Genomic DNA, 57,671 nt, shown 5'->3' with positions numbered 1-57,671 from the left:
GAGTAGCGATACCACTCCTTCAGACAGATCGCAAACAGCAATAGAAACAAGAACACGCATGTAATTATGAGAGCATCCATGTTTTCACACCTTTATGTTGGTCACTTTCTTGACGAGGATATAGGACAGGAGAGTTCCGATTACAAACAACCCCAGAAGAAAAAGACCAAATCCGGAAAACAACGGATCAATGAAGCCTTTGTTCATCATGTTCATCATCAGCACCAGGGCGATTGGCATGATCGGCACCAAGATCGAGACGTACCGCTGTTCCGCCGTCATCGTCTTGATTTCCTGATTCACGATGCGGCGATCCTCCAATGTCTCCGCCATTTCTTGCAGCACCTGGCTCAGATTCCCCCCTGCCCGCCGTTGAATCAGCAGGGTAGCCGTAAAGATACGGAATTCTCGCGTCGGTATTCGTTTTTCCATGTCAGAGAGCGCCCGGTCAAAGCTGACGCCTAGCTGCAGCTCACGCGCCATACGGCTAAATTCATCACCCGCGGGATAGTTCATCTCCTTGGCTACCAGTGAGATCCCCTGCGAAAGCGTAAGACCTGCGCGCAGCGAGTTTGCCAAAAGGCGGCACACTTCAGACAGCTGTTCATTCAATCGCTCCTGATACTTGTTGCGTCGGACAAAGAACAGCACGTTCTGTATGAGATACATCACCACTGCACCGATAATGATGTTAAAAGGAAAAGAAATATTCACAACGTTACTGAGCAAGAAGGCGAGCCCCATGGTACCTACGATCAAAATTCCGTAAAACTCCGAGGGAGCAAGCGGGAAGTTCGCTTTGATCAGCTTTTTTTGGATTTCTTTGGCATAGGGCGTCTGGTCAAATTTATCTCCCCAAACGATGACGACGCTTTTTCGTTTTCCCTTCACCTCGAACCATTCTTCCGCTTTCTTTTTCCATTCGGTCTTCTTGGCCCGATAGCCGAGATACTCGTAGATGCCCCAGATGCCAAACAACACCGCGAGACTAAACAGAATAGGCATGGTCACGCTGCTTCCCTCCTTCCGCCCTGAATATAGATTCATCCAGATTGATTCCAAAAACTTGGAGCCTCTCCAAGCACCGCGGGATGACCCCGGTTGCCGTAAAGTAGCCAAGGACTTCCCCTTTCGCGCCGATCCCCTGCCGCTGAAAGCGAAAAATCTCGTTGACCTCCACCCGTTTGTCTTCCGTTTTCGCTACTTCCGAAATCGAAACGATTTTACGTGTTCCGTCTGAAAGACGTGTGACCTGGACGATGATATCTAGCGCACTGACGATATATTCACGGACAATCGTGGAGGGCAAATCCATCCCGGCCATGACGACCATCCCTTCCAAACGGTTGAAGGCATCCTGTGGTGAGTTGGCGTGGACAGTGGTAAGTGATCCTTCATGCCCAGTATTCATGGCCTGAAGCATGTCGAATGCCTCTGCACCCCGTACCTCCCCGACGATGATGCGGTCTGGCCTCATCCGCAGAGAGTTTCGCACGAGCTGACGGATCGTGACTTCCCCTGTTCCCTCCATATTGGGCGGGCGTGCCTCCATCCCGATACAGTTGGGGTGAGTCAGCTTCAACTCGGCCGAATCCTCAATGGTTATGACACGTTCATAGTGCGGAATAGCTTTTGCTGTCGCATTGAGCAATGTCGTCTTTCCGCTACCAGTACCCCCAGAGATGAGCGTGTTCATTTTAGCTTCCACCACGGCTTGAATGAACTGAGACATCGCTTCACTGAATGAACCAAATTGCATCAGATCATCCATCAAGAAAGGCTCTTTGCGAAATTTACGGATCGAAACGAGTGTGCCATTGAGACTGATCGGAGGGATGACCGCATTCACGCGGCTTCCATCCTTCAAACGGGCGTCGACCATCGGCGAGCTTTCATCGATTCGTCGACCAAGCGGTGCCACAATCCGGTCCACGATATGCCGCAAATGTTCCTCGTCACGAAATTTTAAATCGGTTAATTCCAGCCTTCCTCGTTTCTCGACGTACACCAGGTTGTGTCCGTTAATCGAGATCTCCGTGATTTCCGGATCGGCGAGCAGCGGTTCTAGTGGACCAAGCCCCACCGATTCATTGATCAAACGAGTCAGCAGGATATCCTTTTCATTTCGCGGAATGACTACTTTTTCTTCCGACATGTATTGGGAGACGAGCCGTTCGATTGCGAGGCGCATCTCATCTGAACGAAGGCTGGTCAGTCTCTCCAGATTGGTCTCCCGCAAGAGTCGGGTCTTGTAATGCTCAGCCAGCTCGTCGATGTACGGATTGAAGGAAGGAGCTGCTAATGTGGCAGCGAGTGTCGTCTGTTTTGCCTCATCCCCTGGCGCTGTCTGCTCTTGCTTTCGTCGGAATAAAGCCATCTAACTCCCACCTTTTTGAACTTGCTCTTTATGACAGTTTTTTGAGTACCCATTTTCGGATGTCTTTCGCAGCAGGAGAGAGCTTCTTCTCATTCGCTTCCTTTTGCAACGGTCGGCCTTGATTGACAGCCGCTTGCACGCCTTGATGATCTCTGCTGATTTCAGCAGTAATCGGTGCAGTGAATAATCCTTTCAAATCAGACACATTCAGCTCGTTATCCCTTCCTACCTGGTTGACGACCACTTCGAGCCTGCCTGCGGTATCAATGCGCAGACGTCGGAACAAGTCTTCCACGAGTCGGTAAATTTGAACGGACGGTGTGTCCAGATTCATCACGTAATAAATCATGTCCGACTCTGACAAAGCGGCAAAGGTAAGCTCGTTCATATGCGTTGGCAGGTCGATAATCACAAAGTCATAACTGCGGCGGCTAGCACGGATCAACCTGGTGACAAATGCCTCGGACATATTCTCCGCCGTCTCAGCATCACGCGGACTGACCAGCACCTCCAGCTTGGAATGGTCCTCCCGCTGGGCCACATTGCGAATATGAAATTCGTTGATTTCATCCATAACCGGCATGAGATCGCCTAATGTACGGTTGTTGTCAAATGACAAGAAGGTTTCGATTCCACCGTATTGGAGATTGAGATCGATGAGCAGCACACTGGCTGTAGATTCCAGCTTCAATGCTTGCGCAAAGCCCGTTGCCAGCTGCGTTCGTCCGCTTCCCCCTTTTCCACTGTAAAAGGAGTACACCTTTCCCCGACCTCGCACGAAAGCTTTGCCGGATGCATCCGTGCCCTTTTTTCTCTGTTTGATCTGGGATAAATCTGATATTTTGTCGAGACGATCGGACAATAGGTTGAGCTCATCGGGCATCACGATGTATTCCACCGCACCCGCGCGGACAACATCTCGCAGCAGGACAAAATCCTGTTTTTCTGTGAGATAAATGAGGATGCCCTCCGGAAGCTCTCCTTGTATGTACTGCACCAGCTCTACTCCTGCTCCGTCTTCCGGCTGCACAAGCAAAACGACATCGGGTCCAATCCGGTCAATTTCTTTTTTCACTTCGCTGGAGGTCGTGTAGCGTACTTGCTCATACGGAGTCAAAATGTCCCTCAGCATGTCTTTTACAGAGTCGTAATCCGCTACGACGAGAATCTTCATATCTTTGTTCATGACTTACCCTCCGGTTTTCGGTGGTTGATTAGTTGGCAGCGGTGGTACCGAAGTTGGTTTCGTTGGAGGCTGGGCCGGAACTGTCGGTGGTGTTTGTACGGCTGGCTGCCCTGCTGCCGGTGGTGTGACAGGCGGTGTCGCAGGCTTCGCTTCAGCTGGTTTGCCAGGCGGTTTTGTCTGTTCCGGCTTGGGTTCCACAAACGGATCGGGTATACCCAAGTCCCCTTTGCCCACATTCGCTTTCAAAATGCGAACCATCTGAGCATAATGCTGCTGGTGAATGAATTTCGGAGCTTCCTCGAACGGCAGCTCGAGAGCTACCCCCTTGAAGCTGTTCTCCGATTTGGCCACCATGGCGACTGGCACGTCTTTCATGAACACTTCGGTCACGGGCTTCCCGTTCTCCTCATGCGAAATGATAACGTCCACCCGGTCTAGCGCCTCCAGCTCCTGGTCGAAGACGACATTACTCGATGAAAACACCGTTACGAGCCTGTTGTTTTGGTCCCGTACAACATTGGCTGGCTTCATGATGTTTTTCGTGATGATGTCTCCCTTTGACAAGGGAACGATCGTGACTTGATTTTTCAAACTAGCTTTATCGATGACGTACGAATCATCCGCGTACTTTTTGGGGATTTCCCTTACCGTCAATTGATCGGGTTGTATCAGTGCCCGAGATGGAATATCTGCATTTGCTTCGTATATTTCCACCATTTCGCCCAGTTGCGCATTCAAATCCTTGATTTTTTGCAGAAACAGAAAGCCCGCAAGTGCAGCAAGTAGGAACGATAATACAAGGAAAATGATTGCCCTACGTTTTGATTCCAACATCAGAAGATTCCCTCTCTTTTTCGAAAAATCCATTCATGTTCAAACTTTGTCGTTTTATTGGCAAGATTGCGAATCGATCAACTCATGAGAAAAGCACTAGGAGTACATGATCATGACCAGCATGAGACTGGTCCCACCCGCAACAAATGGAGCCAGCGGGATCTCTCGCCCGAGCTTCATCCTGCCTGTCATTTTGGCGATGGCCCACATGGGAAGCACGCTGACTCCCGCAAGCAAATACGTAAGCATGAGCACGACCAACCCCGCTTGCCATCCAACCGCTGCGCCGACCAAAGCGAGCAGCTTAATATCTCCTCCGCCCATCTGACCGTTGCTGATCACCGCCATCAGTAATGAAATTCCTCCCAGCACAATTACTCCCATCGCATAAGTCAGCCATTTCTCTGGATGAAGGTATGCATGCAGAACGAGAAAATATGCAATTCCCGGAAGCGTCAGCCAGTCGTAAATGAGACGGCGGCGTAGGTCGGTATACATAGCGACTGCCATTACGAAAAGAATGGGAATGATGACATACCAAGATAACACCATATGTCCTCCTTCCTGCTTTTTGAGGAAAATTTCACCATTACAGACTGTGTATGAGGGAAATTTGTTGCAAAAATATCCAACTTTTTTTGTGTGTTTTTTGGAAAAGCGCTTTCATTGTCTCGGAGATTACATCCGTTGTCGTTTCATGAGGCAAACATTTTTTTGTGCTATTCTAGTAAAAAATACGGCGACGAAAGGGGGTATACCGAACCGTGCAGGAGTATCTCGAACTGACTGAACTACTTGCAGAGATTGAACGTCATCCGATTAGTCTGTTGTTTATAAAAACGGCAAACTGCGGTGTTTGCGATGTCACCTACGCAAGAACAGTAGAACGGATGAAACAATTTCCACAAGTGAAAAGCATGGTGGTATCCATGGAAAAAATACCTACCCTTTCCGGGGAGTATCTCGTATTTACTGCTCCAGCGATCCTCTTGTTTGTGGACGGAAAAGAAGTGTTTCGGCAAGCCCGGTTTGTATCGTTTGAAGAGCTGGAGCGTGTTCTGACCTCTATCACTTGCTAAAAAATTCACATTTCCTTCCACCGTAAAGATTTGGATAACCTCTCTTTTGATGATAGAGTAGAGAGTATGGATAAATCAGACTCGTAAGACAATCTGTTGCATTTTATCGTTTTTTGAAGGAGAGACAGTGGATGAGAGCCTTATTGGTAGACGACGAGCAACTACCCTTGATGCATCTGCAACGATTGCTAGAAAAAGATGTTGGCGGCGTGAAGGTAGTCGGAGCCTACACCAATCCTCTCGAAGCGATCGACCAAGCAATATCCCTTCAACCAGATGTCGTATTTTTAGATATTAATATGCCACGCATCAGTGGACTGGAGATCGGAGAACGTCTGCAAGGAATCGATAACTCTCCGGAGATCGTATTTGTCACGGGGTACGATAAGTACGCCGTTGATGCTTTTGAGCTGTGCGCGCTGGATTACATCATGAAGCCCGTACAACTTCAACGCTTGCAAAAGACAATGGATCGACTGCGTGAGAGAATCAAGTCCGCGCAAGAAGCCGAACCTGTTAAAGAAGAATCAGTCGTTTCTATCCAATGCTTCAATAGTATTTTGTTTCACCAGTCGAATCAGGAGCCGCAAGAGATCAAGTGGCGCACGAATAAAGCCCGCGAGCTGTTTGCGTATTTGTTGCATCACCGTAATAAGATGATCGACAAAGATTCGCTGATCGAGCTTTTGTGGCCGGACTATGATGGAAGCAAAGGCGTAACCCAGCTATATACGACGATTTACCTCATCCGGCAAACCTTGAAACGCTATGGTCTCCAAACGATATCGATCAACAAAGGCAATTTAGAAGGCGGCTATAAGCTGACGATCGATTCAGCTGCGATCGATGTGGAAGAATGGGAGAATCGTCTCAAACAGTTACCGCCCCTCTCTCTTGCCAATATGCAAGCGTATGAGCAAGTACTTGCGACGTATACAGGTGATTATTTCGGAGACTACGACTATTTGTGGGCAGAGTACGAGCGAGAAAGACTCCGCAGGATGTGGCTGCAGCTCGCCAAAACAATGAGCAGCTTCTATTTGGGACACGGCAGAGTCCAGGAAGCGATCAACGTCAACCAACGCATTCAGCATTTGCACCTGCTTGAAGAAGACAGCTACATGATCTTGATGCAGTTGTACGCTTCCTTGGATAATCAAGCGGCTGTAGAAGAGCAGTATCAACTCTTGACCTCTCGATGGGAGATTGAACTCGGCTCTACTGTAAACGAACATATCACCAAGTGGTATCACATATGGAAACAGGAGACAGAACAAAAGTAATGATACTCTCTCACTAGATCTAGGGGGCACTCATGAAGATCCGAAGTGGTCTATACAGCGTACTTCTCGCTGCTTTTTGCATTCTACCTTCCTCTGCCGCCGCCTCCAGTTATGGAACGGCGACTTATTCGCCAAAGCAATCCCAAGACGTACTACAAAACCCTTATATGGGACTGGCTCCCGATTCACGGACGAGTAATCATGAGCAAGAACACACCCTCGTCTATGCCAATCTAACCTGGAGGATGCTCGAGCCAACCAAAGGGGATTATGCTTTTGATGAGGTCGAAGATACGATCCGGCTTGAAGAATGGACAAAAAAAGACGTCAAGTTCATCCTCCGCATCGTTATGGATCTTCCTGATAAAAAATCGGACATGGAGATACCGGATTGGCTATACAACGAGATCGGCGGGGACAATGACCATTTTGATGATGGCGAGTGGTATCGAAACGACTATGGCAAAGGCTACAGTCCCAACTACAGTAATCCATTGATCATCAAGTACCACACGGAATTGATTGACGCTCTGGGAGAGCGCTACAAGGACGATCCTCGCATTGCTTTCATACAGCTGGGAAGCGTCGGTCACTGGGGAGAATGGCACACCGACACGTCTATTCCTTTCCCTGCAACAGAAATCACGGATCAGTACGTACAACCGTATCTAGATAACTTCCCTGATCCCATGCTGCTGATGCGCAGACCACACCCAGTTGCCAAGGAGTACAAACTGGGGCTGTTTAACGACATGTTCGGCAATAAAGAAGATACAAACAGCTACCTGTCCTGGATACAGAAGGGCTACGTCTCCTGGCTGACCAAAGAAAAAATGCCTGCCATGCCCGACTTTTGGAAGTATGCGCCAAGCGGTGGAGAATTCTCTCCATCCGACTCATTGACTAGCTACTTTACTCGCTCCTCGATTAACCAGGTAATCTCACAAGCCAAAGCTTCGCATATTAGCTGGCTTGGCCCAAATACACCCGCACGTTTCGAAAAAGACGGCGATCAACAAGAATATTTGGACCGCTTTTTAAACACGATTGGCTACCGCTTCTCCATCACCAAAGAGACACATGCCAAAGCAGTCGAGCCCGGAGACAGCCTCGCTGTGACGATGGATTGGCAAAACCGCGGTGTTGCTCCATTTTACTTCCCGTGGATTCTCGAGCTGTCACTCGCGGATGAAGACGGTGAGATCGTAACCAAGACCAACACGGACGAAGACATCCGCAAATGGCTTCCCGGCAAGAAAACCGTCAAGCAAAGCTTGGAAATTCCAGATAATCTTCCTGAAGGAACATACACTCTCTGTGTAGCAATCCTCGATCCCCATACAGAAGAGCCGGGCATTCAATTTGCCATGGAAGGCAAACGCTCGGACGGAAGATATACGTTGGGTACGGTCCAAGTACGAAACTGATCCATCAAAAAAATCCCTTCCTGACCACCCGTATAGGAGTCAGAAAGGGATTTTTTCTTCTAATCATTATGGTGCATAATCGCCATCGTAGCTTACCAATGATACGTTCTTCACACCTTCTACCTCTGAAATATCTTGAACAAATGCCGTATTATCTCCTTTGATTTTGACTTCCACGATCAATTCCACCATCTCTTTGTGTACGGTCTTTGACTTCAAGGCGTATTTCAGTTTGTTCAACTGGTATTTAACCCCGTCATTGGCTTGATCGTGATAGTTGATAATGAGCAGATAGGCAACATCTTTCATTTGCCGCTTGGATAATACGACAATGACAGCCGCCACCACCAGTGATCCCAAGACGGAAACCGGGTACACACCCGCTCCCGTCGCAATACCGACCGAGATCGACCAAAACATGAAAACAATATCCAACGGGTCTTTGATAGCAGTACGGAACCGCACGATGCTCAACGCGCCGACCATCCCGAGAGAGAGCACGATATTGGTGCTAATCGTCATGATAATCAGGCAAGTAAGCATCGCCATTGCCACCAGCGTGATGTTAAAGGTATGTGTATAGACGACACCGCGAAACGTCTTTTTGTAAATATAGTAGATGAACAAACCTAGCAATCCCGACAGCACTAGCCCTATGATGGTATCAATGATCGAGATGCTGGCGAATTGATCCATTTTTAAGACACTTTTTTTGATGATATCTTGAAAATTAATCGTATTGGTAGTATCCATAGTTTCCCGACTTCTCCTCACACTAAAGATTATAGTATTTTTTGGTCTCCTCTCTGCAAATGACATATTTGGAGATAGCCGATCGCTGATTACTCAGGTTTTGTAGCAAATGTCTAATATTGAACGGCAGGAATTGATCGTACTTCACTTCCATGATCATCATGGGCTGATGAATAGCTCTGACCATCATGATGTTTTCGTCAAAAATATCGAGTGAATTGACGTTTGCCTTCAAATACTTGTCAAACGTAATTCTGACATTCCCTTCTCTCACCAAATACGCCTCTCGAACATAATCCGTAATGACGCGAGGCCGAAACAGATGATTTTTGCACGATAAATAAAAATCTCGAAGCACAGCACTTTCTGTCTCTCGCAGAAACTCAACATCGCCTGCCAAAATCAGTTCATACTCATCTCGTGTGATCGACGCTGATTCTTTGCAAATGTATCCACCGAACTTGCTCTTTCGCTCCATTTTGATGACTGCATCACTTTTGTTGTAGATGCGAATGCGATACTTTTTTCTTTGAAAAACCCCGTAGTTTTTTTCATAGAGAGCCGTGTCGTGAAAGTCGTCAAAGTACAGGCTACGAATATGATACCCTTCCTCACTCACAGAATAAGGGTCAGGAGTCGCGATCAGACGCAATCTCTGCCGCAGCGGCTCGTAATTACTCAGCCGAAGATAATACTTCAACTCATGCCGCAATCGCTTGTTGCCGAGCTGGATGCCCGTGCTCTGTATTCCTTTCATTTCAATACGAACTCCTTCACCCCATGATAAAGCGCATCCTCGGACTCTACCCTGTCAAATGCCGTCTGTGTGTTCCCTTTGCTGTCCCGAACAATCACACGCCAGAAAAAGCGGCCTTTACCCGGATCGTTTATCGTGTATTGGACTCCTGTCAGCCCCTTGGCCTGCGCGTGTATCTTCGTAAACGCAGGATCGTAACTGACGGTAAAGTCGTAGGTCAGATCGTCACCTTGCAGGTCATAGGAATGGTCCCAGACAAAAATGAGCTTATCTCCTTCTTTTCTTGGCTCCCCCATAAAAAAGGGCATCGGATTCGCTTGGCGTTCATAGTACCTCTTTTTGTTACGCTCCGGTTCACCAGATAGAAGTGCTTGCTCATTGTGAAAATAGGAGACATCCAACGGTAAGTTATATAAATCAGGTTGTTGCAGCACATATTTACTCACAATCGGATAATAGCTCTTCAAGTATTTTTCCGTTTGCTCCTTCGTAATGATCTTGCTGATTTCCTCAACCTTTTCGTTAAGCGTTTTGATGTTTTCGGGATCTTTAAAGATGCGGCGATGCAAATTCGACACCCAGTAGTCGGAAATGCCAAACTGCCATTGTCCAAGCCCTTTTTCCGGGCTTCGCTTGAGCTCTTCTTCAAAAAATCCCCACGATGCGTCATAGTCCCACGGTAGGAAATACCACTTGTTGGAGTTGCTAGGGCTGTACAAGTAAAAATTATGAACAGCCGTGTCGTGATTCCCCATCAACAGGTTGGATGCCAGCCATGTATAGTAGTTCTCCCGATCAAAATGCCTGTCCAAAAAGTCTTGCGTATTGATCGCAGGATTGTGAAGATCGTCCAGCATCGAAATGAGCTTTTCATGGTTCTCACTGCCTTTGATCTCCAAAATTTTCTCAAAGGCTTTCTTATCGTAGGTAGGGTCTGTTGCCAGCTTGAGTTGTTCCTCGTAACGGTGGAACTCGAAATCAATTGCCTTGTACAAATTTCCGTTTCGGTCCAATCCGTGCGCCTGCAAAAATGTTTTGTTTGGCTGTTCAATTTGAGTGAACAAACCGTAATCAACAAAGTCTCGGTCCGGATTTTTTTTGGTCAAATCCTTGATTTTTACCTGAACGAACTGCGTCCGCAAACTGGTCATATTTGGCATTTGCTCGAAATAATCAAAGCTAAGCTTTTGTCGAACACGCGTCATGTCAGACTTGTGCTTACTTAAGTTGATGTTGCGCTGATCCCGCCAGTATCCGGCGCTGTCGAACAAACGGATTTTGTACGATTTTTGTTCCGCTCTTCTGCTCGATTCCCCCCGCAGCTCAACCGTTCCGTTCGCTCTCGACTCGCCAAAACCAAAGTACCCCTGGGTTGGCCCCTCCGCCGTCCCTTCCTGCATAATGACTTTGGCCTGGAGATCTTCTCCCTTTTCATTCCGTCCACTAGGAGCTAGATTGAGTTCCGTAAAGGTGGTCGTTTTCAGTTTCGAATTTTCTTCGTTGACTACCGTCACATATAAATGGACAATGCTCCCATCAACATCCTGATCGTATACGCTTCTATTTTCAATCAGATCCTCGTTCATCTGCTGAGTTGACGCCACCTGATTCGTTGCTGGCGAGTTGTCTGACACTGGCTGTTCAGGTGCATCTTGTGTACAACCAGTCGATACAACTCCTAATGCAACGAGCAGGCTCAGTACGAATCGTTTTTTCTTCAACCTATGTCCTCCCCAATCTATACATCCCCGTCTATTCCATTCGTTTTCCTTTGACAAAGAGCGGCTGTAGGCAGTAGGTGTAATAATCGATATTTTTCAAGTAATAGATCAGCCTGCCGAGACCGGCTACCAGTGCAAGAAACGAAGCAATAAAAAATGAAAAACCGTAGTTATGAAGGGGCAACATCGCTATAGTGATGACAACGGTACTGGCGAGAAATAAGGTTGTCACCGCAAACGCTCCCTTCCGATCGTCAAAATAGAGCAACATCAGCACGATCACAAACATAACAGCGTACAAATATCCCGCGATGACCAAGATGTTGTACCGCTCCATTTGATCGGACGTAAAACCGATGTGCGGAAGTAGCGTAATGCCTAGAGCCAGTGCAACGAAGGAAAAGAACAGCTGCACCTCCATCATGAAGCTGAGCTCCTGCATCAACGTTTGAATCATGTCCGTTTTCGCCCGCTTGATATCCTGCACCGAGCCTGTACCCAATATCGTTCCGTAATACGCTCGATACTTCTCGTAAAAAGCAGTCTCCACAGATACCACAAACATGACCATGGTAGGCAATATGCTCAAGGAAGCGTAGAACGCTGGCACGTCGTAAAAAGGCGCAATCACGTAAGTATCCGCCACGATCTCCTGCAGCGGACTCCCCAGCCAGTAAATAAAATGGTGCACATAAAAACCGAGAGAACAAAAGAGACCCACACCAAGCAGACTTGGGTACTTTTTCACGTACTTCAGGAAATCAAAATAATTCCTCTCCCGCTTTGGGAAAAAACTCTCCAGATGAAGCATAGATAGGACGATCATCGTAAAAAAGCCGAGATCCAAAGAAATCAGCATCGCGATTCCTTTTTCCAGCTCAGTCAGATTCAACAACAGAAACGCAGCCAGAAGCGTAACGGCAACAGCAGCCAAATACCCACGAATGATGCGCATATAATCCTTTAATGCGGACAAGTAGGCAGATTGCAGCCATACGACGATCAGTTCCACAAAAAGAAGGTAGGCTACGAGCTTAAAGCCAGACGGTAGAGGCGCGAGCCAGTAAAAGGCACCTCCGAGAATTCCCCCCAAACCTAGACAAACAGCGATAACTCCATACAAAGACGCAATGATGTCGTTATACTCACGCAAGTAAATTTTGTCTGCGATATAGCGAGAAATGACCATGGAAAAGCCGCAGGTAATTAACAGAGAAAACACGAATGCATAAACGACAGCTGCTAAAAAAGACATCCTTTCCAAATAGCTGACATTCCATTGAAGAAGAATTTGCTGTAGCACCGTAATCATTACCATACAAATCAGCATCGGTCCGACTGTGACCAACGAAGAAAATGCATACGCCTTCACACTGGACAAATACCCTTTATTCCGAAACATTTTCTTCAGTTCAAAGCCAATGCCCGCCATGTTTCTTACACCTCGTATTTCCGATACATATTGCGATATCCCGCCAAGAAATTCTCATGTGTGTAAATAGCTGATACTCTCTGGAAGCCACATCTGCCCATTCGCCGTCTCATGGGCTCGTTTTGGCATAACGTAATGATCGCTTGAGCAACTTGAGTAAAATGCATGACGGGTACCGTTATCCCTGCGTTGCCATAGTTGTCACCATTGCCGTACAACAATTCCCGACAGCTTCCCACGTCCGTTGTGACGAAGGGCTTTCTGCATGCCATTCCTTCCAAAATAACGAGCGGTTGTCCTTCACTGATGCTGGTCAAAACAAGCATGTCCATTTTTCCGAGATACTCTTTCACATTGACCGCACCCGTAAACGTAACATCCTCCAGCTGCAGGCTTTCAACCAATTGCAGGCATTCTGTGTAGTACTCCTCGTCTTCATCCGTCGGACCCATGATGACAAAGCGTGCGTGTGGCACTTGTTCTTTGACGAGCCCGAAGCTGTGCAGCATTGTTTTAATATCCTTGATGGGTACCACGCGGACGACAGCGCCAATCGTTATTGCATCGTTCTTTTTTTCCTCCACGATGTCTACATAATCGCTCACTTTTACACCGTTTGGGATCACTGATACTTTGGAAGGATCACAGCCTAGCTCAATCTGAATTTCCTTGTTTCGCTCAAACAACGTGATTACCTCATCCGCGTAAGAGTAGGCACATGCAGAAAGGTTATGAAAATAATCGATCCAAATATCTTTAAAGTGACCCTTAATCCAGTTTGCCTTGATAATTTCTTCTTCCCGCTCGCGGGTGTAGATTCCGTGCTCCGTCAGCAAAAACGGCTTTTCATGCAGATACTTCCCGAGACTCCCTGCTACACCGCCATATCCCGTACAAACACTGTGATACAAATCCGCTTGCGGCATGCCGTTTTGAATGACCAGACATAGTGGCAACACCATCGAGCGAATCATCCAGATCATTTCGGTAAAGGGAATTTGCGGGTATTTTTGCTCGCAAAGCCGCTGGATTACCTCGAAAAAGTCCTTGCTTGTAAGCAACTCCGCTACGGATGGCACCTTACTCCCCGACAACACGGAAAAAAGAGCATGCCAGTCGCCCTTACTGCCATCAAGCAACGAAAGCACCGCTTGCTGTTCATCCTCAGTTAGCCCCAGACGCTTGCCCAGTGCAGCATCTTCTTTGAGATAGGCATCCAGAAATACCTCTTTGATTTCCACCACATTCGCGGGGAGCTGGTAGACGTATTTCCCCCTATTTTTCTCTTCTGCACCAATCGCATAAATGATAAACTCATGCTCTGGCATGCTAGCGATTAAGGAATGAATCCAACTAGAGACACCCCCTGTAATAAAAGGGTAAGATCCTTCGGCAATCAGACAAATTTTCATCGCTTACTCTTCCAGTCCTATTTCAAATTTTGCACCCGTTGCATGTACGAGATAGGCGCCTTCCTCTATTTTTTCTACCGTGCAATTTACTAAGCTCGTCATTTTTTTATTTGTCCGCAAGATGTAATACATTTCGTCGGAGAAGTTGTTCATGTATCCTGTCATTTTTTTATCCGTATGCGCTATATACACATCCGTCTGCAAATAGCTCTCAAGGCTTGCTGCAGCTTCGGAAGCAGTCTGGCTGCGCAGCCATGGATAGTGCTGGTAAAGCTCTTCCATCATACGTTGAAAGTCTTTTACCAATTCCGGCCACGACTTGTTATTGCTTCGTTCCTTGTCCAACACATCGTCTGGATGAACAAAATGGGAAAAGACACCGATGGATGTGATCGCATTCGCTATGTACCAATCATGAATGTCTGTACGACTGTATCCCGAGGTAATACGAGGCAGCTCTACGATGCCATCTTCGGCCACGGAAAACTCCTGGATGTATTCGTGCGTGCTGTCTGATTCCGCATATAAGGAGGCAATGACTCTCAGATCAGGGAAGGACGTTTTCAGCGCTCGACGCCCTTCGGCTCCCAACACGTTGGAAGGCGGGACATACACCTGTACGTCATATGACGAGAAGACCTTCTTGATATAATCGTTCAGGTACGAAAGTGACTCGGCCATACTTGCTTCATCAGGCCAAGCCTTATACTCGTAATGGCTCGCTGTCGCTTGATCAGTAACCAGCGATTGATGATTATATCCGTGGATGCCCAATTCGCCACCCAATTTCACCAAATCCCTGCCGTACGTAATCAGATTGTTCGAATCTGTTCCTTCCTCATCGGCGAAGGGGGCGGTAACACGGTTATTGTAGGTTTTGATAATCGCTCCCGTGTAGGTCACATCGTAATCAGCAGCAAGCTTGATCATGTCGGGCCACCACACATCCCGAAAGAAGCTGGGAATATCTTTGCGGTACTCGCGGTAAATACTCGGCTCGATTCCCTGGCGAAAGGGAGCAGGAAAGTCGTCAATATACGTGATTTTCATATTGAAAATGGGGTACATGAAATCTTGATTCAGTAAACTGATGCCACCAGCAATCAGTCCTCTGTTCATGGCAGATTGCATATTTGTCCCGTTATAGACTAGGAACTTTCCCTGTCCATGCAGAGCCTCCCATAGCAGTGGCATATTGTCGGCAGAAACAGCATGTACCTTCGCTTGCCTATCCAGCTCTACGGGAATCGAGGAATTAACAATGGACTCTCCCCCGATTTTTGCATTTTCTCCTTGGATCAAGAGATTGGATCTCATCTGAATGCCTTTTGTCACGATGGGGAGATCGATGGAATTGATCCCTAGCTTTCGGTAAATGCGATATAAACTGTCATTGTATTCAGGCGTACGAGAAAGGAACACATTTCCCCCATTGTGCGCATATTGCATCATCGCATCCAGATCGGCTAGCAAGCCCAGATTTTCTACAGTGACAATGACCGTCATGTATTGGGGATCGGGCTTCGAAAATTGCTTAATGTCTGCGAGATCGTACTCCTTTTTCATGTACCGTAGCACTTGCTCTACATTCCTCGCGATTGCCATGCTGCTCTCATCCTTGGAATCATGCAGAATGAGGAACCGCTCCCTTGCAAGCTTGGCGATTTCCTCCTGGCTGATTGCGTTTTGCTTCGGCTCGTCAGTCTGCACTCCCGAGCCTCCCGATTTATTACTGCTCACCTGGAGGATGAACTGTGATCGGGTAGCTTCTATGGTGATCCCCAGAATCGCCACAAAGATCAGAATGAGGTAGATGTTTTTTTTCACAGGAATGTCGTTGGACCTCGACTGGCTCCATTCTCGATCCATTTCCCTGTCTCTTTTCTTTCTCCTGTTCCTTGTCATTCTCATTTTGTATCGCTCATCTCTTTCGAATTCGTACCTGTTTCCTGTGCAGCAGCGACTTCCTTCCAAGCACTGTCTTGCTCATCAGCTTCTAGGGTGTTCCAGTAGCGAATCATCATCAGCGTAGCGTGAGAGATTTTAACCGCCGAGCCTTTTAATCGATTCATTTCTGCCGCAAACCCTGCATGGTCTCTGATCGTAAAAAATCGCTTTAGCGACATGACATATGGCTGTTCGCTTTCTGGATGATACTCATGAAACAATTGACAGTACTGTGCGGCTTTTTCATAGGACTGGTTCACTAGCTCACAATTGATCTTGTCCATAAAATAGCTTTCTTCTTCCTGATAGATGTCCAATAAAGACTCCAGTACAAAGGAATACGTATAGCTGTATTTCACATAGGTTCGTTGATCAATAAGTGGACTGTCCAAGTACTTCTTCAATACGTCTGCGTAGGCGCGCAAAACCTCAAGATTCTGCTTGTTTTCCTCGTATTTCACCGATAAATCCTGCAGCTGAAGCTGAAGGTTGCGTCGCATTTCCGTTAAAGCGGCTGCTGCGTAGTGAACCGTTTCCGAATCTTCGTTTTGCAGGGCTGTCTCCAATGTACCGATCTGCCAAATGGTCTGCTCTTTCAGGACATCGATCAGCATCTTTCGCCGCGTGCTGGTGTCATTCAAAAACAGAATGTCCTCAACTGGAACGATGTTCATTTCCTTTTCCATGTCCGTTCTTCGAAAAATATTTGATCCCTCCGAGAGCTTCAGCAAATCGCTCTCCAGCATTAACTCATTCACATTCTTTTTCGATGTGCGCTTGTACACATCGGTAATTGCTAATAATAAAAGACCGAAAATGGGAAGAAAGCCAGCGACTAGCATTCGCACGATCAGCATTTGCTTATTACGGCCGTGGCTTTGCATCAAACTGTAACAAACAGTCACCAATACATGGAGGAAGACAAACTTAAGCATAGGCGCCATCCCTCAGGGAGAAGCGATCCTGGTCTTTTTCCTGTACAATTCTCGCTGCCATGCCGAGTCTACCAAGCCGATCAATCACGATATTGGCTTCTTGCTCGTTTGAATTGGAGAGAATGATATAGATGTCTCCTGCTTCGTCCATTCCCATATAATCCGCTTCACGCAGAGAGCTGGCGATAAAGGAAGAGAGCGTATGATGGTCCATTTGCGCAGCGTCCACTGCCAAGAGTGTAAAGTCAGTGTTCAACTGTTGCTTGGCGTCCCTTTTGTTCTTCAACATAGCCGAAAAATAGGCTGGAATCAGGATGGAGGTGTCTTCTAGATAGCGATCCTTTTGTGTGGAGTTTAAGAAACGAAGTGAACGCGACAACGCGGAAGAGATCAATTGAACGGCGACCTGGAAAAGGTTTTGGGTGTACATCGTAAAATTTTCGAATCCAAGTTGTTGCAGCGTTATGACCGCCACCATTTTGCCATTGTCAAAAATGGGAGCTGCCATAAGAGGCATGTCGTGACGCAGCTCTTTATTCACGATGATCTTCTTCATTATCATTAGTTCAGTAAGATAAGCATGCTCACTCATTTTCAACGAGCGTGGCAGATCAAAGCCCGCTTTATTTGATTTAGCCATCAATCGCAAGAAGGAGCCATTTTGATTCATCGTATAAATTGCGATCTCATCGGACTTCATGATTCTTTCCAGCACCTTGACCGATTTCTGCAATACGCGTTCCGGCTCGAGGCTGTCCAGCTCCTTGGTGATGTTGTAGATTTTTCCGAAGCTGTCTTCCGAATTCACGATCTGCTGCTGCAATTCTTGCTTGACCATCAGGACATCGTTGTAAATGTCTTTTAAAAAGTCATACTTGTCTTCCAGCGCTTGCTTTTGCAGTTCCTTAGACAATATGTCCCTGTTTCGTTTATCGATCGAATACCCCACAGCAATCCCGATAATAAAATAGACAGCGATATGAAACAGAGCATTGGCGTCATACAAGAGCGATACGACATCGCGCCCGTTATGCAGGCTTTCTCCGATAAAAAGTCCACAGGCCAGGATGACAGACAAGAGCGATTGCTTCGTTCCGTAAATCGCGCCTATCAACACGATGTAAATCAGCTTGAGATCAAAAACACCACTGTTAACCGTTCCAACTGTAGCGAAAACCACCACAAGAAAAGCGAGAATGTTCTCAATGTACGGCCTTGCATCCCATGAACGGAGCCAATTGATCGTTTTCTTCGCTTCGCTCTCCTGCTCTTGTTCTTTCTCTGCGAGGGTCTCTTGATACCACTGCGCCGTTTTTTCCAGCCCCTCCAGCAATGAATACATCGGGATCCAATCTAGTCTTCTCTTTACCCGCGTATTGTCCAAAACCGACTTATCTACATCTCCTGGGCGTTTTTCCCTTCGCACTATTCCCTGGAGCTGCTGGTTCGCCCCGAGAATGTCAATAAGCTCATTAATGCTGCTTTCCTGATTGGTAGACAAATTCATCACCCCGGTATCATCCGTGGTAACGGAACGGAAAATGGCGTCAGCTACATCCTCTACATAAATAAAATCTCTCGTTTGACTGCCGTCCCCGTGCAAAACGATTTCTTTTCCATGGCTGATCTGGGTTAAAAAAGTAGAGATGACGCCGCCTTCCCCGACTGCGCTTTGTCTCGGGCCATACACATTCGCCAAGCGAAAGACAACCGTTCGCAAGCCATACATTTCCGCCCATTTGCGGCAATACATTTCGCCGATGTGCTTGTTTATTCCATAAACAGATACCGGATCACACACTGAATCTTCGTGTAAAGGAGTATTTTCATTCATGCCGTAAACAGCGGCTGATGACGCAAAAATAAATTTGGACACGCCATATTTACTCGATAGCCTCAGCATATTCATGAGTCCAAGAATATTCGTATTCGAATCCAGCAGGGGGTCTTCCATGGATGCAGCAACACTTACTTGGGCCGCTAAATGTACGACGACATCGAACTTGTTGCTTTTAAATACTTCATCGCATTTTTTATCCGCTACATCCAGCTCGTATGCCTTATGCGGAAATGTGACGTTCCTCTGATTGCCTGAACTGAGATTGTCGAGGATAAATACTTTATAGCCTTCCTTATTAAATCTCTCTGCGACAAAAGAACCGATGAACCCATAACCACCTGTGATCAAAACTTTCATACTAACACCTCAGCTATTTGTTTCCCCTGTCTATCTCCCTGCCGAACATTTAACCCTGTTCCCAGCACTTTTTGGACAGCCCATTCGATTCGCTCCAGCTGCAGTGGCTTCGCTATAAAATCCCGCGCACCTGCCTGAATCGCCTTGATGACGGTATCGTGCCTAGACACCGCTGAGCAAATAATGATCTTGGCATCCTTGTCCAACTCCATGATTTTGCGTGAAGCAGTCAAACCATTCATGCCGGGCATGGTGATATCCATCGTGACGAGTGATGGTTTATACAAGCAGTAATTTCTAACAGCCTCCTCTCCTGAATCAGCTTCCGCTATGACATGTAGTCCTAACGACTCAAATATGTTGCGCAGTACATGTCTCGTAAACGCTGTATCATCAACAATCAGAATGCTATTCATCCAAACCGCTATCTCCCATCCTATTCATCTATATCTTTTGGATCATTTTATTATAGTAATATATTCCTGATTTCACTACCAACCAAAGTTACTGTCTTGCAAATTTCATTTCCGATAGGCACAAAGACCCCCAGACATGTAGCTTTTCCTATTCTACTAGGATCATCTCAACAATTTCTGAACAAAAGTCAAAAAGACCATCAGATGTCTCCGCTCCCCTGCCATATAAAAAGAAGAACAGGGACAGATACCTATACGGCAGCTTTTCCCTGTTCTTCTTCATGTTTTTACACTATTTTTTTCGCCGAACCTTCTCTTTCTCTTTTTTCAACAAACGAATTTTTCTACGAGTCTTCCCAGTTTCCATGTACCCTAGCGAAAGCTCCGCCTTCACGCAACACCACAGCTATTCGGTTTCACCTAGTATCTGTTTCCAACAAATTTTGAACAGCCCATTCAATCCTCTCGAACTGTAAGGGCTTTGCGATAAAATCTCGTGCACCTGCCTGGATCGCTTTGATGACAGTGTCGCGTCGTGCAACTGCGGAGCAAATAATGATCTTCGCATCCTTATCCAGCTCCATGATTTTTCGGGAAGCAGCCAAACCGTTCATGCCCGGCATGGTAATATCCATCATGACGAGTGACGGTCGATACAAACAATAGTTTCTAACAGCTTCCTCCCCTGAATCAGCTTCTGCAACTACCTCAACACCTAATTGCTCAAACATGTGACGGAGCATGAGTCTCGTAAACGCTGTATCATCAACAATTAAAATGCTATTCATCCAAAATGATTTCTCCTATCTTTTATACCGCGACTTTCAAACCATCCTAAAGGGTTTCCTATACGCAAAAATGACATAATCTGACCATTTTCTACATTCTACTAGGAACATCTAAACAGTTTCTGAACAAGAGAGCATCGTCAGAGAAATAAAAAAGCCGAAGCATCTGCTTCGGCTCTACTCACTTTTCTATTCGGTTCTCTTTTCCCGAAATTATTCAATGAACTCACTATATTTTTCTAGAACATCTTCTTTTAACGCAATCCCTGAATTTTTGCTCAGTGATTTTTCACTTTTTGCTGATTTTGAATCTAAATTAAATTTTCCTAAATCATTGTTAATTACACTGTACTGTCCATGTCCATTATCATTCAAGAAAATAATGTACTTCTCACCTTGTTCCATTTCTTTATATTCATCAATCGTGATTTTTTTCGTTCCATCTAACTCGATCATACCAACAGGTTCTATTATGGAAAGTGTTTCAGATTCTTCTAAATCAAAGTCATTCGGAGATTTAATAATCTTATCTATCTCAATCTCTGTTAACGTATAAAAGTCTTGCAAACTACCATCTTCATAATAACTGGTCTTATGTTCTCGATCTGAAAAGTCAGAGGTTGGAGTCCCTATCAGAATTAAATCTGCTTCATCCAACTCCTCGGCACTTTCATATGTCATATAAAGTGCTTCTAAAGAGATTGTTTCCATTGGCTCATTCTTTTTGGAAAAGGTGCTGAAAGCTGCGCACACAAAAACGATGGCAGTCAACATGATTCCAATTGCTATTTTCATATACAATCGATTCATTTTCAGATTCATCCAAAAACCTCTCCTTTGACTTTATATTATTTCTCTTTTCTATTGTCCCCATTTATTCTTTAATTCTGTCTTATCATAGGAGCTTGGTCCTCTACTTTGTATCCCTTGTTTCATAACAGAAGTTACGTTGCCAACAGGATGTGCCAATTTCAGACTGTGTCCAATTTCGTGTGTAGCATTCGAAATTCTTTCAGCTTCGCTCATATTAAACGCGTCCATATTGTTGTGAAATATATGAACTTTGGTGGAGCTCCAATTACTATTAATAGTTGCCATCCGAGTACCATTATACGGGTCCATCCTTCCTAACAACCCTTGAACACTCGTTTCTCCTACATAGTATTTATCTGAATTCTCATGCGTCCGTGAAACAAAGCTAACCTTTGATGAAATGCCTTCCCAATTACGAATGGCTTGGTTATAAACATTCTCGTAGTCATAGGAGTAGTTGTATACGGAGGAATCAAACTCATATACCGTAGTCCCTCCCCATGTTTTTCCTCCCTGCCAGTAATCAGCAAGTGCAGACTGAATAGGAACAATCAATAAGAGCGTTGCAATACCTAAGCTAGTAAATTTTCTCTTCATGACTCACACCTCTTTTTCCTTTTTTTGGAATTTATACCAATTGTATGAATATTTCCGCAAGTTGTAAATACTATATTTTCGGAGAAGATAATTTACACCCCAAATCAAATCGTCCGCCGAATTGGATAGAATCGGAGGTAAAATCATGGTACAAAAGAAAATTCTATTACTCCTTGGACTGCTCTTCCTCTCAGGGTGCAATGAAAAACCGGTCGAAAACATCACCTTGCAAGCCGTTGTTCAAGCATTTGATTCGAACACACTGCCTTTGACGAAATCCGAAAACGCAGATTACTTTGTCCTGAACGGTCAATCCCCTGAAAAATATGCAGTGAACGGAAATCCCCTGTACATTTATGTGTTTGCATCAGAAGAAGATGCCAAAAAGGGATTGGAAGATTTCTTTAACCAAACGGAAAAATTGAACATGGTTATACCGCAAATATTTGCGGCAAAAAACGTTTTGATATTTTATCTTAGCTCCGAGACGAGAACAGATCCCTTTTCAGAAAGGGACGAAAAAATCTTGTCTATCGTCAATTCCATCTCGGTTAAAGAATAGCGGTTCGTGGGTCTTCTCGTTCCAACGCAAAAAGCCGAAGCATCGCTTCGGCTCTTTTTGATCCTCTTCCATTCTCCTCTTTCATTACCAAGCTGCTATACAACTATCCGTACGCATATCAGTACCACCGCTCAGCACACCATTTTCATCACGCCAAATGCTCCGGGAAATGACGCTCCAGCTCCACCGTTTTGCCTTCCATCCACTTCCAGCGCGGCGGAAACATGACCTTGAGGCTGCATGAAGCCACCCATTACACCTTATGGGCCAACCGCTGTTCCTTACGTTCTAAGATTGTTCTTTTGTTCTCTTTTGCCAAGAAGATCTTTAGCAAGTATGAGATACCACGCAACTATTTCCATAAAAGCAAGGATAACAAACAATGCCCATATTTCCCCTTGGGTAAGGTGGTACAACAGGTTATCAATTTCTGTACCAGAACCGCGCATCAAGGACTGCAAAAAAAATACAATTGGACCGAAAATAGAAAAAAATATAGTTATCATCGAAAAAAGGGTACGCCGTTTCCGAATTAGATACACAATACTACTGATTATTGTTATGAGAATAAATATATAATAGACATTCCACACCCATGGAGGTAAAGTTTCCATGGTAGCCCTCCCTTCCATCAGTCAAGCTCCAGAATTTGTTTGATCAGTTGCTCTATTTGATCGAGCGAATAACCACTCGAAACAAAGCTTTTGTTTCCCCTTTTCCAAGACCATACATATTAATTTGAACCATTCCTGATAATAGATAAACATCCTCTCTTTGACGATGTCATTTCTAACAGCAATAGAACAAAGTTCAAAGAAAAGAGGAATCCAATTATCTTCATTGCTTAACTTATAGAATATCTTTATTCCTTGACTGATTATGCTTTCAAAGGTGGCGTTGGAATATTGTAAAGGATGACTACTCTATTTCAGAACAAAGCCAAGAGGCTCCCTACTCATTCCTTATCGATCGATCTTGAGGGATTGAACGTTAGCTATGCGGAGAATTTGCTTCGAGTTAATGATCGCAAAATGAATAAAACTAATAAAATTAAACTACCTGCTTACTTAGCAAATGCTACGTACGACCAGAATAACATTTATGTTTTGAATTACAATACTACAACTGAGAAGAATGAACTCCATGATTTTTCCGGTAATGCTGGATTACTCATATTAAATAAAGATTATAACTCTATTGAAAAGAATATGAATTTAAACTTAGGATACATGAAATCTAAGTTTGAAAAAATAAATTATACATACTATCACAAATGAAAGATCATACCGAAGACGGGGCAAAGTTTGCAATAGTGGATTTGAGATCGCTACAAATTGAACAGGTATTTCAATTGCCTGTTCTTGATACCAAAGTACAGGATTTTCTTGTTTTGGATTAAACTCAGACATAATGTCAGCAGCAAGCTCTGGCATTATGTCTGAAAATAGTATTTTAGTTCCTTACCAAGCTGCAATACAACTATCCGTACGCATATCAGTACCACCACTCAGCACACCATTTTCATCACGCCAAATGATTTGACCGCGCCCGAAGTAATTGCCGAGCTGCGCCCACTTGATGGTATGGCCCCTGCGCTCCAAGGCTTGTGCCAAATGCTCCGGGAAATGACGCTCCAGCTCCACGGTTTTGCCTTCCATCCACTGCCAGCGCGGTGCATCGAGCGAAGCTTGCGGATTGAGGTGGAAGTCGATCGTGTTCATGACCACCTGTACGTGTCCTTGTGGCTGCATGAAGCCGCCCATTACGCCGAATGGCCCCACTGCTTTTCCATCCTTCGTCAAGAAGCCCGGGATAATGGTGTGGAACGTTCTTTTGCCTGGCTCCAAGCAATTGTCATGAGCAGGGTCCAGCGAGAAGTTATGACCGCGGTTTTGCATGGCAATCCCCGTCCCCGGCACAACGACCCCAGAACCAAAGCCCATGTAATTGCTTTGGATAAAGGACACCATGTTGCCCTCACCGTCAGCAGTCGCCAAATAGACCGTGCCGCTCGTTTTCGGCTGACCAGGCTCTGGCGTCAAGGCTTCATGACCAATCAGTGCACGGCGAGTGGCAGCGTATTCCTCTGACAACAATGCTTCCTTGGAAACTTTCATTTTGCTCTCTTCTGTGATGTATTTCAATCCATCGACAAATGCCAGCTTCATCGCTTCGATTTGCTTGTGATACGTTTCCGTCGTGTCTTTTGCGTCAAAATCAAAGCCTTTCAGAATGTTCAACGCCATCAGACCGATCATTCCTTGCCCGTTCGGCGGGATCTCCCACACATCATAGCCGCGGTAGTTGACACTGATCGGCTTCACCCATTCCGGCTCATAAGCAGCCAAGTCTTCTTTGCGCAAGTAGCCGTCACACTCCCGGGAAAACGCGTCAATCTGGTCTGCCAGCTCTCCGCGATAGAAGCTCTCTGCATTTGTTTCCGCGATTTGACGCAGCGTCTCAGCATGACCCGGCGACTTCCAGATGTCGCCCGCTTTTGGCACCTTGCCATCTGGCGTAAAGGTAGAGAACCAATGTGCGAACTCTTCTCCTTTGCATAGCTGGGAAAACTTTTTGTGTGCGGCATTCCAATAATGCGCCAATGTTGGTGATACCGGATAGCCATTCTCCGCATAATCAATCGCTGGCTGCAAAACCTCTGTCAGTGGAAGACGTCCAAAACGCTTGGACAAGGCGGCCCACGCAGCAGGTGCGCCTGGTACCGTGACAGGTGTCCAGCCGTAGGTCGGCATTTCTTCCAGACCTTTTGCTTTTAATGCCTCAATGGAGATTCCTTGTGGAGCAGGCCCGCTTGCATTCAGTCCATGCAGCTCGTCTTTGATCCACACGAGGGCAAATGCGTCTCCCCCGATGCCGTTCGAGGTCGGTTCTACTACAGTTAGGCACGCAGCCGTTGCAATCGCCGCATCCACCGCATTTCCGCCCTTTTTCAATATATCGAGACCTGCTTGTGCCGCCAGTGGCTGCGAGGTCGCCACCATGCCGTTCTTGGCAAAAGTCGTCACACGCTTCGATGCGTATGGGTATTCCATTGCGTCATAGTTAACCATGATTTATGCCTCCTTAAGTAGTTCTTTGTTAGCCATTATGAAAACCAATGAGAGCCCTTTTGGTTTGAGTCAACATAGTGGAGGAGAAGAAAAAGCACAGTTCTCTTCGACTCTGACACGCCAGCAGGGGGGAATTACTGTCCGTCTCCACTTCAAAAAGGGGACCGTCGAGCCAAAGCCACCCTACGGGCGGAAGTTTCTCAGGGAAGAGGTGTTCGACAACCTTGCTCCCCTTTTTGAAGTTCCGACTGGGTAGGCGTTGTCAAGGTCTACGAGCCCTGTGCTTTTTCTTCCTACCAGCTTACGTAAACTTTCCTAGCCGATGAAAACAAACCCGTAAGCCATCGCTCCCAAAATGACAAAAGCGGGATGGACCTTCCATGTTTCGAGCAGAAGGTAGGATGCCACTGTCAAAATCCCTGTTTGCATCCAGCCGATTCCCTCGACTGCGCCCATCAGGAATTGATACGTCATCGTTCCAAGCAAAACAGTAACGACTGGCCGTACCGATTGGGTCATCGCTTTTACCTGTGGAGCACTGCGAAATAAATTAATAAAGCCCATCAATAAGACCATCGCAATCGCTGTTGGAGCTACCGTTGCCAATAACGCGACTACTGCACCCGGTACACCCGCTACCTGATAGCCAATGTACCCAGCGAGCTTGGTCGCGATTGGGCTGGGCAGCGCATTTCCTACCGCCAACACTTCTCCGAATTCCTGTACAGTCATCCACTGGTAATGGTCAACCACTTCATTTTGGATCAACGGGATGCTCGGTGGTCCTCCCCCGTACCCCAAAATGTTGGAGATGAAAAAGGCCCAAAATAATTGCAGGTAAATCATGCTACTCCCTCCTTGCCATCCTTGTTCTTGCGCTTGCGGACAGACCAAGTAGAGTAGGCAAATGAAACGGCCAGCGCAATTCCTACTACGATGCCCGGATGCCAATCAAGGAAGAGCAACGCTACGAGTGAGAGGGCGAGTGAAAGGCTCACACCTGCTTTGCTGGACGCTCCCTTCCAGCCCTTTGAAAGGAATTCCCATGTAAGGACGCCTGTCATGACTGCGATTACGGGACCGATTGCCTGGATCATGCCGTATACACCCGGCGCATCCTTCCATTGATAAATGACTTGCAGCAAACCGATCATCACAAGCACGATTGGCATCACTACTGCGATGTTTGCCACCAATGCACCCTTCCAGCCTTTTACCCGATAGCCGATAAATGCGGCCAGCTTGGTCGCAATTGGTCCTGGAAGAGCGTTGCCGAGCGCCAGATTGTCGGAAAAGTCCTCATCTGTCACCCATTTGTACTTTTTCACGCATTCGGTGTAAAAGAGAGGAACCATCGTAGGTCCTCCCCCAAACCCGAAGATTCCGATGCGGAAAAAGGCGAGAAATAATTGCCAGTAAATCATAGCTGTACCTCCATCCTTGCCTAGCTAGCGGATAAGTTCGCCCGATTGCACCAAATGACAGGATACCAGTTGGCCCTTGCCGATGTCTGACAGACTGGGCACCTGCGTCTTGCAAGTCTCTGTCGCATATGGACAACGCGGATGAAAAGTGCAGCCGCTCGGTGGATTTGCTGGACTCGGCAAATCGCCTGTCAACAAGATCCGTTCGCGCTTTTGCCGTGGTTTCGCTACTGGAACAGCCGAGAGCAGCGCCCGTGTATACGGATGACTCGGATTCTCAAATAGCGTCCGCTTGTCAGCAATTTCTACGATCCGGCCCAAATACATCACCGCGATCCGGTCGCACAAGTGCTTCACGACCGACAAATCATGCGAAATGAACATCAGGGTCAGATTGAATTCTTTTTTCAAATCCTTCAACAAATTGAGTACCTGTGATTGAATCGATACGTCCAATGCAGATACGGGCTCATCGGCAATGATCAGCTTTGGTTTTACGACCAGTGCGCGGGCGATTCCGATCCGCTGTCTCTGCCCACCGGAAAAATCGTGTGGGTGGCGGTTCAGATGTTCTTTTCGCAAGCCAACGACCTGAATAATCTCTTCGATGACTTTTTCCCGCTCTGCCTTTGTCCCGATGTTGTGCACCATCAGCGACTCCATCAAAATCTGCTTGATCGTCATCCGTGGATTCAGCGAAGCGTATGGGTCCTGAAAAATCATTTGCAGGTTCCGCCGCATGACGCGCATTTCTTCTTTTGGAAGTTTCGCTAAATCTTTGCCGTCAAACCAGACTTCTCCTGCTGTCGGCTCCAAGAGGCGTAGAATCGTTCGGCCTGTCGTAGACTTGCCGCAGCCCGATTCTCCTACAATCCCAAGCGTTTCACCCGGATACACGGTCAGATCAATACCATCGACTGCTTTTACATGTCCCGTTGTCCGCTTCAAAAATCCACCCTTGATGGGAAAATGCTGTTGCAGCCCTTTTACTTCTAAGAGAGGTGTCGTCATGCCTGTTCTCCCTCCTTCGCGTACAGCCAGCAGCGACATTTTTGATTGTCCAGTTGCAAGAGTTCAGGGGGCTTTTCGTGACAAATCGCTATCGCTTGCGAACAGCGCGGGGCAAAACGGCAGCCCACTGGCATTTGATACGGCAGGGGAACTGCTCCTGGAATGGTTTCCAGATATTCGCGCTCTTCGTCCAGCTCCGGAATCGAGTTCATCAGACCGATCGTATACGGATGCTTCGGACTGTCAAACAGCGTATCGACATCTGTCTCCTCTACGACTTGCCCTGCATACATGACGATCACGCGGTCACACATCTCGGCTACTACACCCAAATCATGCGTAATCAGCATGATGGAAGTTCCTGTCTTTTCTTTTAAATCGCGCATCAAATCGAGAATTTGCGCCTGAATCGTCACATCCAGTGCCGTTGTCGGCTCGTCTGCAATAATCAGCTTCGGATCGCAGGACATCGCCATCGCGATCATTACACGCTGGCGCATCCCTCCTGATAGCTGATGCGGAAACTCTCCGTAAATCTCTTCTGCACGAGGCATTCCGACTGCTTTTAGCATCGCAATCGCCCGTTCCTTTGCCTCTGCCTTCGTTACCTTGCGATGCAGCATGACTGCTTCCTCAATTTGTTTGCCTACAGTATGCAGCGGATTGAGGGATGTCATTGGCTCTTGAAAAATCATCGCGATTTCGTTACCGCGTACACCTTGCATTTCTTTTTCCGACAGCGCAAGCACGTTCTTCCCATTGAAGCGAATCGATCCTTCCGTGCTTCCGTTGGGCGGCAGCAAGCGCATGATCGACAGGCTGGTTACACTCTTCCCACAGCCGGATTCGCCCACGACGCCAAGCGTTTCACCAGCACGGATAAAGAAGTCGACGCCGTCCACGACACTGACGACACCGCTGTCCGTGCGAAAACGGGTTCTTAGCTGTTCCACTTCCAAGATGGTCGTCATCTGCTCCACTCCTTTTCTCCCGTGTAGGGCATTCATTATTTACGTGCGCGTGGGTCCAGAACTTGCTGTAGACCATCCCCCAACAAGTTGAAGCCCAGCACGACTAAGAAGATGGCAATCCCCGGATAAAATGTCGCATAGGGCGCGACGGACATAAGTGTTTGTGCTTGGTTTAGCATGCTTCCCCAGGAGGGAGTCGGCGGCTGTACACCCAATCCGAGATAGGACAAGGATGCTTCTGCGATAATCCCGGATGCCATTGCCAACGTCGCTTGAATCACAATGGGGTTCATGGCGTTCGGCAAAATGTGGCGGAAAATAATGCGCGCATCCTTTACCCCAACCGAACGTGCTGCTTGAATATACTCCATATTTCGAAGCGAAAGAACTTGACCGCGTGTAATCCGTATAAAAGCAGGGGCAAAACCAATCCCAATCGCTAGCATGGCATTCCCGAAGCCTGAACCGAGCACCGCCGAAATCGCCAGAGCCAAAATGAGAAACGGAAAGGCTTGCATCGCATCGACGCTCCGCATGACGATCCACTCATCCCAAAAGCCGCGGTAGTAACCGGACAACAGTCCAATCGGCACCCCGATCAGCATTGCAATACCGACAGAGATCAGCGCTGCCTGAATGGAAATGCGCGCCCCGTAAACAACACGGGAGAAAATATCCCGACCGAGATCATCGGTCCCAAACAAATGCTCACCATCTGGCGCTATCAAAATTTTGTTATAGTCTTGTGCATTGGGGTCGAAGGGTGCGATCAGCGGCGCGAAAATCGCCACGAAGATCAATCCGAGGATAATCACCGCTCCGATGACGCCCAAGCCATTCCGGAGAAATTTGCCCACGGTTTTCATCACTCACCTGCTCCTTTCCCAGCCTTAATGCGCGGATCAATGACAGCGTACAAAATGTCGACAATCAGGTTCACCAAGACAACGAGAACCGCAGAAACAAGAATGGCTCCTTGAACCGTTACATAATCACGTTTGAAGACAGATTCCACAATCAGACGGCCAAAGCCAGGAATCGAAAAAATCGACTCGGTAATCACCAGACCACCTAACAAGCCTGCGATCATCAAACCCGAGGTCGTTACCACTGGAACCATCGCATTTCTTAGCGCATGCCCCAGAATCGTGCGAGCCTCATTCAATCCCTTCGCTTTCGCTGTCCGAATAAAGTCCATGCTCACAACATCGAGCAAAGAAGAACGTAGCATTCGCATCAATACGGCAGATTCTCGCAAGCCCGTTGCCAAACAGGGCAGGATCATGGCCATCAGGTTTTGTGTAGGATTCTCGGAAAAAGGTACATAACCGGATGAAGGCAGCCATTGGTTTTCCACGGCAAAGAAAATAATCATCATCATCGCCAGCCAGAAGCTGGGGATACTCATACCGCCTAGCGCAGTAAAGGTACTCGTATAGTCAATCCAGGTCCCGCGTCGCACTGCCGCGAGAATTCCCGCAGGAAACGCAATCAGAATCGCTACCAAGAACGTTCCGATCGTCAATTCCACGGTAGCTGGTAGTCTTTGCATAATTAAGTCTGCGACCGGCACACGGTCCGTAATCGATATTCCCAAATCACCCGTTACCACTTTTCCTAGCCAGGAAAAATATTGCACCACGATCGGCTGATCCAACCCCAGCTCGGTTCGCAATGCCGCATAGGCTTCCGGTGTCGCTTCCTCTCCTAAAATGACCCGGGCAGGATCGCCCGGGATCATATGAATCAAAGAGAATGTCATAATCGACACCAGCAGGAGAATCGGGATTGTCAGCAATAGACGCCTGACTATGAACATCATGACAATTCCTCCTTGCTCTTGCTGTTATAGTGTTGCGCTACTTATTGCTTGTCCAAATTGGCTGTACGGATCAAACCATCTGGAACATAAGTAAAGCCAGTTACTTTCTTGTTCATGCCGAGCAGTACATATTGGTGGTACATATAGACATAGCCCGCTTCGTCTTGCAGCAATGTAGCAGCTTCGTCATACAGCGCCTTGCGTTTTGCTTCGTCCAGCTCACCACGTGCTTTGATAACCAGTTCATCCAGCTTTGGAATGGAAATACGGCCATCGTTGTTGGATGTATCTGTTACGACGAAGTCATGGAAGTTTTGGTCAGGGTCCTGACGTCCAGACCAGCCCAATTGCATCGCTTCAAATTCACCTTTATCGCCCGTTTCGATCAATTGTCCATATTCCAATTTTTCCAATGTCACATTGATCTTGTGTTGTTTCAGCATGTTTTGCAGTACCGCACCCAGTTGCTCATTCTCTGGAGAAGTAGAGATGTACAGCTTAAAGTTAAATCCGTTTGGTTGACCGCCCTTCGCGAGCAAATCCTTGATTTCCGCTGCATCTGGCGGCTTCGGTGTGTTCAGTGCTTCATTGTAAGCCAGACTGCCTTTTGTAAATGCTGTACGAGCCGGTGCCGCATAGCCGTTAAACAGCACTTTTACCAGAGCATCACGGTCAATGGCACGATCCACAGCCTGACGGAGGTACTTGTTGTCAAACGGCGGGCGGGAGTTGTTCAAGTAAAGCCCTTGGTAACCCATTCCGGATTCCGCCACCAATTGCAGGTTCGCATCGCCTTTGATTGCAGGAATTTCTTTTACAGGTGTATCATCGATGATATCCAGCATGCCGGAGCGCAGGTTTTGCACCTTCGCTGTTCCGTTCGTAAATACTTTGTAGTTCACTTCATCGATCTTCACTTGACCATTCCAGTAGTTTTCATTTTTCTTCAGTGTCACGTGATCGCCTTTTACTTGTTCAACAAATACGTATGGGCCTGTACCAACCGGATGATTAAGGTATTGATCGCCATGTTCCTTCACTGCTTTTGGCGATACCATAATGCCCGAACGGTCTGTTAAGACGGACAGGAATGGAGCGAAAGGCTCTTTCATCTGGATTTTTATGGTATTCTTGTCCACTACGGCAACGGAATCTACGAATTTCAATTCGCCTTTCCGACGAGACTTCTCATCGTTCATGTTACGCTCGAAGTTGAATTTCACTGCCTCAGCGTCAAACTCGGTGCCATCGTGGAATTTCACACCCTGTTTCAGCTTCAATGTATAGGTCTTGCCGTCTGGCGTTACTTCATACGATTCCGCCAGCATTGGCACTATTTTTCCTTCTGAGTCGATATCAAACAACTTGTCATAGAGGCTCGCGTATACTTGACGGTCGTACAGCGATGTCGAGGTGTTTGGGTCCATTGACGGCGGATCTGCCTTTAACCCAATATTCAGTACTTTTTTCCCGGAGGCTGGCGATGTTGTTGCGGCTTTGCCGTTATCTGTACTCGCACTATTTCCTCCTCCACAGCCTGTTACCAATAAAACTGTCCCCAGAACAGCACCGAGCATTGCTTTGCTCACTTTGGTCGAAAACATAGGATGACCCCTTTTCTCTCGTTTTTTCTCCGGTTTCTTCCCAGAATCGTTCGGCATTCATAATCCCAGCGGATTTTCGCCCGATGGCATTCCCCCTTCCAAGGTCACCCATGCCTAACGGATAAAGTTATACTTGGACTTCAGTATTTTCAATTCGTTAATCACATTCGTTTTAGAGATGCCAGGAATCTTGTGCAGCTTTTTGAGTAAAAATTGCGATAATTCTTCGTTACTTGTTACGAGCACCTGTGTGAAAAGCTGATATTCACCAGAAGTGAGTACGATGAGCCTAATCTCAACGGTGTCCGTTAATGCAGCAACCACATCGTCCAGCTTTTCCGCATCCACAGCCACTTGAATCATCGCCTGTACGTGAAACCCTGCCTTGACTGGATTGACAATACCCACCAGACTCAGGGCACCTTCGTCCTGCAATTGCTGGACGCGCATGCGGATCGTCTTTTCCGTGACCCCAAGGTCCTTTGCAATCTGAGTAAACGGCAAGCGCGCATTTCCTTGCAAGGCTCGAATGATCCCGTAGTCGATGTCATCTAAATCAGGATAAAGTGATCTACGAAAAGTCTCTTCCATATAAACACACCTTTATTCGTCTTTTTTCAACAATATCCAACCTTCTTACGGCTCAATTTCAGAAAATATGGTCGAATTCCATAATGATTGTTGTTACTATAATACGATTATCGACATAGCGCAATACTTTATCTGAAAATTTCATTTTGAAAGCATTTTCATTTTATTTTCTCCTTTCTACCTATTCTTACTATAAATAAAACGAAAAAAAAGAGCCTACTCCGCTAGGAGAGGCTCTCTATTAATATTCGATACGGTCCGGAGATTGAGACCATGCTTGAAATGGACTCTGTCTATTCGCAAGATTGATTCTCTGAAAAGGAATGCTGCGTTCCTCATGAGGGAGAACGATCTGCTCATAAATAAACCGATCGTCAAAACCAACATGCGCCGCATCTTCCTTCGTGCAAGCGTAATAGACATTGCGCGGTCTGGCCCAATAGATGGCTCCCAGACACATCGGACATGGCTCACAGCTCGTATACAAGTCACAATCGTTTAACTGAAAAGTTTGGAGATGACGACATGCTTCTCGAATCGCTTGGATTTCGGCGTGTGCCGTAGGGTCATTGCTCGTCGTCACTTCATTGCGTCCTCGTCCAATTACGTGTCCGTCCTTCACGACAATAGCTCCAAACGGTCCGCCTATTTTCTCACGTACATTTTCAAACGCAATCTGAACGGCTTGACCCATCCATGCCTCCCGTTCCATCCGCTAGCCCCCTCGCATCCTTCTCCTTTTATCCTATGTCCCTGCTTATCTGGACATGCTGGAAAAGTCACTAACGGTTCATCGATTGCTTTAAATGGAACAAGTAACGGTTTCGAATGATCCAGAAATACACACCTTGAACAATGACAAAGCTGCACAATACAATCGCAGTCGGTTTAACCACAGACGCGACAAGAATGAGCTTCAACAAGCTTTGCAGGGAGACGAACGCCACCATACTGTGAATAATGGCCACCACAATCGGCACGAAGAACAACAGGGCAACCTGGGTCGTCACGATACGCGTCAGCTCCGCATCCGTGAGTCCGATCTTGGAAAGCGAACCATAGTGCCGTTTGTCGTATTCCAGGTCAGTATACAGACGGAAATAGAGAAAGCTAGCAGCCGCTACAAAGAACAACACGCCCACAAACAACCCGATAAAGAGTCCCATGTTCGCCATTTGTTTCATGGAGTGGTAGTATGGCGCACGAGCTGAAAACGAGTAATTATCTTCGAAATGACTAATATCTTCCTGAAGCTTGAGACTAAGATCCTGCGTTTCCTTCCATCTTGGCACCTCGTACACAAAGCGCTCTTCTTCCTTCATTTTCGGAAGCTGGTCAAACACCTGATTCGGTACGACAACCAATCGCTCAAATTCAATCCCTCTGATCAATGGAGTCATATTCGTATCTGTTTTGACTGCGAGCTGTGCCTTCCCCACTTGCAGCGTTTTGCTCGCTACCGAATCACCAATCCAATTGAGCAGTACGAAGGCCTCTTTATTCGTCATTTCGAGTACAGTCGAATTGGACGCTACCGCCAGCCGGTTATAGTCAGACAGCCTGACTACTCCAACCCTTTCCTCCTGAACCAGTTCTGGCAAAACTCTCATAGCCACTTGATATTTTTCGAAAGAAAAGCCACTTTGCTGCAAGCTCGTTTCGATTAACGACAAATGTTTCGCTCTCTCCTCATCGCTTTGTTTGGACTGGTATTCAAACGCAAATGGATGTGTTTTCATCACCGTAATCTGAATCGACCCAGCCAACGCTGCCAGCGTGCCAATCGCACAAAAAGCAACGGTAGAGACGATGCTGACCAAAAAGAACATCCGTGCATTATCCTTCATCCGATAGGCCAAATCAGAGAGCGTCAGGAGATTCGTACCTTTCCAATAGAAAACGCGACGCTTCTTCAGAAAATCGATGAAGATGACGCTCAGCTGAGTAAACAACAGGTACGTTCCGACAGTCGTCAGCGCAATGACCGGAAGCATCAGCACGAGCACATTCACGCCGTCAGCCGTGAGGGCTAAGGCATAGCTCATTCCCAACAAAGCTACTGCGACCAGAGACAGCACTAACGATGCCCTCGGCTCACGCTTAGACCGACCGCTCCCTTGCAACAGATCCAACAGACTGCGGCTTCGCAACACGAGGACGGTAAACAGCGAAATGGCTGCGTACAAGATGAGAAACGCCACCACTGTCAAACCGATCGCTTTCCACGGGAAGTAAAACCCAAGTGCTTTTACATCCAGCAAAAATCCGGCAAATTGGAAAAACAGCTTGGCGAGAACCAAACCGAGCCCAATCCCGATAGCAATCGAGACAATGCCAATCAGCATGTTTTCCATAAAAATCAGTGTATTCCGCTGCAACGGTGTCATGCCCTGGATAAAAAGGATGCCGAACTCCTTCTCCCTCTTTTTCAGGAAAGCACCGACACAATAAAAGAGAAAAAAGAAAGAAAACAGAAAAATGACGTACTCAGCCGCCATCATTCCAGTGGCTACGGACTCATGAATCTCCTGTCCGATAATTTCCGGATGAAAAATGAACATCGCATAGACGAAAAAGATTAAGACAGAAAAAACGCTACTCATAAAAAACGCAGCGTACATCCGTTTATTTCGTACAACGTTATTACACGCGAATTGTCGAAAGGTCATAAGTGTTCCCTCCCAAAAACGACAACGAGTCAATAATTTTCTGGAAGAATACCTGTCGACTCTCACCGCGATACATCTCGTTATGGAGCTGTCCGTCTTTAATAAAAATCACCCGATGGCAATAGCTGGCCGCCAAAGCATCATGCGTCACCATCATCATGGTGGTATTGTCTCTCTTATTGATCGCTTCCAGTGTCTCCATCACATTGCGCGAAGACTTGGAATCAAGATTTCCTGTCGGCTCGTCAGCGAGCAAAAGCGATGGAGAATGAATGATCGCTCTGGCAATGGCCGTCCGTTGGCGTTGCCCCCCAGACACCTCGAAGGTCCGCTTTTCCAAAATGTCCTGAATCCCTAGCTTCTCTGCAACACTTTGCAGCTTTTCTTCCATGACCGATACTTTCTCATTGTCCAGCGTCAGCGGCAACACGATATTTTCCCCAATCGTCAACGTGTCCAAGAGATTGAAATCTTGAAACACAAAACCGAGCTCACGGCGACGAAACAGAGCGAGTTTATCTTTTTTTAAATGATGCGGATTCGTACCGTTCAAAAGAACCGCACCAGAGGTTGGTGTATCAATAGTGGAGATCATGTTTAATAGCGTAGTCTTGCCACTGCCTGAGGGGCCCATAATACCGACGAATTCGCCCTTGCGAATCGAAAAATCGATATCGGTCAGCGCGCGGTAGGTCACCTTGCCCCCGTATATTTTACTCAAGCTATTTACAGCAAGCATTTCCATGCGCCATTCCCCTTTCTTGCACTTCCAAATTCAACTATACGGAAGTGCGCATAGTCCAGCCATCGAATTAACTTTCAGCTATCTTACTTTCTTGTAAGGTTGGTACGACAGCAGACAAGACGATCCGTACGGTTGTCCCCTCGCCCACTTCTGATTCCATTTCCACCCCATGATGGAGCCGCCCGCAAATTTCCTTCACCAAGTACAGTCCCATCCCGGTAGACTCAGGGTATTTGCGCCCGTTTTCTCCCGTAAAATACGGCTTAAACACGCGGCGAATATCTTCGACAGGGATCCCGATTCCATAATCCTGTACTTCCAGTATGGCATGTGCTCCGCGTTCATACGCACGAATGGTGACCTTGTTGCTTTTTCCTGCTGAATAACGAACGGCATTCGTCAACAATTGGTTGAGGACAAAAGCAAGCCACTTATCGTCCGATTCCACTCGCCAATTTTCATCCACTTTTACCTCGGGATACACCTGGTTGCGGATAAACAGCCGCTTGTTTTCAGCCAACACATTCTGCACCAAGGAACGCAGAGTTACAGGCTCAATCAGGAAGTCCTGTTCAAATCGGTCGAGGCGAGCTATGTACAAAACGGTTTCCAGTCCACGCTTGATCCGGTCCACTTCTTCACGGACGCTCTCAGCTGTTGGATCGTCTTCATTTTGCAGCAACAGATGAATAACCGAAATCGGCGTCTTCATCTGATGAACCCACTGCTGAATAAACGTCGTATGGTCCCGTTGCTTGTTTTCATAGGCATGAAGCTGTTCTTTGTAGATTCGGTACTGCTCCTGACTGATATCATCCATCGCGCGGCACAACGGCGAATTCCCGTATGTCTGGGTCAGTTCCTCTAATGACTCTACCGGCTTGCTCAGTCGCTGATAGATTGTGCGGTGAGACAAATAACGGATGGCGAGAAAAGCCCCCGCAAAAAAAACAGATAAAAACATAACGTAGATCATCAATGACTCATTCCAGTACCCATCCATCGCAAAAATCATAATCAATAAGATCAATTGGATTAGAAAAAACGCTGCGAATGGCCATTGATCTCGAAGGAACAGCTTCATTGCTCTTCCTCCCAAGTTGCACGCAAGCGATAACCGGAACCGCGAACAGTCTCGACAGCTCCCTCTAAGCCTAAGTCCTTCAGCTTGCCACGCACGCGTGTGATGTAGACATTCAGCGTGTTTTCATCGACAAACTGTTCATCCCACAGCTTTTCTAGCAAACGCTCACGGCTGACGACACGCGGATGTTGATTCATCAAGGCTTCAAGCAGTAGCGCTTCCTTTTTGCTCAGCTCGATTTTGGTATCGTACATAGATAGCTCCATTCGCTCCAAAAACAGCTTGAGCCCCGCCACTTCAACCGTACGCTCTCCTTCTTGCGGAGCATATTGTCCGTAAGCCCGACGTAGCTGACTGCGGATTTTAGCCAAAACCACATCGTAGTCGAACGGCTTTGTGATATAGTCATCGGCCCCATTTTCCAAGGCCATCACCTGGTCCATTTTACTTTCTCGTGCAGAGATGAACAGGATCGGGCAGTTGGACTCTTGGCGCATTTGCCGGCACCAATAAAATCCGTCAAATTTCGGTAGATTCACGTCCAACAGAACCAAATCAGGGCGCGACTGGGTAAATACCTCCATGACTCTATCGAAATGTTCAACATTGACCGTTTGGAATCCGTATTTTTCCAGTTGCTCTTGCAGCAGCTGGTTGATTTTCGGGTCGTCTTCTACAATCATAATTGTGGACATCACTCATACTCCTCTCGTCTTGAGTCTCCTCCATTTTATTCTTTACTATACCATTAGAAAACTAGACTACGCCAAGCATTTGGCGTTTCTCTTACTTAGAGGCCACGAGTCTCGTTACTGTTGTGGAGGGGAGGAAACAGGAGAAAACGCTCAGCTTCTAGGGCCACCCGCTGGGGGATTGACTGCACGACTCCATGCAAAAACCGAAACCGCGTCCAAAGTTGTCCTTTCAGGATGTGTTTCAGAGGTGGACGCTTAAGGGCGTGTTTCGATTTTTGCATTGCGTCTCGGTCGGTGTCCCTAAGATCTTCGCTTATTTCTCCCGGTTCCTCTACGAGCTTTCCTACTTAAACGGTTTTTAAAAGACTTAAAAGAATGTAAGGATGTCATCAGTAACGATAGAAAAGAATATTTCCAGGCGTAGCAACTTGTGAAGTCCTACCGAACGGACAGTCTTAGCCCCCAGCAGGACGGAGCCTGGAGCCTAGACTGGAAATATTCTTCTCTCCACTACAGCCACATAGTAAAAAAGGAAGGACTGTTGTCCTCCCTTTATGCTTGTGCCTCCATCAATTGCTGCAGCTTCTTAATCCCACGGAAGTGCAGGATTTTCACCGAAGCCTCTGTCTTACCCAAAATTTCCGCGATCTCATTCATTCGCAAATCTCCGAGATAACGCAGGGCAATCACATTGCGCTGATCCTTTGTCAGCGTGTGCACCTTATCCCACAAGCCCTCGGTTGTCTCCTGATTCAGAAGGCACTCCTCCGGCAGCTTATCCGTTGCGACCATATTGCTAAATGTGTCCTGATCTACCGGGCTCTCCCGCTTCTTGCGCATGTAGTCAATCAAAGCATTGTGCGCAATTCGGAAAATCCAGGCGCCAAAAGGATGGCGACCATCGTACTGCTCAAGCTTGGAGTACACCTTAATAAACACAGTCGTTGTCAGGTCTTCCACATCCCAGACGTTTTTTACCCGGTAGCGGAAATAGCGATATATTTTAGCAGAGTAATCTTCGTAAATTTGTTGGTGACTTAATTTTGGATACATGATTGCTGTCGTCATAATCGATCTCCCGTTTCTGATCCGTATGAATTGATTTCATTGTACGGTCGAAACGAAGCAGGAACCATCGAGTTATATTTCAGGAAGCTTACACTTTTGTAAGGTACTTCTGGACTCGTTGTAAGCTCGCACAAGTAGGTACGGAAGAGGTTTCATATCGGTTACAACTTTCAAAAGAAATCTTTAAAAATTTCTTAAGGAATTTTTTAAGTTGTCTTCAAAACCATTTTTTGATGGGGGAAAAGTCCTGCCGCATGTTTTCTAGTTTACTTTCGCATCAGTTAGCTCAGCTCAGTTATCAATGATATTCATAGCCTTTTGCTATTGAAAAGATATGGGTATCAGTTAGTTCTCCTGAGTCATTTCGATTAACATTGCGTAAAGTACCCTCTAACGTAAAACCCGCCCTCTTAGCTACAGCTATACTTGCGTTATTCCGAGTATCACAGCGAATTTCAAGACGGTTAGCTTCCAACTCAGAAATGGCAAAGCCAACGATACCTTTTACTGCCTCTGTTATTAGACCCTCACCCGTACGCGATGTGCGTAGCCAATATCCAATTTCAAATTTGCGTACATTCCAATCAAAGCGATGGAGTCCACTACTGCCCACAAACTGCCCTGTGCTCTTTTCAAATATATGAAGTACTAAGTCTGTGCGCTCTAGAAAATTGAGCCGGGCCTTACGTACGTAGGCTTCCGAATCGTCAATGGATGGGAGGTTTTTTACAAACGGAAGCCAGGGGCTCATTTCATTTACACTCTCACGTATGGCTTCATTTACAAATTGACCATCCCCCCATTGCGGTGCTCTAATCAATAATCGCTGAGTTTCTAAATGTTCCGGAAAAGAGAGCAGTAATGGATTCATATTCGTCCTCCTTCTATCGGAATGAGTTTCCAATAATAGTAACCGCTTGGCCGCTCATTGACAATTGAAGATAACACTGATTCACTTTCAAGGAATTTACAAACAGCTGCGCTTCTCCCCCACAACAGTTACATGAAAAAGAAAAAACGCCCCCGAAAAAATTCGAGGGCACTTGTATTTACATCAAACCAAGACGTTGGAAGATCGTATCCACATGCTTCAGGTGGTAACGATAGTCAAAGCACTCATCCAGCTCTTCCTTGGACAGTGTGGAGCTGACCGTCGCATCCTCCTCGACGATCGCACGGAAGGAGCGTTGTTCTTCCCACGCTTGCATCGCACGAGGCTGTACCGTGTCATAAGCTTGCTCGCGGCTCATGCCTTTTTCGATCAGCTTGAGCATCACTTGCTGCGAGTAGATCAATCCAAAGGTACGATCCATATTGCGCTTCATGTTCTCAGAGAACACCGTCAAGTTTTTCACGATGTTCATGAAACGGCGCAACATGTAGTTCAACGCTTGCGTCGCATCTGGCAAAATCACGCGCTCCGCAGAGGAGTGGGAAATATCCCGCTCATGCCAGAGGGAAACATTTTCATAGGAAGTGAGCATGTGACCGCGGATGACACGAGCCAGTCCGCAAATATTTTCGCTGCCGATTGGGTTGCGCTTGTGTGGCATGGCGGAAGAACCTTTTTGACCTTTGGCAAATGCTTCTTCCACCTCGCGCATTTCGCTCTTTTGCAGACCGCGAATTTCTGTCGCGAATTTTTCCAAAGAGGTTGCGATCAGTGCCAATGTTGCCATGTACTCGGCGTGGCGATCACGCTGCAAAGTTTGAGTCGAGATAGGCGCTGCCGACAGCCCCAGCTTCTCGCACACGTACGCTTCCACGAACGGATCGATGTTTGCGTATGTTCCAACTGCACCAGAGATTTTGCCGTACGCCACTTCTTTTTTCGCAGCCTGAAAACGTGCCAGGTTGCGCTTCATTTCTTCATGCCACAGGGCCAGCTTCAAGCCAAAAGTCGTAGGCTCCGCATGTACACCATGCGTTCTGCCCATGCAAACCGTATCCTTGTGCTCACGAGCTTTGTCTGCCAAAATCTCGATGAAGTCTTGGATATCACTCTCCAAAATTTCGTTCGCCTGACGGAGCAGGTAAGACAGAGCAGTATCCACTACATCTGTAGAAGTCAGTCCGTAATGCACCCACTTCTTTTCTTCGCCCAAGGTTTCCGATACCGCACGAGTAAACGCCACCACATCATGGCGTGTCTCTTCTTCGATCTCATAGATTCTGTTCATGTCAAAAGTAGCTTTATCCCACAGCTTTTTCACGTCTTCCTCAGGAATGACGCCCAGCTTGGACCATGCTTCACACGCGAGAATTTCTACTTCCAGCCACGCTTTGAATTTGTTTTCTTCCGTCCAAATGGCGCGCATTTCCGGTCGGGAATAACGTTCGATCATGATAATACCTCCGATGTATTCGTCCAGATTTTCAGCTCATCAATCAGGGTGAGCGCTTCTTCTACAGTAGGGGCGAGCACATTGATATGCCCCATTTTTCGCTTGGCCTTGCTCTCTGCTTTTCCGTACAAATGGAGCTTGGCTGTGCGCGGCAGCTTGTCGATCTGATCGATGACAGGCTGTAGATGCTCTCCCAAAATATTAACCATCACGACGCTCGAGAGCAACTCTGTAGATCCTAAAGGCAGATTGCAAACCGCCCGAACATGCTGCTCAAACTGCGAGGTGACACAAGCATCCATGGTAAAATGCCCGGAGTTATGCGGTCGCGGCGCCAATTCATTGACATACAACTGACCATCTTCGGTCAAAAACAGCTCAACAGCAATGAGGCCGACCACATCCAACTTTTCTACAATCGTGCGGGCAATTTCTTCCGCGCGGGCTGCTACTTCAGCCGAAATACGAGCTGGAACAATGCTCAGGTGTAGGATATTTTCCTGATGAATATTTTCTGACACAGGAAAAACAGCCAGTTCTCCCGCAGGATTGCGTGCAGCAATAACAGACAGCTCCATTTGGAATGGTACAAATTGTTCCACGATCAGCTCTGTACCTGCTTTGGACAACGTTTCATACGCCTCCGCCAGTTCAGCCTCGCTTCTCAATACCCATTGCCCTTTGCCGTCATAGCCACCGGTTGCGGTCTTCATTACAGCAGGCAGTCCCAGTTCACGCACGGCGTTCTGCAAATCCTCCAAGCTATTCACAACACAAAACGGAGCAACAGGAATGCCGATCTCGCGAATGGCGGTCTTTTCCCGAATCCGGTTTTGAGTGATGCGCAAAAGCCGGCTGCCCTGCGGCACATAAGCGCGGCTCTCCAACACTTCAGCCACCTGCGCATCGACATTTTCAAATTCATAAGAAATGACATCACTGACCGAGGCAAGCTGCATCGCTGCTTCTACATCATCGTAGCTGGCAACAATTTGTCGATCAGCCGTTTGGCCGCATGGTGCGTCTGCTGTCGGGTCCATTGTGACAAAGCGGTAGCCCATAGCTCGTCCCGCAAGAGCAATCATCCGTCCAAGCTGTCCTCCGCCGAGTATTCCTAGGGTCGATCCTGGTTTGATTTGCTTACGGTCTTTGGTCGTCATTCGAGTTCACTAGCCTCCAGCACCTTATTGCGTACATCATCACGTCTTTGCACGAACCGCTCTTGTACGTCTGGATATTTGATCCCCAAAATTTGCGCAGCCAATAACCCTGCATTGATGGCTCCAGCTTTTCCGATCGCAACCGTCGCCACAGGTACGCCCCCTGGCATTTGCACAATCGACAAAAGCGAGTCGAGACCATTCAAGTTGGATGATTTCACCGGGACACCAATGACTGGTAATTCAGTCTTAGCAGCCACCATTCCTGGCAAATGGGCTGCACCGCCCGCACCCGCAATAATGACTTCCAAGCCGCGGCTTTTAGCGGTCTCGGCATACGTAAACATCAAGTCTGGCGTTCTGTGTGCAGACACGACCTTCTTTTCATACGGCACCTGCAATTCGTCCAAAATTGCGCAAGCTTCCTTCATTGTTTCCCAGTCTGACGTACTGCCCATAATGACTCCTACCAAAGGCTGTAGCATGAACCATTCGCCCCCTACGTTTTGTAACATCAGAAGAAAACCCAACCGACTAACGGCTTTTCGCGCCGCTCTCATCGCCTGGGCTATTCGAACTCGTTTTCACTCAACGTATTCAGTGTAGCAGGGAGAAAGTTTGCCTGTCAACCTCGTTTCCGAACATTTAAAAATGATATATCAAAAATTATTCGTGTTTGCCTTTTTCTACCCATTTGTTTGCCGCTTCGGCTTTCTCTAGCTCAACCCGAAGCCAATAATCCAAATAGGGACTGGCATCCGCCCCGGCAGCTGCAGTCAATAGCGCTGTGATTTGCTCCCCATTTGCCTGCTTATATTGATGATCTCGTACATATTGGCGCAACACCTGATGCAGTCGTTCGACTCCCCATTCTTCTTTCAAGTTCCACCACATAGCACCCGCTCGCCCGTAGACGAGGTCATTGTAGCTCCTCCAGTCTGGAAAGGCCTCTACGGGCGACTTCGCAGTGACTCCTTGGTTCGCATATCCTTCTGCTGCACGTGCTTGGCCTAGCCGCATCTGAATATACGCTTGTGAATGTGCGGCGGACTTTTGCTGCAAAAATACCATCGTCGCATAATCCGTCAGTCCCTCATCCAGCCAAGCCTCTCGCACCTCGTCGTTTCCGACCAACCCATAAAACCACTGATGTGCCGTTTCGTGTGCTACGACCGCTTCCCCCATGGCATCGCTACGGTCAAAATACTCTTGGGCAATAAAGACGAGGCTCGGGTATTCCATTCCACCAAAGAAGCCGCCTGTTTTGACAACATCGTATTCCTTATACGGATACAACCCGAACTGTTTTCCGTAATAGTCGAGTGACTCCTTAGCAGTTTCATGTATTCGTCCAACATTTTGCGAGTCATCACTTTTCTGTACCCACGTACGTACGATAGTTTCCCCGACCTTACCAGATATGGGCTGGTACGTATCGTCCATGACGACAAGGGCAAAATCCCGAACGTTCCATGCGTCCACCTCATAGATTTTTAGCCGTTGCGGTCTCGTCTCAGTGATGACAGCCACGCTCTCCAATCCACTCGTAGCAAGCTGGTACCCCTCTAATAACTGCACACGCAAATGATAATTCGCCACTTCCGAGTAAAAAGGATCGCCAATCGCGGAATAAGGATCGAGCCGCCAGCCTCCTGCGTCCTTGACCGCCAGAATCGGCAGCCAATTGCCCAGCCACATCGCATGATCATGGTAAGACATTCGCCCATTGTTATAAGGGACCTCGAGCTGAAAACTCATATCCACCACCGTCTCAGCAGACGTTGCTCTTGCAGGAAGGGGCACTTGTAAAAGCGCATTGGTCTTTCCTGCATACTGTACGCCGACACTTTTTCCGTTTACCCGTACGTCGCTTATCTTGATACCACCAGGCTCACGCTGTTTACCCAGCACAACCTCCCAGTTTTCACCACGGAGAGCAGCATTTGCAGAAAAAGCATTGGGATATAGATGAAAAAAAGCTTGGTCATCTTTTGGGACAAAACGAGCCGTCAGCATGCCTTTCACCACGTGCTTGTTCATATCGATTTGTACGTCGGCCTTGTAAGTAACTGCAGCCTCCCTGTGATCAATCGGCACAATCTCATGAGCATCTAAGCCTGCCTTCCCTATCCAAGGACGGACGGTCAAGAATACAGTCAAAACGACTCCTACTGCCATGATGACCACCCAATGCTTCCGCCACATCGTGATCCCCTGCCTTCGATTACTTCTTCTGATGCTTGAGACGTTGGCGCTCCAGCCAAGCTGCTGCCTGTTCCTGCTGGGACATGTCTACCTTCAACCAATAATCCAAGAAGGCGCTTGCATCTTCTCCTGCCATCTCAGATAGAAAAGCTCCCCATTCCTTTCCGGTCATAACCTGATAACGGTACTTCTCGACATACTGTTTCAAAACGTCATGTACCCTTTCTTCCCCCCACGCTCCCTGCAATAGCCACAGCATCGAGGACGGACGGGAATAGACAAGATCGCTATAGCTCTGATTATCAGGAAATGCAGACAGTGCTTGCCAAGGACGCAGTTCCTCTGCCACGTAATACTGAACAGAGGTGCCCTGCTCCAGCCGTCTGCGCACCCGTTCTGCTCCCAACAGCGGGTCTTGCTGAGATAAATACGAGAGCGTCACGTACTCCGTGAATCCCTCATCCAGCCATGCTTCCTTTACCTGATTATTTCCGAGCAAGCCGTAAAACCACTGGTGTGCCGTCTCATGGACAACCGTGACGATACCTGTTTCTTCCCCAGCAAAGAAATGACGTCCGTCGAGAAAGACCAATGCTGGGTACTCCATCCCATTAATCGCGCCACCAGTCCTTACCACATCATATTCGGTATATGGATAGGCACCTAATTGATGATGAAAATAGGCGAGAGACTTCGCAGCTGCTTCATGAATCTGCTCAGCAGTTGCCGAATCATCTGTTTTCCGCCACCATGTTCGGACGACTGTCTCGCCCACTTTTGTTTCCGTTTGCTGATAGGAGTCATCCATGACGACTAGGGCAAAATCCCTCACATTTTCTGCACCCAGCTGTATCGTCTTTTCTCCCTCACGAGTAGAAAGCTGCTTCGCAGCCCTGTCTGACGCTGTGCTCGCCAGTTGATAGTCTTTTGGCAGCGTCACGTTCACCTCATAATCTGCGTTCTCACTGTAAAATGGATCACCAACAGGCTCGTATGGATCGAGATGCCACCCTTCCTTGTCGTACACAGCAAGAACTGGGAGCCAGTTCCCCAGCCAGATGGATTGGTCATCGTACGACATCCTGCCGTCGTTTCGCGGAAGAGTCATCTCGAACTCCATCACAATCTTTCGTAGTCCCGCCTGTCCTTCTAGAGGCACTTCCAGGATGTTCAGGTCTTTTATCTGTTTGCCGACAACCGCTACTCCATCAACCAAGAGCTTTTTATTAGTATATGAGCCAAGCGTTGGGCCATTGCCTAAAAGTTCCTCCCATAGCATGCCTTGATGCTCTTCTGTAAATACGTTCGGGTAAAGATGGAGATAGGCACGAGTAGGGTCTTTTGGCCAAAAGGTAATTGTTACGGTTCCTGCTACTTCTTTCTTGATTGGATCAATTCGCACATCAGCCTGATAGAGTGGTTTTCGCTTAAGCGCAGTACCCTCCTCAGCATTTACAGGCAACATCCACGTCAAAAACAATAAGCTACAACCGACCATTGAGACCCATTTCTTCACGCCATCTCCCCCTTTTCTCTACTGTACAAAAAATGGAAGAAAAAGACTATCTTTCCTCTTTACCCTGACAGCTTGTCGGACAGCCACTTTTCAACCAACTCCAAAGGAACCCGCTGTTCCGTTCCCTCTCGCATATCTCGGACGACGACCTGCCCACTGTTCACTTCGTTTTCCCCATAGATCAAGGCAAAAGCAACGCCTTCTTTGTTTGCATAATCGAGTGCTTTTTTCAGTCTTCTACCTGTCAGCTCTAGCTCGACTCTGATTCCGCCCTCTCGCAATCGATTGGCCAGACCAAGACTGGATGCTTCGGTCCCGAGGGGAATGACGAGTACATCGGCAGCCTTCTGCTCTCCCGTGTTGCGATTTGCCAAGGCTGCAAGAATGACATCCAATCCGAACGATATCCCTACAGCGGGGTACTCTCGTCCATCATCCAAAAGCCGACCGATGATCTGATCGTAACGTCCCCCACTGCCGATACTGGACGTAAGACTTCCATCCTGCAAAAAAATCTCATACACAATTCCCGTGTAGATCCCTAAGCCCCTCGCCAAAAATGGAGAGAACCGAAGCTCTCCACCCACACCCGCTCCTTTTACATAGGCAAGCATATCGCGCAGCTCCCGAATCCCTTCCTGAACAAGTGGGGACACAAAGCGCTCTGCCAACAGATCCAGGGTAATCACACCTTCTTGCAGGAAAGACGTAATCGCCAAAACGAGTGGCTCTTCGACGTTTCGCTCCCGCAAGTCATCACGCACTCCATCCACGCCGATCTTCTCGAGCTTATCCAGCGACAGCATGACATCCCCGGCCCGCAGAGCGGGGACTCCCAACTCCTGAAGCACCCCAGATAATAGCTTGCGGTTGTTGACCTCAATGTACACGTCGAGCCCCAGCCGCTTGAATGCCTCAAACGCCATACTGAGCAATTCTGCTTCAGCCAGCACCGATGTCGTTCCCACGATATCGACATCGCATTGAATAAATTCGCGCAAACGCCCGGTTTTCACTGGACCGTCCCGAAATACTTTTCCGATCTCATACCGCTTGAACGGCATCCGCATCTCAGGATTCATACCCACTACCTTCGTCAATGGTACGGTCAAATCATAGCGTAGCCCAAGCTCTCTATCTCCTTGGTCGTTCAAGCGATACACTTCCTTCAAGATTTCATCCCCGCCACCGTACTTGGATGCCAGCAATTCGTAGTGCTGTAGCATAGGGGTCTCCAACGGTTTGCAGCCATATGTCTCGAATACCGCTTCGAGTGTCCGTCGTATCCAGTTTCGTTGCATTTGCTCCTGCGGCATGAAATCTTTTGTGCCTTTTACCGTTTTTAATACTTCGTTTTCCATGAGGAACACCCTTTCTTTTTTCAGATAAAGAAAACCAAAAAAGCCATGCAAGGCAATTTCCTGCCCGCATGGCTTCCTAAATACACCACCGCAGGCACGAAGCACAAGAAGCGCTTGCACCTGCGGAAAAATTTCCGAAGATACAAACGCTCTACGTGTGGTGATGCTGTTGAAGGAACATAGTGAGACCTGTCATTTTGATCGGTCCATCCTTCCAAAAAAAGATTTTTCCTATCATAGCGCAAAAAAAGCTCCTCGTCCAGTAGACGAAGAGCCCCATTCCCAAAAAATTCTATTCGCGCAACCAGATGAAGTACGCCAGGAAGACGAAGAACAGCACATACATCGCCGGATGCACTTCGCGAGCCTTGCCCTTCATTACCTTCATCACCGGATAAACGATGAAGCCCGTCGCAATACCTGTTGCAATACTGTAAGTCAATGGCATCAACAAAATCGTCAGGAATGCAGGGAACGCTTCATCCAGGTCATCCCAAGCCACTTTTGCAATGTGAGAAGCCATCAGAACACCGACGATAATGAGCGCTGGTGCCGTAACCGCTGGTGTCACAATTGCGAGAATCGGCGAGAAGAACAACGCCAGAAGGAACATACTCCCTGTGACAACTGCGGTAAATCCGGAGCGTCCGCCTGCCGCTACCCCTGCTGTCGACTCAACATAAGCTGTAGTGGTAGATGTACCAAGTACCGCACCTGCCATACCTGCAATCGCATCGGAAGCGAGTGCTTTTCCTGGACGTGGCAAATTGCCGTCTTCGCGAAGCAATCCAGCTTGGTTCGCTACACCCAAGAGCGTACCCGTCGCATCGAAAAAGTCTACAAACAAGAAAGTCAAAACAACAATCAGCATATTCATGGTGAACAATGCAGATGGATCACCGAGATATTGGAATGCAGCACCGAATGTAGGAGCAAGGCTCGGTGGTGCAGAAACGATTTGCTCAGGCAGATTCACCAGTCCGAAGAACATCCCGGTAATCGCTGTAATCAACATTCCGATAAAGATACCCGCATTGATTTTGCGAGAAAGCAGAATGACCGTCACGATCAAACCAAACACAGCGAGCAATGCATTTTTCGCTGCCAAAATTTCTTCCGGCTTCATGCCCTCGTGATAGAAGGTCAGATGTCCCAATGCTACGAAGGTGGCATCATTTGCTACGATGATACCCGCGTTTTTCAAACCGATAAAGGCAATAAAAAGTCCAATCCCTGCCGAAACTGCGTATTTCAAGCTTTGTGGAATCGCCTTGATGATCGCTTCACGAACACCTGTCAGGGACAGAATCAAAAAGATCGTACAAGAAAGGAATACGCCAGCCAAAGCCTGTTGCCAAGGAATTTGCATCGTCAGAACGACTGTATAAGTGAAAAATGCGTTCAATCCCATACCCGGAGCTTGACCAATCGGCAAACGTCCGAGAATACCCATTAACAGTGTACCGAGAGCAGCAGCCAAAGCCGTTGCGGTAAAGACAGCGCCAAATTCAGGGTAGTTCGCTTTTAAATCTGGCGGCAGATCAGCACCACTGAGAATGAATGGATTGACAGCCAAGATATAAGCCATTGCCAAAAAAGTAGTGATACCCGCGATAATTTCGCGACGGTAATTGGTGCCTAGCTTGTCAAACTCAAAATACTTCCGCACCTATAAGTCCCCCCATACTAATCTTGTTGCAAAAAACAGTCTATCTGTTTTTTGCCGACCGTAATGAAAAACGTCTCAACGTTTTTCACAAAAAAAGGCCCGGACGCTCTTATCATGCGCCTGGCCTTCAAACAAAACACTCCGGGAATAATTCCAAATATAATTACAAAATCAGATCCCGATGACATTTTGTTCGTAGCCAGGTCGTTAACGGCGACCATGTAGAAACTCTCGAGCCATATTCTCAAGAATATACGAACCTTCCTATATTACCTGCTCACATTGAGAAGTTTATCAGGTGACATAGGGAATGTCAACGAAAATACGAACATTCATTTTTGGAAAGAGTTTAATATCCGGATATTTTCTAATACGGCCTGTGTTATACTTGCATAGATTCTTCCAGATCTCAACAATCTCTTTTAGGGTGGTCCAAAATGAGCTATATGGATGCTTGGGAGCAAATAATAGCGGAGCAGGAGCGAGAACGTGATCGGCTTCGAGTCAATCGAATAACCATACGGGTCGACGATAAGAAAAAGAGCAAACGCAACATTCATCAAAAGGAAAAGGTCATCGAATATGGCTTTGTAGAACGTGATTTGTATGATGAGAATTTATATGGGAGGTTTGAACTCTATTTCGCTGATCGCGACACTCTTCTCCAGCAAGATCGGTTTGGAGATGAAATTGCTTTTGGTGAGCTTATAGATGAACACACCGTTGCCACTGCAATCTTCTCCTATTTAGCGGAGCACTATTCTCCGTTTTTAGAGGAAGCTCCCTTCGCTATCAGCTATAACCCGATTGCAGAAGCTTGGATTATCGAAGGAACTCTTCCGCCGGGATGGCTAGGCGGGGTCATTTATATTGCTCTAGCCAAAGAAAATGGGAAGCTTCTCATGATGTATGGAACGAGATAATTCTTGGTCATAAAAAAAACTCTCTTTTATTCGCAAATCACGCAAATAAAAGAGAGTTTTTTTTTGTTCCTATTCCCACTCAATTGTTGCTGGTGGTTTGGACGTTACATCATACACAATGCGGTTAACATTGTCTACTTCATTCACGATACGCACAGAGATTTTCTCCAATACATCCCACGGAATGCGTGCCCAGTCAGCAGTCATACCATCAATGGACGTTACCGCACGAATCCCTACTGTGTAAGAATACGTACGAACATCTCCCATTACACCTACGGTCGTCATGTTTGGCAAAGCCGTGAAGTACTGCCAGATTTCCCGATCGAGACCTGCCTTGGCAATCTCCTCACGCAAGATCGCATCGGATTCACGAACGATCTTCAGTTTTTCTTCCGTAACTTCACCCAAAACACGAATGCCGAGGCCTGGTCCTGGGAATGGCTGACGCCAAACAATCTCATCTGGCAAGCCCAGCTCTTTACCCAGTTTGCGTACTTCGTCTTTGAACAAGGTTTTCAATGGTTCAATCAACGTGAACTTCATGTCTTCTGGCAAACCGCCTACATTGTGGTGCGATTTGATCGTTTGCGCAGTTGCTGTTCCACTCTCAACGATATCGGTGTACAGCGTACCCTGTGCCAAGAAGTCCATATCTGTCAGCTTGGCTGCTTCTTCATCGAATACATAAATGAACTCGTTACCGATGATTTTGCGCTTTTGCTCTGGGTCAGATACACCTTTGAGCTTGCTCATGAAACGCTCGCGCGCATCGATCTTGAGCACTTTCATGGAGAATTTCTCAGCGAATGTTTCCATTACGCCTTCTGCTTCCCCTTGACGCAGAAGACCGTGGTCAACGAACATGCACGTCAATTGATCGCCAATCGCTTTGTGAATCAGCGCTGCTACTACGGAAGAATCCACACCGCCGCTCAACGCACACAGTACTTGCTTATTGCCAACTGTTTCACGAATGCGAACCAGCTCGTCTTCGATGAACGTCGTCATGCTCCAATTCGCTTCACATCCACAAATGTTGAACAGGAAGTTTCCGATGAACTCAGTACCTTTTTGGGTATGAACTACTTCTGGATGAAACTGTACGCCGTACAGCTGGCGCTCAGGGTTGCTGATCGCAGCTACCGGGCAGCTGTCGCTTACCGCATCAATAACAAATCCGGTTGGGAGCTCTACTACTTTGTCAGAGTGGCTCATCCACACGATTTCATTCGTATCCCATTTGTCGTACAAGCTGTGTTTTTGCTGCATCCGCAATTCAGCTTTTCCGTACTCGCGTTTACCCGCGCGTTCTACTTTTCCGCCCGTCAAATGGCTCATCAACTGCATACCGTAGCAAATACCCAATACAGGCAAGCCCAGATCAAAAATCGCAGGGTCTACAGTTGGTGCTCCCTCTTCGTACACGCTAGCAGGTCCGCCAGAGAAAATAATCCCTTTTGGATTCATCTCTTTAATCTTTTCAACAGGTGTATTGAACGGTATCAGTTCACTATAAACACCCAGATCGCGTACACGGCGCGCGATCAACTGATTGTACTGGCCTCCGAAATCGAGTACGACGACCATTTCCATTGACTTGTCCATCATATCCCCCTTCTCCTGTAACATACAGGACGTGCAAGTGTCGGCATGCCATGCGAAGTTGTCGCATATTTGCAAAAAAGCCGGGACTGCCATCTCCGATAAACAATACGGAGGCAACGTCCCAGCTTGTGTACACATGTGCGGTTTGCATGTACAAAAATCCGATGTGCTCTCCTCGTAGTCGCCAAATTTACGGTCTAGCGGTAGAAACTTTCAGGCCCTATTCCTGATCATTATACGAGTCTCATTGATCGTCATTCTAGCAGATGGAACGGCATTGTTCAAGGCTTCAATTGACGGATTAACCGTTCGAGTATTTGCTCTGCTGTTGTTCTCGCCTTTTGTTCCATTTGTTTGTAGCCATACACAGTACGTTCGTACAGCTCCGTCAAATAGCGCAGGTCTTGTCGCTTGTCTGCCGGCAGGGTCATTCTGCCCACGTACTCCCGCAATGTTTCTCCTGGCTGTCTGCGCGTGTAGACTCGCTCCATCATTCGCATCAGCAGATGGTACCGATCCGGGAACTCACTGCTTCGCTCTTGATTCAGTTGCCTGCGCATCCACCATAGCTGGATGTCTTGTCTGCGGCGCCACGCGATAATTCCTGCTACGATAGCGGCTACAGCCAATCCCGCATTTACTTGCCATGGAATCTTAATCCAGCTGCCTGCTGGTCTGTCGCCCTCTTCCAGCTCATTGAAACGTCCATCCCCACGATCAATATTCGTTTGATTCTCCATGTTTGGCAATGGAACGGGGATTTGCGGCTGTGAGGTGACCAGATCATAATTAAAACGAACAGGTGACATGAATGAACTCGTCGCTTCAAAAGGAACCCAACCAACCTCCGGGAAGTATACCTCTACCCACGAGTGAGCATCCTTGTTGCGCACTTCTACAGTCTCGTAGTTAAACGCATCCGTTCCCACTCGTTCACCTGGAGCAAAGCCCTTGACCCAACGTGTTGGGATATCCAAGGTACGAAGCATAACCGCCATCGAAGTGGAGAAATGGTCACAGTACCCTCGAAGGCTGTCAAACAAGAAGTGATCGACAAAATCCTGACCTTCTGCAGCGACTGGAACGTCTTTCGTTTCATACTTATATTTTCCACTTGAGCGCAAGTAATTCTCGATCGCTCTCACTTTGTCATAAGGAGTTTTGGCATCCTTCGTAATCGTTGCAGCAAGCTCTCTTACTCGCGGAGGCACCGAGGCTGGCACTTGCAAATAGCGCTCTTTGATATCATCCGGATAGTTCGTCCCCGCATTCGTCACGGCCTTTTCACTGACAATCGGTACTTCTGTCTCGACCTTGTATTGATTCAGTTTGAGCAAAAGCGGATTGGGGCCGTACTCTGGCCGACCGTTTTTCTCACTCAGCTGAACCAAGTTGATTTTTCCTGCCCGTACTTCGAGCTGCTGATTCATTTTGTCATAAACAACGGTTGCCTCTGGTGGAGCGTAGTTGCTCACCTTTTTCAGCTGACCTTGATAAAAGACAGTCGGGAATTGCTGCGGGCCTTTAAATTCTAATGTTGCTTGTACCTTCTTCGTTTCAAGCCCTTGAAACAACGTATTCTCCCATGTATAGGTTTGCGGGTCCAGGATTGACTCGTACTCTCTATCGCCTTTTTCCCAACCAACTCCCGTATACACGTCCTTCGAGTCACCGCGCCAATAGCTGCGCTCGTTCGTCTTTGCAATAAACACTAATGTGTTATCTTGCATGAAAGGACCGCCCAACCGTTCGTCGTTGTTGTCGTATCCTACTTTTTTCATCACACCAACAGGGGTATCGTTTCCTTTCCCTGTTAAAAAGGCGATCGGATCAGGCCATGACGGTCCTGACTTCGGTGCAGCATAACCGATGCCTATACAGACCATAATGACCATCACCGAAGCCAGCAGTGAGTTGAGCATGATTCGGCTTCTCTTCCCTGCCAGTGTTGCCATGTTCGTCATCTTCATCAGATGGCTAATGGCCAGCATCAGGAAACCAATGATCAGCGTCCGTACAACCCCTGCACTGGCATCGTACGGGAGAAACGTATCCAACACAGCCAAATACAGTTCCGTCAAAAAGACAAACCATAAGCCTTGCCGTTGTTCCAGCACAAGATACGTTAACATTGTCGCTAACAACACCAAAACGAGATCAAACATCGTATTCCGCGACAAGATCGACATGCTGGCCCAATCCTGTTGAAACGCTAACGGAAGATCGTGAATCATCTGCCCGTACAATTCGCCAATCCATTCCGTGTCAAAAAACGGTTTGTCAAATAAAGTAGCATGCAAAAGCACCACTAGCCCCAGAGCCTTGATCGGCAAGGTTAGCCACCGATAAGGGATCAACAGGTCAATGATAATGACTCCAGCCACAATCGCATAAAACGGCCATAGAATGCCCGTATCGGTTAATGTCTGTAGAGGAAGAAGCCACTCTCTTAACATCAGGAACAGAAAAAGGGCCAAGACCCATTCCCAAATCGTTGGACGCTTCCAAACGCTCATGAGTCTATGCACCTCCAATCCGTTTCCACTCTTGATCATCCATGTGAATAGAAGTACATGTTACTTTGTTTGCGCCAAGCAGCTGCAACGCTTGCTTATGTTCATGCGAAATCGTTGACTCGTTCTGCATGAGAAACAACTGCACCCGTCTACCTTTTTGAGCCAGTGTGACCAAACGACTGATCAGCGTTTTTTCTACATGCGGTGTAATAATAATCAAAGTGACACCTTGAGGCTGCTCCAATGATTCTCTTCCCACAATTCTTGCAAATAACTCTTGTCCTTCTGGTGCGACACGAGCTAATTGATCAAAAACTCTGAGGAAATGAGCATGGGACAGTCCTGGTGGTATCGATATACGTTCTGCTTGCTTGTACACGAGCCCATAATGGTATTGATTCCGATTGGCGTAAGCGATCAGACTCGCAGCTAGCTTCACTGCTGTTTCGAACAAGTGCACAGGCTTCCCTTGGTAGCTCGCCTTCTCCACATCAAGGAAAAAGACAGCCTGATTCATCGCCTGATGCTCAAACTCTTTCGTCTTCAGACCCATCCCCCGTGCGGAAGCTCGCCAATGAATTTGGCTCAACCGATCGCCCCGATGATAGTCTCTTACGCCGCGTACTGCTGCTACGTCGTCAGAGCGTCGATGGGAAACATGCACCGTCCCACTGAAGCTGCCGTCACCCAGGGCCCAATGGGTCAATTCTTTGTATTTTGGATAAACGAGAAACTCCTGAGAAATCGAATAAACCTTCCGACGCTCAAAAAATCCAAAAAAATCCCCGCCGCTCACTACACATTCATCGAGACGATAGTATCCACGCGGTACATTGGGTATGACATACCGAAACTCGACTTCCCTTTTGAACCATGGGAATATCAGTTGTCGATGCGGTTCATACACGCCAGCCAGCCTCGCCGGCAATGGCTCCATAATCATATGCCATCCCAGCGGAAACCAAATCCTCCGGCGCAGGCGTATCGTTACAATGACATCTTCCCCATCCTGTAGACGATTGCGATCTAGTTCACGCTCGACTTCTAGCTTCGTGAACATGAGTACATAAGCCACAATTTCATACAGGAGAAACACCAAACTACTATAGAAAAGAAACCAGCTTGAGAAGCCACCTTGAAATTTTGCGAATGCATACGTGATCAGGACTAATGCAATCGCCTTGAGCCTACCCCACCTTTGCTGTCTCATCTGCAATCACCGCCTTATCTTACCGGGACACGGGTCTCAGACAAGATCATAGCCAACACCCGATCTACGGTTGCTCCTTCCAGTCTTGCTTCTGGTTTCACAATCATACGGTGTGCAAACACAACTGGAACTAGTTCCTTCACGTCATCTGGAATGACATAGTCACGTCCACGAACGAAGGCCAACGCCTGAACAGCCCGGAAAAGAGCAAGGGAACCGCGCGGGCTCACGCCTAGATAGATATGATGATGCTCACGCGTACGATGACATAGACGTACGATGTATTCTTTTATTCCTTCCGATACCTTAATCGTCGACACCTGGCGTTGAAGTTCCGCCAGCTCGGCTGTGGTCATAACCGGCTGAAGCTCTTCCAATGGGTTCGCTGCCGAGAATCTGGACAGCATCCGCATTTCTTCCTCTACCGTTGGATACCCCAAACTTAATTGCATGAAAAATCGGTCCAATTGAGCTTCAGGTAATGGGAAGGTCCCTTCATACTCTAATGGGTTTTGCGTAGCCATCACAAAAAACGGCTCTGCCAATCGATACGTAGCACCATCGATTGTTACTGAGCGCTCTTCCATTGCTTCCAAAAGTGCAGATTGTGTTTTTGGCGAAGTCCGGTTGATTTCGTCTGCAAGAATGACATTCGCAAAAATCGGCCCTTGACGGAACTCAAACTCCAGACTTTTTTGATTAAAGATAGCAACCCCTGTCACATCCGTTGGCAACAAATCTGGGGTAAATTGAATACGTTTAAACTCACCGCTGATTGATCTGGACAATGCCCGTACCATCATGGTCTTCCCAACGCCTGGTACATCTTCGAGCAAAACGTGACCATTCGCTAGAATAGCGGCTACCATCAGCTCAATCACGGAGCGTTTACCAATCAATACTTTTTCTATATTATCGATTAAACTGGCTATTGCAGGATTTACTTGTTCCAATTTGATAGGGTTCATGTTGATACAACTCCTGTTCCATGATATTCTTCCGCAGGTTTGTAACAGCTGTTCCTCCATGCTTTCAGCGTAATTCTAAAGTAATGGATGCAAATAGGAGATACAAGGGAAATTTGCTTAAAATTTGCAAAAATACACAAGTCATTATAAAAAAAAGAGTAGGATCTATTCCTACTCTTCGGTTTCATATGAAATATGGCGTGCCCTGAGAGATTCGAACTCCCGACCTTTTGATTCGTAGTCAAACGCTCTATCCAGCTGAGCTAAGGGCACAAATAAATGGAGCGGACGAAGGGTCTCGAACCCTCGACCTTCGCCTTGGCAAGGCGACGCTCTACCAATTGAGCTACGTCCGCATGTTACATCTTATGTGGTTTGTACAGAGGACAAAGCTTTCTGTTATAGTATGGTGCGGGTGAAGGGACTTGAACCCCCACGGTTGCCCGCCAGAACCTAAATCTGGTGCGTCTGCCATTCCGCCACACCCGCATTTTACTTAGAACAGAAAAGGCATTACTCTTACTATCACGCAGCTTTGCTTATTCAGCAAAAAAAACTGGTGAGCCATGAAGGACTCGAACCTTCGACCCTCTGATTAAAAGTCAGATGCTCTACCAACTGAGCTAATGGCTCGCAAATGGCTGGGGTACTAGGATTTGAACCTAGGAATGACGGAGTCAAAGTCCGTTGCCTTACCGCTTGGCTATACCCCAATGGTGGTGCCGGCAATAGGACTTGAACCCACAACCCCCTGATTACAAGTCAGGTGCTCTACCAATTGAGCTATACCGGCGCTGTTGAATTAAATTAGTGGTGGCTCGGGACGGAATCGAACCGCCGACACGAGGATTTTCAGTCCTCTGCTCTACCGACTGAGCTACCGAGCCATTTATAATTACTTTTCGCCATTCTTTAATAA

Annotated in this window: 51 protein-coding genes, 7 tRNA genes, 1 pseudogene and 2 riboswitches (1 of these 61 running past the window's edge); of the genes and pseudogenes, 5 read left to right on the top strand and 54 right to left on the bottom strand. The window is 47.2% G+C overall.

Annotated elements, in window-relative coordinates; translation table 11 throughout:
• The 6 genes from HP398_RS10950 to HP398_RS10925 all read right to left on the bottom strand — a co-directional run.
• Positions 1–80: the beginning of a type II secretion system F family protein gene (locus HP398_RS10950; RefSeq protein ID WP_017249686.1), read on the bottom strand. The gene continues 856 nt to the left of window position 1, outside the view; only the first 80 of its 936 coding nucleotides appear in the window; it begins with the start codon at positions 78–80; its stop codon lies beyond the left edge, outside the window.
• 4 nt (positions 81–84) lie between these two features.
• Positions 85–1,011, bottom strand: coding sequence for a type II secretion system F family protein (locus tag HP398_RS10945; protein ID WP_017249685.1), 927 nt, complete (start codon positions 1,009–1,011; stop codon positions 85–87).
• The gene (locus HP398_RS10940; protein ID WP_173622568.1) at positions 989–2,377 is read right to left on the bottom strand and encodes a TadA family conjugal transfer-associated ATPase; all 1,389 of its coding nucleotides are present in this window, start codon (positions 2,375–2,377) and stop codon (positions 989–991) included. Before HP398_RS10940 ends, HP398_RS10945 begins: the two co-directional genes overlap by 23 nt.
• A gap of 28 nt (positions 2,378–2,405) precedes the next feature.
• On the bottom strand, positions 2,406–3,563 hold the full coding sequence (locus HP398_RS10935; RefSeq protein ID WP_017249683.1) for a CpaE/TadZ family protein: 1,158 nt from the start codon (positions 3,561–3,563) through the stop codon (positions 2,406–2,408).
• Positions 3,564–3,566: 3 nt separating this feature from the next.
• Entirely contained in the window at positions 3,567–4,397 is an 831-nt protein-coding gene (locus HP398_RS10930; RefSeq protein WP_173622567.1) for a CpaB family protein, read from the bottom strand.
• Positions 4,398–4,493: 96 nt separating this feature from the next.
• Positions 4,494–4,949, bottom strand: a complete 456-nt coding sequence (locus HP398_RS10925) for a prepilin peptidase (protein WP_017249681.1) — start codon at positions 4,947–4,949, stop codon at positions 4,494–4,496.
• A gap of 212 nt (positions 4,950–5,161) precedes the next feature.
• On the opposite strand from HP398_RS10925, the gene HP398_RS10920 reads away from it, so the two are divergent.
• The 3 genes from HP398_RS10920 to HP398_RS10910 all read left to right on the top strand — a co-directional run bounded on the left by HP398_RS10920 (position 5,162) and on the right by HP398_RS10910 (position 8,186).
• A complete protein-coding gene (locus tag HP398_RS10920) occupies positions 5,162–5,476 on the top strand; it encodes a thioredoxin family protein (protein ID WP_017249680.1) in 315 nt (104 codons plus the stop codon).
• 131 nt (positions 5,477–5,607) lie between these two features.
• Positions 5,608–6,759 (top strand): response regulator, encoded by a 1,152-nt coding sequence (locus HP398_RS10915; protein ID WP_017249679.1) that lies wholly within the window; start codon positions 5,608–5,610, stop codon positions 6,757–6,759.
• A gap of 32 nt (positions 6,760–6,791) precedes the next feature.
• A complete protein-coding gene (locus HP398_RS10910; RefSeq protein WP_173622566.1) occupies positions 6,792–8,186 on the top strand; it encodes a DUF4832 domain-containing protein in 1,395 nt (464 codons plus the stop codon).
• A gap of 66 nt (positions 8,187–8,252) precedes the next feature.
• Here the strand turns inward: HP398_RS10910 and HP398_RS10905 are convergent, their stop codons facing one another.
• From HP398_RS10905 to HP398_RS10850, 12 genes are all read right to left on the bottom strand, one after another.
• Entirely contained in the window at positions 8,253–8,939 is a 687-nt protein-coding gene (locus HP398_RS10905; protein WP_017249677.1) for a DUF4956 domain-containing protein, read from the bottom strand.
• 22 nt (positions 8,940–8,961) lie between these two features.
• Complete coding sequence (locus tag HP398_RS10900) at positions 8,962–9,696, bottom strand: polyphosphate polymerase domain-containing protein (protein ID WP_017249676.1); 735 nt, start codon at positions 9,694–9,696, stop codon at positions 8,962–8,964.
• Positions 9,693–11,417: a CotH kinase family protein gene (locus tag HP398_RS10895; RefSeq protein ID WP_173622565.1), complete on the bottom strand. Its 1,725-nt coding sequence runs from the start codon at positions 11,415–11,417 to the stop codon at positions 9,693–9,695. Before HP398_RS10895 ends, HP398_RS10900 begins: the two co-directional genes overlap by 4 nt.
• Before the next feature lie 31 nt (positions 11,418–11,448).
• Entirely contained in the window at positions 11,449–12,849 is a 1,401-nt protein-coding gene (pelG, locus tag HP398_RS10890) for an exopolysaccharide Pel transporter PelG (RefSeq protein ID WP_173622564.1), read from the bottom strand.
• A 5-nt stretch (positions 12,850–12,854) separates the two neighbouring features.
• Complete coding sequence (gene pelF, locus HP398_RS10885; RefSeq protein ID WP_069847418.1) at positions 12,855–14,261, bottom strand: GT4 family glycosyltransferase PelF; 1,407 nt, start codon at positions 14,259–14,261, stop codon at positions 12,855–12,857.
• A gap of 3 nt (positions 14,262–14,264) precedes the next feature.
• Complete coding sequence (locus HP398_RS10880; RefSeq protein WP_217368646.1) at positions 14,265–16,130, bottom strand: DUF2194 domain-containing protein; 1,866 nt, start codon at positions 16,128–16,130, stop codon at positions 14,265–14,267.
• Between the two features lie 38 nt (positions 16,131–16,168).
• Positions 16,169–17,143 (bottom strand): hypothetical protein, encoded by a 975-nt coding sequence (locus tag HP398_RS10875; RefSeq protein ID WP_173622563.1) that lies wholly within the window; start codon positions 17,141–17,143, stop codon positions 16,169–16,171.
• Complete coding sequence (locus HP398_RS10870; protein WP_173622562.1) at positions 17,136–19,340, bottom strand: NAD-dependent epimerase/dehydratase family protein; 2,205 nt, start codon at positions 19,338–19,340, stop codon at positions 17,136–17,138. The genes HP398_RS10875 and HP398_RS10870 overlap by 8 nt, the downstream gene beginning before the upstream one ends.
• On the bottom strand, positions 19,337–19,756 hold the full coding sequence (locus HP398_RS10865) for a response regulator (protein WP_017249669.1): 420 nt from the start codon (positions 19,754–19,756) through the stop codon (positions 19,337–19,339). Before HP398_RS10865 ends, HP398_RS10870 begins: the two co-directional genes overlap by 4 nt.
• Before the next feature lie 416 nt (positions 19,757–20,172).
• Positions 20,173–20,544: a response regulator gene (locus HP398_RS10860; RefSeq protein WP_017249668.1), complete on the bottom strand. Its 372-nt coding sequence runs from the start codon at positions 20,542–20,544 to the stop codon at positions 20,173–20,175.
• A 213-nt stretch (positions 20,545–20,757) separates the two neighbouring features.
• Complete coding sequence (locus tag HP398_RS10855) at positions 20,758–21,366, bottom strand: hypothetical protein (protein ID WP_173622561.1); 609 nt, start codon at positions 21,364–21,366, stop codon at positions 20,758–20,760.
• A 39-nt stretch (positions 21,367–21,405) separates the two neighbouring features.
• Positions 21,406–21,954: a hypothetical protein gene (locus tag HP398_RS10850; protein WP_017249666.1), complete on the bottom strand. Its 549-nt coding sequence runs from the start codon at positions 21,952–21,954 to the stop codon at positions 21,406–21,408.
• 145 nt (positions 21,955–22,099) lie between these two features.
• On the opposite strand from HP398_RS10850, the gene HP398_RS10845 reads away from it, so the two are divergent.
• Positions 22,100–22,516, top strand: a complete 417-nt coding sequence (locus tag HP398_RS10845) for a hypothetical protein (RefSeq protein ID WP_173622560.1) — start codon at positions 22,100–22,102, stop codon at positions 22,514–22,516.
• A gap of 84 nt (positions 22,517–22,600) precedes the next feature.
• Here HP398_RS10845 and HP398_RS10840 read toward each other — a convergent pair.
• The 25 genes and pseudogenes from HP398_RS10840 to HP398_RS10720 all read right to left on the bottom strand — a co-directional run.
• Positions 22,601–22,776: pseudogene (locus HP398_RS10840) on the bottom strand (gamma-glutamyltransferase); the annotation flags it as partial.
• Positions 22,777–22,797: 21 nt separating this feature from the next.
• Positions 22,798–23,130, bottom strand: a complete 333-nt coding sequence (locus tag HP398_RS10835; protein WP_017249663.1) for a hypothetical protein — start codon at positions 23,128–23,130, stop codon at positions 22,798–22,800.
• 846 nt (positions 23,131–23,976) lie between these two features.
• A complete protein-coding gene (gene ggt / locus HP398_RS10830) occupies positions 23,977–25,587 on the bottom strand; it encodes a gamma-glutamyltransferase (protein WP_173622559.1) in 1,611 nt (536 codons plus the stop codon).
• Positions 25,588–25,902: 315 nt separating this feature from the next.
• A complete protein-coding gene (locus HP398_RS10825) occupies positions 25,903–26,433 on the bottom strand; it encodes a chromate transporter (protein WP_017249659.1) in 531 nt (176 codons plus the stop codon).
• A complete protein-coding gene (locus HP398_RS10820) occupies positions 26,430–27,011 on the bottom strand; it encodes a chromate transporter (RefSeq protein WP_017249658.1) in 582 nt (193 codons plus the stop codon). The genes HP398_RS10825 and HP398_RS10820 overlap by 4 nt, the downstream gene beginning before the upstream one ends.
• 24 nt (positions 27,012–27,035) lie before the next feature.
• Entirely contained in the window at positions 27,036–28,022 is a 987-nt protein-coding gene (locus HP398_RS10815; protein ID WP_026043174.1) for an ABC transporter ATP-binding protein, read from the bottom strand.
• A complete protein-coding gene (locus tag HP398_RS10810) occupies positions 28,019–28,993 on the bottom strand; it encodes an ABC transporter ATP-binding protein (protein ID WP_026043173.1) in 975 nt (324 codons plus the stop codon). The genes HP398_RS10815 and HP398_RS10810 overlap by 4 nt, the downstream gene beginning before the upstream one ends.
• 35 nt (positions 28,994–29,028) lie before the next feature.
• Positions 29,029–29,859 carry an ABC transporter permease gene (locus tag HP398_RS10805; RefSeq protein WP_017249657.1) on the bottom strand — a complete coding sequence of 277 codons (831 nt, stop codon included), beginning with the start codon at positions 29,857–29,859 and terminating at the stop codon, positions 29,029–29,031.
• On the bottom strand, positions 29,859–30,815 hold the full coding sequence (locus HP398_RS10800) for an ABC transporter permease (RefSeq protein ID WP_017249656.1): 957 nt from the start codon (positions 30,813–30,815) through the stop codon (positions 29,859–29,861). The genes HP398_RS10805 and HP398_RS10800 overlap by 1 nt, the downstream gene beginning before the upstream one ends.
• A 41-nt stretch (positions 30,816–30,856) precedes the next feature.
• Positions 30,857–32,419 (bottom strand): ABC transporter substrate-binding protein, encoded by a 1,563-nt coding sequence (locus tag HP398_RS10795; protein WP_173622558.1) that lies wholly within the window; start codon positions 32,417–32,419, stop codon positions 30,857–30,859.
• Positions 32,420–32,533: 114 nt separating this feature from the next.
• Complete coding sequence (locus HP398_RS10790) at positions 32,534–33,010, bottom strand: Lrp/AsnC family transcriptional regulator (protein WP_069847451.1); 477 nt, start codon at positions 33,008–33,010, stop codon at positions 32,534–32,536.
• A gap of 241 nt (positions 33,011–33,251) precedes the next feature.
• Positions 33,252–33,722, bottom strand: a complete 471-nt coding sequence (locus tag HP398_RS10785) for a nucleoside deaminase (protein ID WP_017249653.1) — start codon at positions 33,720–33,722, stop codon at positions 33,252–33,254.
• A 70-nt stretch (positions 33,723–33,792) separates the two neighbouring features.
• Positions 33,793–35,679, bottom strand: coding sequence for an ABC transporter permease (locus HP398_RS10780; protein ID WP_017249652.1), 1,887 nt, complete (start codon positions 35,677–35,679; stop codon positions 33,793–33,795).
• A complete protein-coding gene (locus HP398_RS10775) occupies positions 35,654–36,424 on the bottom strand; it encodes an ABC transporter ATP-binding protein (protein WP_007729857.1) in 771 nt (256 codons plus the stop codon). The genes HP398_RS10780 and HP398_RS10775 overlap by 26 nt, the downstream gene beginning before the upstream one ends.
• A gap of 67 nt (positions 36,425–36,491) precedes the next feature.
• Complete coding sequence (locus HP398_RS10770) at positions 36,492–37,508, bottom strand: sensor histidine kinase (RefSeq protein ID WP_017249651.1); 1,017 nt, start codon at positions 37,506–37,508, stop codon at positions 36,492–36,494.
• A complete protein-coding gene (locus HP398_RS10765; protein WP_017249650.1) occupies positions 37,505–38,203 on the bottom strand; it encodes a response regulator transcription factor in 699 nt (232 codons plus the stop codon). Before HP398_RS10765 ends, HP398_RS10770 begins: the two co-directional genes overlap by 4 nt.
• Positions 38,204–38,755: 552 nt before the next feature.
• Positions 38,756–39,271, bottom strand: coding sequence for a sigma-70 family RNA polymerase sigma factor (locus tag HP398_RS10760; protein ID WP_069847459.1), 516 nt, complete (start codon positions 39,269–39,271; stop codon positions 38,756–38,758).
• Between the two features lie 298 nt (positions 39,272–39,569).
• A complete protein-coding gene (locus tag HP398_RS10755; protein WP_017249648.1) occupies positions 39,570–40,142 on the bottom strand; it encodes a GNAT family N-acetyltransferase in 573 nt (190 codons plus the stop codon).
• 178 nt (positions 40,143–40,320) lie between these two features.
• A complete protein-coding gene (purB, locus tag HP398_RS10750; protein WP_173622557.1) occupies positions 40,321–41,616 on the bottom strand; it encodes an adenylosuccinate lyase in 1,296 nt (431 codons plus the stop codon).
• Positions 41,613–42,776 (bottom strand): 5-(carboxyamino)imidazole ribonucleotide synthase, encoded by a 1,164-nt coding sequence (purK, locus tag HP398_RS10745; protein ID WP_106652418.1) that lies wholly within the window; start codon positions 42,774–42,776, stop codon positions 41,613–41,615. Before purK ends, purB begins: the two co-directional genes overlap by 4 nt.
• Positions 42,773–43,261 (bottom strand): 5-(carboxyamino)imidazole ribonucleotide mutase, encoded by a 489-nt coding sequence (gene purE, locus HP398_RS10740; RefSeq protein WP_012684280.1) that lies wholly within the window; start codon positions 43,259–43,261, stop codon positions 42,773–42,775. The genes purK and purE overlap by 4 nt, the downstream gene beginning before the upstream one ends.
• 181 nt (positions 43,262–43,442) lie before the next feature.
• Complete coding sequence (locus HP398_RS10735) at positions 43,443–44,981, bottom strand: M1 family metallopeptidase (protein WP_173622556.1); 1,539 nt, start codon at positions 44,979–44,981, stop codon at positions 43,443–43,445.
• 19 nt (positions 44,982–45,000) lie between these two features.
• Complete coding sequence (locus tag HP398_RS10730) at positions 45,001–46,497, bottom strand: M1 family metallopeptidase (RefSeq protein ID WP_173622555.1); 1,497 nt, start codon at positions 46,495–46,497, stop codon at positions 45,001–45,003.
• Positions 46,498–46,556: 59 nt separating this feature from the next.
• Entirely contained in the window at positions 46,557–47,858 is a 1,302-nt protein-coding gene (locus HP398_RS10725; protein ID WP_173622554.1) for a histidine--tRNA ligase, read from the bottom strand.
• Positions 47,859–48,150: 292 nt separating this feature from the next.
• On the bottom strand, positions 48,151–49,527 hold the full coding sequence (locus HP398_RS10720) for an NCS2 family permease (protein ID WP_017249642.1): 1,377 nt from the start codon (positions 49,525–49,527) through the stop codon (positions 48,151–48,153).
• 176 nt (positions 49,528–49,703) lie between these two features.
• Positions 49,704–49,805: riboswitch (purine riboswitch) on the bottom strand.
• 159 nt (positions 49,806–49,964) lie between these two features.
• Between HP398_RS10720 and HP398_RS10715 the strand changes: the two genes are divergently transcribed.
• A complete protein-coding gene (locus HP398_RS10715; protein ID WP_173622553.1) occupies positions 49,965–50,450 on the top strand; it encodes an NTF2 fold immunity protein in 486 nt (161 codons plus the stop codon).
• A 69-nt stretch (positions 50,451–50,519) separates the two neighbouring features.
• On the opposite strand, the gene guaA is transcribed toward HP398_RS10715, so the two are convergent.
• The 11 genes from guaA to HP398_RS10660 all read right to left on the bottom strand — a co-directional run bounded on the left by guaA (position 50,520) and on the right by HP398_RS10660 (position 57,639).
• A complete protein-coding gene (gene guaA / locus HP398_RS10710) occupies positions 50,520–52,058 on the bottom strand; it encodes a glutamine-hydrolyzing GMP synthase (protein WP_026043170.1) in 1,539 nt (512 codons plus the stop codon).
• A 158-nt stretch (positions 52,059–52,216) separates the two neighbouring features.
• A riboswitch (purine riboswitch) is annotated at positions 52,217–52,319 on the bottom strand.
• 20 nt (positions 52,320–52,339) lie between these two features.
• On the bottom strand, positions 52,340–54,574 hold the full coding sequence (locus HP398_RS10705) for a transglutaminase TgpA family protein (RefSeq protein ID WP_026043169.1): 2,235 nt from the start codon (positions 54,572–54,574) through the stop codon (positions 52,340–52,342).
• A gap of 4 nt (positions 54,575–54,578) precedes the next feature.
• On the bottom strand, positions 54,579–55,784 hold the full coding sequence (locus tag HP398_RS10700) for a DUF58 domain-containing protein (RefSeq protein ID WP_017249637.1): 1,206 nt from the start codon (positions 55,782–55,784) through the stop codon (positions 54,579–54,581).
• 14 nt (positions 55,785–55,798) lie between these two features.
• Positions 55,799–56,752 carry an AAA family ATPase gene (locus tag HP398_RS10695; protein ID WP_173622552.1) on the bottom strand — a complete coding sequence of 318 codons (954 nt, stop codon included), beginning with the start codon at positions 56,750–56,752 and terminating at the stop codon, positions 55,799–55,801.
• A 196-nt stretch (positions 56,753–56,948) separates the two neighbouring features.
• A tRNA-Arg gene (locus HP398_RS10690) sits at positions 56,949–57,025 on the bottom strand.
• A 7-nt stretch (positions 57,026–57,032) separates the two neighbouring features.
• Positions 57,033–57,108 (bottom strand) — tRNA-Gly (locus tag HP398_RS10685).
• 51 nt (positions 57,109–57,159) lie between these two features.
• Positions 57,160–57,241 (bottom strand) — tRNA-Leu (locus HP398_RS10680).
• 68 nt (positions 57,242–57,309) lie between these two features.
• Positions 57,310–57,385 (bottom strand) — tRNA-Lys (locus HP398_RS10675).
• A gap of 5 nt (positions 57,386–57,390) precedes the next feature.
• A tRNA-Gln gene (locus HP398_RS10670) sits at positions 57,391–57,465 on the bottom strand.
• Between the two features lie 4 nt (positions 57,466–57,469).
• Positions 57,470–57,545: transfer RNA gene (locus HP398_RS10665), tRNA-Thr, on the bottom strand.
• A gap of 18 nt (positions 57,546–57,563) precedes the next feature.
• Positions 57,564–57,639 (bottom strand) — tRNA-Phe (locus HP398_RS10660).
• Between the last annotated feature and the right edge of the window lie 32 nt (positions 57,640–57,671).

Source organism: Brevibacillus sp. HB1.4B (assembly GCF_013284285.1).
In the GTDB taxonomy this organism is placed as follows: domain Bacteria; phylum Bacillota; class Bacilli; order Brevibacillales; family Brevibacillaceae; genus Brevibacillus; species Brevibacillus porteri.
Note: the sequence above shows the minus strand (reverse complement) of the source record. Positions and strands in the feature narration are given on the sequence as shown.

What these genes read in the sequence shown, in the direction of transcription:
- HP398_RS10940 (WP_173622568.1), bottom strand. Translation starts at nt 2,377, where the DNA reads ATGGCTTTATTCCGACGAAAGCAAGAGCAGACAGCGCCAGGGGATGAG.
- HP398_RS10935 (WP_017249683.1), bottom strand. Translation starts at nt 3,563, where the DNA reads ATGAACAAAGATATGAAGATTCTCGTCGTAGCGGATTACGACTCTGTA.
- HP398_RS10930 (WP_173622567.1), bottom strand. Translation starts at nt 4,397, where the DNA reads ATGTTGGAATCAAAACGTAGGGCAATCATTTTCCTTGTATTATCGTTC.
- HP398_RS10925 (WP_017249681.1), bottom strand. Translation starts at nt 4,949, where the DNA reads ATGGTGTTATCTTGGTATGTCATCATTCCCATTCTTTTCGTAATGGCA.
- HP398_RS10915 (WP_017249679.1), top strand. Translation starts at nt 5,608, where the DNA reads ATGAGAGCCTTATTGGTAGACGACGAGCAACTACCCTTGATGCATCTG.
- HP398_RS10910 (WP_173622566.1), top strand. Translation starts at nt 6,792, where the DNA reads ATGAAGATCCGAAGTGGTCTATACAGCGTACTTCTCGCTGCTTTTTGC.
- HP398_RS10905 (WP_017249677.1), bottom strand. Translation starts at nt 8,939, where the DNA reads ATGGATACTACCAATACGATTAATTTTCAAGATATCATCAAAAAAAGT.
- HP398_RS10900 (WP_017249676.1), bottom strand. Translation starts at nt 9,696, where the DNA reads ATGAAAGGAATACAGAGCACGGGCATCCAGCTCGGCAACAAGCGATTG.
- pelG (WP_173622564.1), bottom strand. Translation starts at nt 12,849, where the DNA reads ATGGCGGGCATTGGCTTTGAACTGAAGAAAATGTTTCGGAATAAAGGG.
- pelF (WP_069847418.1), bottom strand. Translation starts at nt 14,261, where the DNA reads ATGAAAATTTGTCTGATTGCCGAAGGATCTTACCCTTTTATTACAGGG.
- HP398_RS10880 (WP_217368646.1), bottom strand. Translation starts at nt 16,130, where the DNA reads ATGGATCGAGAATGGAGCCAGTCGAGGTCCAACGACATTCCTGTGAAA.
- HP398_RS10875 (WP_173622563.1), bottom strand. Translation starts at nt 17,143, where the DNA reads ATGCTTAAGTTTGTCTTCCTCCATGTATTGGTGACTGTTTGTTACAGT.
- HP398_RS10870 (WP_173622562.1), bottom strand. Translation starts at nt 19,340, where the DNA reads ATGAAAGTTTTGATCACAGGTGGTTATGGGTTCATCGGTTCTTTTGTC.
- HP398_RS10865 (WP_017249669.1), bottom strand. Translation starts at nt 19,756, where the DNA reads ATGAATAGCATTCTGATTGTTGATGATACAGCGTTTACGAGACATGTA.
- HP398_RS10860 (WP_017249668.1), bottom strand. Translation starts at nt 20,544, where the DNA reads ATGAATAGCATTTTAATTGTTGATGATACAGCGTTTACGAGACTCATG.
- HP398_RS10855 (WP_173622561.1), bottom strand. Translation starts at nt 21,366, where the DNA reads ATGAATCTGAAAATGAATCGATTGTATATGAAAATAGCAATTGGAATC.
- HP398_RS10850 (WP_017249666.1), bottom strand. Translation starts at nt 21,954, where the DNA reads ATGAAGAGAAAATTTACTAGCTTAGGTATTGCAACGCTCTTATTGATT.
- HP398_RS10845 (WP_173622560.1), top strand. Translation starts at nt 22,100, where the DNA reads ATGGTACAAAAGAAAATTCTATTACTCCTTGGACTGCTCTTCCTCTCA.
- HP398_RS10835 (WP_017249663.1), bottom strand. Translation starts at nt 23,130, where the DNA reads ATGGAAACTTTACCTCCATGGGTGTGGAATGTCTATTATATATTTATT.
- ggt (WP_173622559.1), bottom strand. Translation starts at nt 25,587, where the DNA reads ATGGTTAACTATGACGCAATGGAATACCCATACGCATCGAAGCGTGTG.
- HP398_RS10825 (WP_017249659.1), bottom strand. Translation starts at nt 26,433, where the DNA reads ATGATTTACCTGCAATTATTTTGGGCCTTTTTCATCTCCAACATTTTG.
- HP398_RS10820 (WP_017249658.1), bottom strand. Translation starts at nt 27,011, where the DNA reads ATGATTTACTGGCAATTATTTCTCGCCTTTTTCCGCATCGGAATCTTC.
- HP398_RS10815 (WP_026043174.1), bottom strand. Translation starts at nt 28,022, where the DNA reads ATGACGACACCTCTCTTAGAAGTAAAAGGGCTGCAACAGCATTTTCCC.
- HP398_RS10810 (WP_026043173.1), bottom strand. Translation starts at nt 28,993, where the DNA reads ATGACGACCATCTTGGAAGTGGAACAGCTAAGAACCCGTTTTCGCACG.
- HP398_RS10805 (WP_017249657.1), bottom strand. Translation starts at nt 29,859, where the DNA reads ATGAAAACCGTGGGCAAATTTCTCCGGAATGGCTTGGGCGTCATCGGA.
- HP398_RS10800 (WP_017249656.1), bottom strand. Translation starts at nt 30,815, where the DNA reads ATGATGTTCATAGTCAGGCGTCTATTGCTGACAATCCCGATTCTCCTG.
- HP398_RS10795 (WP_173622558.1), bottom strand. Translation starts at nt 32,419, where the DNA reads ATGTTTTCGACCAAAGTGAGCAAAGCAATGCTCGGTGCTGTTCTGGGG.
- HP398_RS10790 (WP_069847451.1), bottom strand. Translation starts at nt 33,010, where the DNA reads ATGGAAGAGACTTTTCGTAGATCACTTTATCCTGATTTAGATGACATC.
- HP398_RS10785 (WP_017249653.1), bottom strand. Translation starts at nt 33,722, where the DNA reads ATGGAACGGGAGGCATGGATGGGTCAAGCCGTTCAGATTGCGTTTGAA.
- HP398_RS10780 (WP_017249652.1), bottom strand. Translation starts at nt 35,679, where the DNA reads ATGACCTTTCGACAATTCGCGTGTAATAACGTTGTACGAAATAAACGG.
- HP398_RS10775 (WP_007729857.1), bottom strand. Translation starts at nt 36,424, where the DNA reads ATGGAAATGCTTGCTGTAAATAGCTTGAGTAAAATATACGGGGGCAAG.
- HP398_RS10770 (WP_017249651.1), bottom strand. Translation starts at nt 37,508, where the DNA reads ATGAAGCTGTTCCTTCGAGATCAATGGCCATTCGCAGCGTTTTTTCTA.
- HP398_RS10765 (WP_017249650.1), bottom strand. Translation starts at nt 38,203, where the DNA reads ATGTCCACAATTATGATTGTAGAAGACGACCCGAAAATCAACCAGCTG.
- HP398_RS10760 (WP_069847459.1), bottom strand. Translation starts at nt 39,271, where the DNA reads ATGACGACAGCAATCATGTATCCAAAATTAAGTCACCAACAAATTTAC.
- HP398_RS10755 (WP_017249648.1), bottom strand. Translation starts at nt 40,142, where the DNA reads ATGAATCCATTACTGCTCTCTTTTCCGGAACATTTAGAAACTCAGCGA.
- purB (WP_173622557.1), bottom strand. Translation starts at nt 41,616, where the DNA reads ATGATCGAACGTTATTCCCGACCGGAAATGCGCGCCATTTGGACGGAA.
- purK (WP_106652418.1), bottom strand. Translation starts at nt 42,776, where the DNA reads ATGACGACCAAAGACCGTAAGCAAATCAAACCAGGATCGACCCTAGGA.
- purE (WP_012684280.1), bottom strand. Translation starts at nt 43,261, where the DNA reads ATGCTACAGCCTTTGGTAGGAGTCATTATGGGCAGTACGTCAGACTGG.
- HP398_RS10735 (WP_173622556.1), bottom strand. Translation starts at nt 44,981, where the DNA reads ATGTGGCGGAAGCATTGGGTGGTCATCATGGCAGTAGGAGTCGTTTTG.
- HP398_RS10725 (WP_173622554.1), bottom strand. Translation starts at nt 47,858, where the DNA reads ATGGAAAACGAAGTATTAAAAACGGTAAAAGGCACAAAAGATTTCATG.
- HP398_RS10715 (WP_173622553.1), top strand. Translation starts at nt 49,965, where the DNA reads ATGAGCTATATGGATGCTTGGGAGCAAATAATAGCGGAGCAGGAGCGA.
- guaA (WP_026043170.1), bottom strand. Translation starts at nt 52,058, where the DNA reads ATGGACAAGTCAATGGAAATGGTCGTCGTACTCGATTTCGGAGGCCAG.
- HP398_RS10705 (WP_026043169.1), bottom strand. Translation starts at nt 54,574, where the DNA reads ATGAGCGTTTGGAAGCGTCCAACGATTTGGGAATGGGTCTTGGCCCTT.
- HP398_RS10700 (WP_017249637.1), bottom strand. Translation starts at nt 55,784, where the DNA reads ATGAGACAGCAAAGGTGGGGTAGGCTCAAGGCGATTGCATTAGTCCTG.
- HP398_RS10695 (WP_173622552.1), bottom strand. Translation starts at nt 56,752, where the DNA reads ATGAACCCTATCAAATTGGAACAAGTAAATCCTGCAATAGCCAGTTTA.